Consider the following 57,671-nt stretch of genomic DNA (forward strand, 5'->3'; position numbering starts at 1 on the left):
CTGGTGTTGCGCTCCTTAATAAGGAGAGCGGATGGACACGCTGACACAAAAGTTAACTGTGCTCATTGCCGTACTGGAGTTATTAGTGGCTCTGTTACGGTTGATTGATTTGTTGAAGTAGCTGGCAAATTGAAACGCATCTAAGGGGGAATACCGTTTCCCCCTTTAATAAAGCTATACTCGCCATACTTCAAGTTGCATATGCTGCGGCTGCGGGTTATTCGGCCCATCCATGGACCTCACCCCTTACGGGGCCGCTACAAGTAGCGTTCAAATCCGCTCCATGCGGATTTGTCGTTCACTCCAGTCACTTACTTTAGTAAGCTTCTGGGGATTCACTCGCTTATCGCCTTCCTGCAACTTGAATTATTTAGAGTATATTATTCTATTTCTTGGTTGAATATGTTCTGTAGTTCACGATTAAAAATTGCTATTACAGTTTTAGGTGATTCACCTCGTAATTTTCGCTCATCAATAAATTCATCTCTTATATAAATCAACGCATCATTTATTAGCGGGTCGGCATCTTCTCTATCACGTTGATGAAATGTTGGACGTAGCCGGAATCGTTCCTGTCGATAGACGGAACCTGTAACTAATTCAGAGCATTTATGGATCTCAAGTCTGAAGGAAAACGGATCTTCAGGTACAGGGACTTCATAATCATAAATAGCGACCAGCTCTTTTTGCACGATCATCGCTTTTCCCGGTGGTAAGTCGTGTTAATAACGGGCAGTCGCATTACTCCCCGCTGTGTATTAATGGAAAATGACGTCAGGTGCGCTTAACGCTTCACTCAAATCAAACGTATCGAGTTCGGCAAAAGTGACAGATTTATTGTCACGGTACACTCGAAGAGAACGGAAGCTCATTAGCGCTTTGTTATCAGCACTGTAGTGGTTAAAACCGGGTGAAAACTTAAGGACCAGCCGGTACTCGCCCAGGTCATAGACAAATGCGTCCTCAAAACCTGACTCCCAGCCTTTGTATCGCATTCCCATAAGTTGCCCAACGGTTGCGGATTTACCTTCCCAGCGAGTCAGGCTGTTACTGGCTGACTCGTCAGGTGTGAGCAGCACTGTGCGCCGCATCAACTGGCGAAAAGGCGGCATAATTTCGTAATCGGCAAAAACCTGTGCAAATTCACTGCGCATTTCTGCTGTCATTTCTAACGGGTGGGCAATGCCAATCAGAGCATCCGCAGGCAGGTCAATTGGCTCATCTTGTGCGTTGCAGAACTCCCCCTCAGCGGCCACACGAAAGGCGTTGAGTAAACGACGCGGTTCATTTGCCGGATAAACCGCCCATATTAATCGCTGAGTAACCAGGCGAGTAAAGGGATGATTAACAAACAGAGAATGAAAATCTGCCAGCGACCAGCGTCGGGTGGTGCGTAGGGCAGTTTCAAGACGCGGGAGCAGGTTTTTGCTCACCTGAGTGGCATCTTTTTTTAGCCCTTTTAGTCGGGCCAGTGCCTCGGGCGCTTTCAGTTGATCGTCATCGGCGCGCAACCGGGGAACACTTTTCTGGCGAACGTTTTGCTGATCAAAGATAACCGGGTTGAGGTTTTCATCGAAGCGAACGGTAAACTGCCGGGGTCCAAAATCAAATATCAACGCCTGCGGATCATCCAGGCCCAGTGTTGGGACTAATCTGTCCGCTAACTCTTCCTGGCTTAGTCCACGATTTTCTGCGACCACCTGAAGAAATTCCGCCGCGTTATCACGTAAGGGACGGGATTTCGCCCGTTGCGATATATGATGCAGCTGTATCAGCGCCATATCATTATTCATCAGGGTAAGTATGTTCAGGCCACTGACGGCACGGGCAGATTTGCCTTCCTGTGGCCAGGCGAGGATCTTTGTCGTCAGATCCCGAGCCGTGCTTTCGTCACCAAAGAGACTTAACGCCAAAAAAGCCCAGTTGTCTTTTGCGGGGGCGCCAGCCTGTTGCCAGGCGGTGAAGAGATCCCAGGCAAAAGCGGCCAGCGTTTGTGGCTGGCAGAACGTTTTCAGTTGTTCCAGCCCGCAATAAAAACGTCCGCCCTGGGTAAAGCGCAGCATTTCGCCAATAATTTCCAGAGCGTCATCAGTAACAGGTTGATTATTCGTGATAAGTCTCGGTCTGGACCACATTGTCGGATGCCAGAAATCAGGAGCTTTTGGAATGCGTGTTGGGTAAATCTCTATTGGACTCTGTTTAAGTAATTGATCCAGGGCAGGCCATACATCTGTACGCTGCCAGCGGTTTGCCACGGTTTGCAGTAATTCGCCATGCCCTTGTTCATACAGTAAACGCAGAGCGCTGAGTGCCGCTTCGCTGTTATCGCCAGACCTGGCAAAGATTAATGGGATCAGCGCCGTAGCCGTATGCTCCGGCCATTGTAAAATCCACTGGCGAGCCAGATTACGCTGGCCCGCAAAACGATGCCAGACGCGGGCAACGGGCAGCGCCAGTTCTGTTGCGCCAAAATGAATCAGCAGCGGAAATATCTCTTTGGGATGTCGGGCAAAGGCGGTGATTAATCCGGGCAAAGCATCGGTACCCAGGACACTTAACAGATATTCTACCCCGGTGTAATGAAAATCAGCCGCAACAATTTGTTGCCAGCACGATACCGCCATTTCGCGCGGCATCTGCGCGATAAGGTACAGATTCCACACTCCCCAACGCTTTTCATCAGTGTAATTAAATTTGCGTTGGAAAGTTCGCCACCCCTCCATCAACGCAACGCTATCTTGTGCCAGTAATGCGCTGGCGGCCTCTTCCCGGTAGTGTTTATTTTCAGTCTGTTTTGCCTGATAATTGAGCAATCTTCCTAATGAAGTATGTGTCTCTAGTTGATCGGTATCCAGAGCATCCAACTGTCCTGTGAGAATAAACTCATTAAACTTCCACCTGTGATCTTCAAAACCTAATTCCCGCAAGAAGGTATCTGCCCCTCTGCTTACGAGACGTTCGTCAAAAGACATGGCGCTAAAATGGTCAATTGCAGTTTGCTGTTCCGGCGTCCAGTGTTTATTCGGCGACCTATACGCTTGCGGTACAAGCGTAAGTTCAGGTAGCGAAAAGTGAGTTATGGAAGTCTTTTTCCTGCCACGCCATGGTGGTGAAACGAGGATTTCAGGCAGACTGCTGTTATCGGTGCTATCAATAACCGGTTTTGGCGATGCCGATAAATAACTATTCACCACTGCCCGGGCTTGAGTACTTAACCACGGGATCACCTCTTCTGCCAGTTGTGGCTGCGATGCCATCAGCGTTTGTAACAGCGTACGCCAGTATTCATCACGTGCTTTTTGCTGTGCAGGCAGCTTTTTGTCTTCGATGATAGGATAACCAGGGCGCGTAGGGGGGGCTTTTAACGCCAGTAGTTCTGCCAGTGCGGCGAGCGTCGCATGGGGAAAGTTTTTACTGTATTTAGCCACACGCTGCAGGCTGGGTTTGTTTTTATCGGCAACTAACAGCAAGATGCGAATAATTTGCGGATGGTTAATTTGTACCAGCAGGCTACCGCAATCTTCTTTATGGGCATACATTGCCAGGCGTGGAATGGCTGCCAGTCCTTGTTCGCGCAAAAGGGCAGCGCAGGCCGCGTAGCCGAAGTGGTTTTCATGCGACATGTAGCTGGCTTCCCGATCGCTAAATATATCCTGGCTCCAGTAGCGTTCGAGTTTTTTCACCGCTCTGGGGTCATTAGCAACAACTTTTAACCACTCCTTAGAATGAAAATGAGTCCGCGGGCATTCAAGGCCTACCAACTCATTGGCGATTTCTGGTTTCTCCGGGAGGATGAGTGCAATAAAAGGACGGCGAACTTTGGGTATTCCTGGCAGTGCGGCAATGAGTTTGTCGGCGCAACGCTGCCAGCAGCTTTCCTCTGCCAGAGAGAGATGCTTACGCAGTCGGAGATCGAATTCGTTATAGGTTTCTGAGCGATAACCATAACCATCGTCCTCGTTCTGATACTGCAATGTTACTACCAGAGGATCACTCTCATAACACCGTACAATAAACTGGCGTGCAATCACCACTTCAGTCGCATATTCCAGTCCCTCTTGTTGGACGATTTCGTCGAGCAACTGTTGGCTATCATTTTGCGCGATACAGGCTAGCGCCGCCATTGTCCGGGCCGGAATTGAGGGTTTGTGCTCGCCGATCAAGTTGATGGCTTGCGTAATGGCCGACTGCCACTCCAGTGAAAAATTTTCATAACGCCAGACGATGTTTTTTTTCTTCTCAGCAATGTGTAGCAATTTATCACCCAGTGTCTGGATGAGGCTTTCAGTGATAACAGGCACCGGTTCGCCCGGCCAATTGCGATGGCTGAGTGGTGTTTTGCCTTTTTTATATTTCAGTTCCAGTTGGGCGTTATCCGCCAGCCACGGTAATTCCTTGTCCATGCTCATTCCTTATTCAAACAGGGCTTCGATGTCGTTAATTAACTCGCTAGCGGTGATGTCATCGAGTGCGGAGAACAGCGCTTCCTGTGTTGAATTAATCCCCCAGCCATAGCTTTCTGCTTTGCCTTCCCATAGCCACAGCTTGCTTAAGAGTTGCTCGGCACTGAGTTCGGCTGGCGACATACCAACTGCAAATCCTTCATCGATTTCCATGATTAATGACCAGCGGCCCAGAGGTTTGATCATCCAGCCGATCCAGCCACCGTCCTGCGGTTCACCACGCACCCAGCCTTTATTCGACAGCCCCATAACCCGACCGCTCGGGCATTTTCTGCCTGCCCAGCGGGTTAGTTCGCTGGTGTTTCGTTCGACTTCAGTCAGGGCATAACTGTTGCGGTCGAGCTGGCGGAACGGCGGTAACAGCTCGTAGTCGGCAAAAAGCTGACCAAAGGCGGCGGCATCCGTCGGTGATATTTCCAGAACGTGAGGAATACCTATAGAGATATCGCCTTCCGGCAGGGTGAAAAGATCATCGTCAGCGGTGCTGTAGCTGTTATCTTCCGCCACACGGAAGCACGCCAGTAACTGGTTGTCTGCGCTATAAATGCCCCAAATCAGACGGCGGGTTAAGTGGCAGACCAGCGGATTCTCAACCAGAAAGAGCTGAAAGTTTTCTGGCGACCAGCGGCGGCGCAGGCACATGGCGGATTCCAGCCTTGCCACCTGCTGGGCGGCAACGGTACGCGCATCTTTTTTCAGCAGTTTGTAGCGGTTAACTGCATCGTTCGCTTGGGTTTCATCATCGCTTTTGTTCGGTTTAGGCAAGTCTTTCAGGCGGCTGCCGGAAGCATCACGCACAAACGGTTTTAAGGTTTCATCAAAGCTGACGGTGAACTGCCGTGGCCCGAAATCCAGCAGCAGCGAACCGTTATCATCCAGACCGAGATCGGGCGCTAAGCGATCTTCAAGTTCTGCCACTGTGAGTTCGCGGCTTTCGGCAATGTCGGCAATTTTTTCTTTTGCCCGCTCCTGTAATGCTTTGAATTTCAGTTTCTGGGCGATGCCGTTAAGCTGCATCAGGGCGATATCACTACCGATAGCAGCGAGAATATCCAGCCCGACGGTGGCGCGTTTATGCTGGGATTCACCAGGCCAGGCGCGGATTAATGGCGTCAGTTTGCGGGCGGTGTCATCGTTGCCAAGAACACCTAATGCAGTGAACGCCCAGCTCTCTTTCGACGGCGCGCCAGCGGTCTCCCAGGCGGTAAACAGATCCCAGGCAAACTCAGCCAGTGAGTCGGCAGTACAGGCGTCTTTCACCTGTAATAACCCCGCATACAGCGTATCTTCCTGAGGGAAGCGGAGCATTTCACCGAGGTGGAAGAGGGCGCTATCTGGCAGTGATTGGGCGTTTGCTTTTAATACCGGGCGTGTCCAGAGCGATGGCTGATAAAAGGCCGGAAGTGTCGGGATTTTAGTCGGGTGATTATCTAAGGGATCGAGCGCAAGTAGAGCGTTCACCGCATCGGTTACTTCCGGCTGGTTATAACGCTGGGCGATTTCTTGCAGTAATGACGGATAACCACTTTCAATCAACATACGTAAGGCGGCGCGGGCGTTATCCTGGGCTTCACCAGCTTTGCCGAGTGCCGCAGGCAACAGGCCGATAATGGCATGTTCCGGATATTTCAGCAGCCAGGTGCGGGCGTCTTGTCGTAGAGTTTTGAGTTTGTTAAAGGCGCGGGCGACGGCAGGAGCCAGCTCACTCGCTGCGAAGTAATTCGTTATGGGCAAGGCTTCCTGTGGATAGCGTGCAAGTGAGTTTACTAACCCAGGTAATCCTTTGAGTCCAAAATGTAACATGGCGTATTCGGTATCGGTATGCGGAGATACAGTAAGGGCATTCCATGCTCTTATTGCTTTCTCCAGCGGCAATGTTGTCAAAATCCCCAAATGCCAATAATGCCCGGTAGGTGAATGAAACACCTTAAATTCACTTATTAAGGTTGAATAATCTTCATTTAGCCATGCCTCAACTACCGCTTCGGGAGCTTTAATATATGTACCAGCGATCCGTCGTTGAAAACCCATCCTTGCCAACAGATTGGCAGTACTTTCTTCATGACTAACCGTGATGTGTTTTGAATACCAGATATATTTCGCCAAAAGTTGATTACTGATTTCTTCTGTCAGATAACTGATTGGCTCAATGCCTAATGGTGCTAAATCAAGCACCGGAATCGACGATTTTTTCTTTTTCGAAAGCCATGGTGGGGAGACTACTATGGCCGGCAGTAGATCGGTGCTGGCATGGTTTGAGGGCTGTGTCAGTTGTTGCTGGCATGATTTCAGCACTGCAGCTGCGGGTGTCGAAAGCCAGGGAATGACCTGTTCTGCCAGTGCTGGTTGCGAGATAAGCATCGTCATTAGCATAATGCGCCAACTATTCTCTTCTTTTTGCACTAGAAGTTCCGCCAGTGCTGCCAGTGCTGCGTGTGGGAACGCAGCGCAGGCTTTCGTCATTCGATCGTGACAGCGTTTAGTATGCCCGGCTACACGTATAAGCAGTGTTAATGCGAACGGATGATTGATATGACGCAACACATCGGCGCAGTAGTCACTTGCGGCATAGGGAGCAAATCGGGGCAGGGCTGCAACACCTTGCTCCTGTAATACGGTGGCTGACCATATCGCACCACAATAGTAATCATCAAAAATGGCATATGGCTCGTGATATTTTTCTAATGAGGCAAGAATGTGCTCATCAGTCGCCACTATTTTTAGCCACTCAAGCGAGGGTAATTTTTTTTTCCCCAGTAGACGCTGGGCAATTTCATGTGCAATTTCTGGTTTTTCGGGTAATAACAAAGCAATTAATGGTTGCCGCCATTCTGGAATATGTGGAATTGCGGCAATGAGTTTTTGTGCACATTTTTGCCAGAGAGACTCTTCCGCCAGTGATAAATGTTTCCGTAGGCGTAATTCAAAACTGGAATATTGCTGCAAGTTATCAGGTGCAATGCCAGACGGCAGAATAATAATGATATTATTCGCATAATTCCATTCAATATCAATCTGTTGAAGGTGTATTATTACATCAGTAGCATATTCCAGACCGCCTTCCTGAATGATCTGATCCATAACATCCTCACGCACTTTATATCTTGTGCATTTCATTTCAAGTGCCGTGAGTACAGCCATTACTGGTGATGGTAACTGTGTTGTTTTCAGGCAGTCGATCTGACTGATCGCCTGGGCGACGGTGTTTTGCCATACTAAAGAACAGGCGCTGAAGTCAAATGTGGCTGTTTTATTATCCCGTTGCGACACGCTACAGGCTAAGCGACGTAACTGGGTCAAGTTGTCTGCTTGCTGAACAGGAACTCCGGGAAAGCGGCGATGGCTTAACGTGGTGTGTACAACTTCGGGCGGAAAAACGACAGCAATATCTTTCGCCAGCCACGGTAAAACATCATCTGTATTTTTGTCAGCCACACGGGCTTCTGCTACGCAAAAGGGTTGTTCCTGAATAATGGTGGATAAGGCCGCTACCTTGAGAGAATCCGTTACCGTTTGGGAAGGTTGCAAAGAATTATCCTTCGCTTGCTCCACATACCCCTTCTTCATCTTCTCCGCAATCAGCCTCAGTTCCGCTTTTTCCGCCGCCGCAGCATCAGCAAAGCTTTTTACCTGGCTTTGCCCGTTGGTACCAACTTTGCCCCAACTAATATGCAGCTCGTTTCCCTGTTGCTCCACTGCCCAGAATTTATGTGATTTTTCGTCCTGATAAATATAGGTTTTCATTGCAAAGTCCTTTTAATCAAAAAGTGATTCAACATCGTTAATCAACTCGCTGGCGGTGATGTCGTCGAGCATGGAAAAAGTAAGTAAAGGTTGTTTACCGTAGCGATCATCTGGCGAGGTGATTTTTACGCTTTCAACAGGTAACAGGTCGCCATAACCTGTTTCACCATAAATTAATGAAAAATGTTCTGTTTCAAGTTCGAGATCGCCATAAGGGGTAGATTTGCGCATCGCATAGACGCTGCCGCTTTCTTCCAGACGTTGCCAGCCTCGGCGCTCTAGCCCGACAATACGTCCGGCCTGACAGAGCTGTCCTTGCCAGCGTGTCAGGTCGTGGGTATTCCGTTCATTATCAGCAAGACGATAACTACCACGATCGAGCTGTTGGAAGGGGGGAAGCAGTTCGTAATCAGCGTAAATTTGCCTGAATGCAGCGGCAGATTCAGGGGGGATTTCCAGCACATGCGGTATACCGATGTTTCCTGCTGGCAGCGTGAATAACTCATCCTGCGCATCGCTGTAAGTGCTGTCTTCTGCGACCCGGAAGCAGGCAATCAGCGTGTTTTCTTCAGTATATACTCCCCATAACAGCCGTCGGGTTAAGTGACGTACCAGCGGATGCTCCACCAGAAACAGGCGGAACTGTTCTGCCGTCCAGCGTCTGCGCTGGCACATAGCCTGCTCCAGACGATCAATCTGCTGACTGGCAATGGCGCGCACATCTTTCTTCAATTGTTTGAAGAGGTTAACGGCGTCAGTTGCCAGTGTTTTATCATCGCTCTGATTTGGTTTGGGTAAATCTTTCAGGACTTTGCCGTTTGCATCGCGCACTACAGGTTTTAAGGTTTCGTCAAAACCAACGGTGAATTGACGTGGGCCGAAATTAAGTATCAGCGAGCCGTTGATATCAAGCCCTAAATCTGGAGCCAGGCGGTCTTCCAGTTCGGCCATAGTCAGCCCACGGTTTTCAGCAACTATGTTGATTTTCTCGCGGGCATGTTCCTGTAATACAACGAATTTAATCTTTTTCGCAATGCCATTAAGCAGCATTAGCGCAACATCGCTGCCAATATCAGCTAATACATCCAACCCGGACACCGCCCGTTTATGCTGTGATTCCCCAGGCCAGGCACTGATAAGCGGGGTTAATTTACGCGCGGTGTCGTCATTGCCTAAAATCCCCAGCGAAGTAAATGCCCAGTTTTCTTTTGCGGGTGCGCCAGCTTCTGTCCAGGCGGTATACAGATCCCAGCCAAAGTCAGCCAGTGATTCGCGAGTGAAGGTTTCTTTGATGATCTCCAGCCCAGCGTAGGCGGTAATGTCGCGAGGAAAGCTCAGCATAGTGCCCAGGTGGCGCATAGCGTCATCTGGTAGAGGCAGGTTGTTACTTTTAAGCCGTGGTCTGCGCCATAAGGTGAACTGATAAAAGCCGGGCAGTGGGGCGATTTTTGCGGGATATTCTTCCAGAGGATCGCTATCAAATAATGTTGCCAGCGCAGCTAAAACATCAGGTTGATTATATCCTTGCGCGATTTTCTCAATCGTTTCTCGCTGGTTTAATTTCACTAGCAGGCGGAGCGCCTGGCGGGCATATTCCCGATTTTGGCACGGTTTGCCCAGTGCCAAAGGCAGTAGCCCGGCGGCGGCATGGCGCGGGTTATTTGCCAGCCAATTAACGGCATCCTTGTAAGCCATTTTTTTCTGTAACCGCTGCGCCATTGGTAAGGCTAGTTCACTGGCCCCAATAAAGAGGGTGAATATCCACAGTCGTTGATGATCTCGTTGCAAGCAGGTCATAAACGCAGGAATGGCCGTACTACCAAAAACTGCCAGAATCTCTTTCTCACCTGAATATCGCTCCTCAATGATTATTTGGTTGAGAAATGAAATCGCCTGTTGTCCCGGTAAGTAACAAAGCGCAGATAAATTCCAGCTTTTGTTGGCATTGTTGTGATATTTCGCAAACTCAGCTTTTAGTGCTGGAAAATCAAAGCGCAACAAGGCATCAACAGCGCTTTGCGGTATGTATTTTTTTTCATGTAAGTCATCTTCGCAATGCAGCCATTCATTAAAACCTAATTGCCAAAGGATTTGTTGTTCTGGTGTAAAAGGAATGAAAGATGTCTCCCAGCTTTCTTTTTCAATTAGTGGTAGGTCGGTAAATAAGGTTTGCTGTGATGCCTGATATTTCGCGATTTCACTGAATCTGGATATGTCAGTGTGACTGATTAACTCTGTAATTCCTGGTGTGATATCCGTGACGGCAGGAATGGGAAGCACAGGTAAATCAAATACGGGTATTACATTTTTCTTCTTATTTATTATCCACGGTGGAGCGACAAATAGCTGCGGCAACATATCCGCAGTGGCATACTCACATTCTTTAGCTACTGACTGAGGACGACATTCAGATAAGATGCCTGCCGCTTTAGCATTAACCCAGGGAATGACGTCAGTGACTAACTCTGGCGTGACGGTAATCAGTTTGACAAGCGCGTTGCGCCACTGTGCATCTTCATGTATTGCCAGCAAAGTAGCATAAGCGGCAATAGCCGCAGCGGGATGTTTTTGGCAGGCTTTGCTTAAGTATTCCAGGTGCTTTTTCTTGCCATTTACACCGAGGATCAGAATTTGAATCGCATCCGGGTGATTCGTTTTCCATAGCCATTTGACAAGATCTTCAGTCTCGCTGATGCGCTCGAAGAGATAAGTGGGATTGTCAGAATGCTCTTCCACAAACTCAGTAAGTATCCGGCTTACACCGCGCCCCCCATTATTTGCCAGCAACATTGCCAGATAAGCGCGAAAATCACGATACAACGGTGGGAAGTCGTATTTTTCTGCTGTAGTCAGAGCTATATCATCGGTTACTACCAGTCTTAACCAGGTTATCGCCGGAACGTTTTGGTCTGCATAATGTAGCGCCATAGCATTGGCAATATCCGGGCGTTCAGGGAGCAGTAACGCGGCAAAAGGTTGCCGTGCTGGGGATAGCGTCGGAATAGCAGTAAGCACTTTATCCACACAGCGTTGCCACTCATCTTCTGAAGCGAGTGAAAGATGATGACATAGACGTTGATGCCAACTCGGTAGCGATTCTGCTTCGTGATTAGGTGGAATGATGGTGGTTACTGCGCCTTTTACTGGTTTATATTTGAGTTGAAGAGCGAGAAGGGCGATTTCAACGGCACTTTCCAGACCACAGCGAATGACTAAATCATCGACCAGTTCATCTTGAGAGTAAGAGTTCCAAAAGCCCCAGAGCAATGCTGCATCAGATTGCGCACTCCCTGTCGGTTGATTACCCTGAACTCGCATTTGTAACTCAGCAAAAGCCTGCTGCCAGTTTTCTGGATAAGAGCGGTAATTATTGTCGGGGTCATATGCCCTGGTGTTATTCGCGATGCGCTTCCATATTTGACCATCTTTGTGCAGATAATTGATATCTCTGGGGCGAGAGCGATGTGGAAAAGCAAATCGGTTAATATCGTCGGTTAGCGGAATGACTGCATCATCAGCCAGCCATGGGCGTTTGTTTTTACTCTCGGGTGAAGTTTCAACGTCAGGAGTGACTTTGGTGACGGGGGGGATATGCACGTTTGCCGAAGCGTCTTCCACATAGCCTTTTTTCGTTTTCTCAGCGATAAGCTTCAGTTCCGCTTTTTCCGCCGCCGCAGCATCCGCAAAGCTTTTTATCTGGCTTTGCCCTTGGGTGCCAACTTTTCCCCAACTGATATGCAACTCGTTACCTTGCTGCCCCACCGCCCAGAATTTATGCGATTTTTCGTCCTGGTAGATATAACTCTTCATCCGCGTTCCCTGTATTTATATCCAGTTATAAGCGGATGCTAGCAGTTAATGAAAAAAATTAAGAGCGTTGAACAAACAAGAAAACAACTTTAGGAATTCATAAAGAAAAGGCGCTGTCGATGCAGCGCCTTGAAGGGGGATTATTTCACCTGATGGCCCGGTTTAGCACCGGCATCCGGGCTTAGCAGGAAAATATCTTTCCCGCCAGGACCAGCAGCCATCACCATGCCTTCAGAGATACCGAAGCGCATTTTACGTGGTGCCAGGTTAGCCACCATAATGGTGTGACGACCAATCAGTGCCTGCGGATCCGGGTAGGCAGAACGAATGCCGGAGAAGACATTGCGTTTTTCACCGCCGAGATCCAGCGTCAGGCGCAGCAGTTTGTCAGAACCTTCAACAAACTCTGCGTTTTCAATCAGCGCCACGCGCAGGTCAACTTTAGCGAAGTCGTCAAAGGTGATGGTTTCCTGAATCGGATCATCTGCCAGCGGGCCAGTGACGGGGGCGGCAGTGGCTTTCACTTCTTCTTTAGACGCTTCCACCAGTGCTTCAACCTGCTTCATGTCAATACGGTTATACAGCGCCTTGAACGGATTCACTTTGTGGCCCAGCAGCGGTTGCTGGATACCATGCCAGGTCAGTTCCGTATTGAGGAATGCTTCTGCACGCTCGGTCAGTTTCGGCAGTACCGGCTTCAGGTAAGTCATCAGCACGCGGAACAGGTTTATGCCCATCGAGCAAATTGCCTGCAGGTCGGCATCGCGGCCTTCCTGTTTCGCCACCACCCACGGAGCCTGTTCATCGACATAGCGGTTAGCCAGATCAGCCAGCGCCATAATTTCGCGCACTGCTTTACCAAATTCGCGGCTTTCCCATGCTTCACCAATCACTTCAGCGGCATCCGTGAAGGTTTTGTACAACTGCGGGTCAGCCAGTTCGCTTGCCAACACGCCGTCAAAACGCTTGTTGATAAAGCCCGCGTTACGGGATGCCAGGTTTACAACCTTATTAACGATATCGGCATTCACGCGCTGGACGAAATCCTCGAGGTTGAGATCGATATCATCAATGCGCGAAGAGAGTTTCGCAGTGTAGTAGTAACGCAGGCTGTCAGCGTCAAAATGATTCAGCCAGGTGCTGGCTTTAATAAAGGTGCCGCGAGACTTGGACATCTTCGCGCCGTTCACCGTTACATAGCCGTGAACAAACAGGTTGGTCGGCTTGCGGAAGTTGCTACCTTCCAACATGGCAGGCCAGAACAGGCTGTGGAAGTAAACGATATCTTTACCGATGAAGTGGTACAGTTCGGCGGTGGAGTCTTTCTTCCAGTATTCATCGAAGCTTACGCTGTCGCCGCGCTTGTCGCACAGATTCTTGAAGGAACCCATGTAGCCAATCGGCGCGTCCAGCCAGACGTAGAAATATTTGCCCGGCGCGTTCGGAATTTCAAAACCGAAGTACGGTGCATCGCGGGAGATATCCCACTGTTGCAGACCGGACTCAAACCACTCCTGCATTTTGTTTGCCACCTGCTCCTGCAACGCGCCGCTGCGGGTCCATGCCTGCAACATTTCGCTGAAAGAAGGCAGATCAAAGAAGAAGTGTTCAGAATCACGCATTACCGGGGTAGCGCCAGAAACCACCGATTTCGGCTCGATCAGTTCAGTCGGGCTGTAGGTCGCGCCGCAGACTTCGCAGTTATCGCCGTATTGATCCGGGGATTTACATTTCGGGCAGGTGCCTTTTACAAAACGGTCCGGCAGGAACATGCCTTTTTCCGGATCGTACAGCTGAGAGATGGTGCGGTTTTTAATAAAACCGTTTTCTTTCAGGCGAGAGTAGATAAGTTCTGACAACTGGCGGTTCTCTTCGCTGTGCGTCGAGTGATAGTTGTCATAGCTGATGTTAAAGCCTGCGAAATCAGTCTGATGCTCCTGACTCATTTCGCCAATCATCTGCTCCGGAGTGATACCAAGCTGCTGAGCTTTCAGCATGATTGGTGTACCGTGGGCATCGTCGGCGCAGATGAAGTTGACCTCGTGGCCGCGCATTCGCTGGTAACGGACCCAGACATCAGCCTGGATGTGCTCCAGCATATGGCCGAGGTGGATTGAGCCGTTAGCGTACGGCAGTGCGCACGTCACCAGAATTTTCTTCGCGACTTGAGTCATAGTAGGCATTACTTCTTTGTAGTGAAAAGGGCTTAGATAGTACCAAATGGGGCATGGTTACGTAAGTCCTGTGCAAGCATCTTATGATGCATTATTAGGTAAGTACTTAGCTGTTAACTTCAGGTAAACTAATAGCGATAAGTTATCTTTATAAATAAGGAGTCGGGATGAACGAACAATCCCAGGCCAAATCACCAGAAGCCCTGCGCGCAATGGTCGCCGGGACACTGGCCAATTTTCAGCACCCAACCCTGAAGCATAACCTCACCACGCTGAAAGCGTTGCACCATGTCGCCTGGATGGACGACACGTTGCATGTGGAACTGGTTATGCCATTCGTCTGGCATAGCGCGTTCGAAGAGTTAAAAGAGCAATGTAGCGCCGAACTGCTGCGCATCACCGGGGCGAAAGCTATCGACTGGAAACTGTCGCACAATATCGCCACCTTAAAACGCGTGAAGAATCAGCCGGGAATTAACGGCGTGAAGAACATCATTGCGGTCAGCTCCGGTAAAGGCGGCGTGGGTAAATCCTCCACGGCGGTAAATCTGGCGCTGGCACTGGCGGCGGAAGGGGCGAAAGTCGGCATTCTGGACGCCGATATCTACGGCCCATCAATACCCACCATGCTGGGCGCAGAAAATCAGCGTCCAACTTCGCCGGACGGTACCCATATGGCACCGATTATGTCTCATGGACTGGCAACCAATTCAATTGGTTATCTGGTCACTGACGACAATGCGATGGTGTGGCGTGGTCCGATGGCGAGCAAGGCGTTAATGCAGATGTTGCAGGAAACCTTGTGGCCGGATCTCGACTATCTGGTGCTTGATATGCCGCCAGGCACCGGTGATATTCAGTTGACACTGGCACAGAACATTCCGGTGACCGGGGCGGTAGTGGTCACCACGCCGCAGGATATCGCGCTGATCGATGCGAAAAAAGGCATTGTGATGTTCGAGAAGGTCGAAGTTCCGGTGCTTGGTATTGTCGAGAACATGAGTGTGCATATTTGCAGTAACTGCGGTCACCATGAGCCGATTTTCGGTACCGGTGGTGCAGAGAAACTGGCTGAGAAATATCACACACAGTTGCTGGGGCAGATGCCGTTACACATCTCCTTACGTGAAGATCTCGATAAAGGCACGCCAACAGTTATCAGCCGTCCGGAGAGCGAATTTACCGCTATCTACCGCCAGCTGGCTGACCGCGTTGCAGCCCAGCTTTATTGGCAGGGAGAAGTCATTCCTGGCGAGATTTCCTTCCGCGCGGTCTGACGCGTATTAACCTTTTTGGTTGTTTTTCATACACCGCAGAGATGTTACATTGATGCGGTGTATTTGTTTTTGCCGCATTAATGAACACTTATTTAATGCTGCGAATATTCTGCGGACCTTCGTCCGAAACTCTATAAAGTCGATTGATCGTACAGGCAATGCATCATTATCATCCTTCGTGGCTGTGTAGTGGATCTACAGCTATAGTTTGTTATGCACTCATTCTATCCAGGCATAACCTTTACTACAGGGATAACGTTCAATGAATAAGTACTGGCTGTCAGGAATTATTTTTCTTGCCTATGGAATGGCTTCTCCCGCGTTCTCTTCACAGACTGCCACATTAACGATTAATGGCAGGATCAGTCCCCCAACATGCAGTATGGCTATGGTTAATGGTCAACCTCAACAGCATTGTGGTCAGTTAACGTATGATGTTGACACCCGTCATCAGGTTTCTTCGCCAGTCAAAGGTGTGACGACAGAAGTGGTTGTTGCAGGTAGCGATAGCAAACGTCGAATCGTGTTAAATCGCTACGATTAATTTGCCACCCTAGTTTTTTAAGCGGATTTAGAAAGCTGAAATCATTCGTGTGAATGATTTCAGCTTTTTTATTGATATTAATAATACCATTTAAAAAAATCTGCATTAATTAATAGATGTGATAAATATTTAATATGCTTAAGTATTTGTTGTATTTATATTGCAACGGTTAATTTGTTTTAAATCAATAAAACAATATGTTTACATTGCGGCAACTTTTTTGGTGTGAGAAATTTGTTTCCAAGAGATACAGACTCTTAACAACCAAAAAATAAATTTTATTAAGGAACATATTATGAAACGTTCAATTATTGCTGCCGCTGTCTTTTCTTCTTTTTTTATGAGCGCTGGGGTATTTGCCGCAGACGTTGATACCGGAACATTAACCATTAAAGGGAATATTGCAGAATCTCCGTGTAAATTCGAAGCGGGTGGCGATTCAGTAAGTATTAATATGCCAACTGTACCAACCACTGTCTTTGAAGGTAAAGCTAAATACTCGACCTATGATGATGCAGTCGGTGTAACCAGCAGCATGTTAAAAATTAGCTGTCCGAAAGAAGTTGCTGGTGTAAAACTCTCGTTGATTACCAACGATAAAATAACCGGAAACGATAAGGCGATAGCCAGTAGCAACGATACCGTGGGGTACTATCTCTATTTAGGTGATAACAGCGATGTCCTGGATGTTTCTGCACCTTTTAACATTGAGAGTTATAAAACAGCGGAAGGTCAATATGCTATTCCGTTTAAAGCAAAATACCTGAAGCTGACAGATAACTCAGTGCAATCAGGTGATGTGTTATCTTCTCTGGTTATGCGTGTGGCGCAGGATTAATAAATAAAATTTCAAATTTCTCCAGGTAATAAACATGGCCGCTATCCCCATGGCGGCCTTTTAATTTAAGAGGCATTAAGATGAAAGGATTATTAGCTTTACTTATTTCTTCTATGGTCCTTCCTGCGCATGCCGGAATTGTTATCTACGGGACGCGCATTATTTACCCGGCAGAAAATAAAGAAGTGATGGTGCAGTTGATGAACCAGGGAAACCGTTCTTCGCTGCTGCAGGCGTGGATTGATGATGGCGATACGTCGTTACCACCAGAAAAAATTCAGGTTCCTTTCATGTTAACGCCACCAGTGGCAAAAATAGGGGCAAATTCCGGGCAGCAAGTAAAAATCAAAATTATGTCGAATAAACTGCCCACTAATAAAGAGAGCATTTTTTATCTGAATGTTCTGGATATTCCACCAAATAGTCCAGAGCAAGAGGGCAAGAATGCACTGAAATTTGCAATGCAAAACAGAATCAAATTGTTTTACCGGCCTGCGGGTATTGCACCGGTAAATAAAGCGACATTTAAAAAGTTACTGGTAAATCGCAGTGGCAATGGATTGGTGATAAAAAATGACTCAGCAAATTGGGTAACGATTTCGGATGTCAAAGCTAATAATGTCAAAGTCAATTATGAAACTATTATGATTGCCCCCTTGGAAAGTCAGAGTATTAATGTCAAAAGTAATAATGCGAATAACTGGTATCTGACCATTATCGATGACCATGGCAACTATATTAGTGACAAAATTTAATTGCAGGAGCTGCCTATGTTGAGAATGACCCCACTTGCATCAGCAATCGTAGCGTTATTGCTCGGCATTGAAGCTTATGCAGCTGAAGAAACCTTTGATACCCATTTTATGATAGGTGGAATGAAAGACCAGCAGGTTGCAAATATTCGTCTTGATGATAATCAACCCTTGCCGGGGCAGTATGACATCGATATTTATGTCAATAAGCAATGGCGCGGGAAATATGAGATTATTGTTAAAGACAACCCGCAAGAAACATGTTTATCCAGGGAAATTATCAAGCGGTTAGGCATTAATACCGATAACTTTGCCAGCGGTAAGCAATGTTTAACATTTGAGCAACTTGTTCACGGTGGGAGCTATACCTGGGATATCGGAGTTTTTCGTCTCGATTTCAGTGTACCGCAGGCGTGGGTGGAGGAACTGGAAAGTGGCTATGTTCCACCGGAAAACTGGGAGCGGGGTATTAATGCGTTTTATACCTCTTATTATGTGAGTCAGTATTACAGCGACTATAAAGCGTCGGGTAATAGCAAGAGTACATATGTACGTTTTAACAGCGGGTTAAATTTACTGGGGTGGCAACTGCATTCTGATGCCAGTTTCAGTAAAACAAATAGCAATCCAGGGGTGTGGAAAAGCAATACCCTGTATCTGGAACGTGGATTTGCCCAACTTCTCGGCACGCTTCGCGTGGGTGATATGTACACATCAAGCGATATTTTCGATTCTGTTCGCTTCAGCGGTGTGCGGTTGTTTCGTGATATGCAGATGTTGCCTAACTCGAAACAAAATTTTACTCCACGGGTGCAGGGGATTGCTCAGAGTAACGCGCTGGTAACGATTGAACAGAACGGTTTTGTGGTTTATCAGAAAGAGGTTCCTCCTGGCCCGTTTGCGATTACAGATTTGCAGTTGGCCGGTGGTGGAGCAGATCTTGATGTCAGCGTGAAAGAGGCGGACGGTTCGGTAACCACCTATCTGGTGCCTTATGCAGCAGTGCCGAATATGCTGCAACCCGGCGTGTCGAAATATGATTTTGCGGCAGGTCGTAGCCATATTGAAGGGGCGAGCAAACAAAGTGATTTTGTTCAGGCGGGTTATCAGTATGGTTTTAATAACTTATTGACGCTGTATGGCGGATCGATGGTCGCGAATAATTATTACGCGTTCACTTTGGGCACAGGCTGGAATACACGCATTGGTGCCATTTCCGTCGATGCCACGAAGTCGCATAGTAAACAAGACAACGGCGATGTGTTTGACGGGCAAAGTTATCAAATTGCCTACAACAAATTTGTGAGCCAAACGTCGACGCGTTTTGGTCTGGCGGCCTGGCGTTATTCGTCGCGTGATTACCGGACATTTAACGATCACGTTTGGGCAAACAATAAAGATAATTATCGCCGTGATGAAAACGATATCTATGACATTGCCGATTATTACCAGAACGATTTTGGCCGTAAAAATAGCTTTTCTGCCAATATGAGCCAGTCATTGCCAGAAGGCTGGGGTTCTGTGTCCTTAAGTACGTTATGGCGAGATTACTGGGGGCGTAGCGGCAGCAGTAAGGATTATCAGTTGAGTTATTCCAACAACCTGCGACGGATAAGCTATACCCTCGCGGCAAGCCAGGCTTATGACGAGAATCATCATGAAGAGAAACGTTTTAATATTTTTATATCGATTCCCTTTGATTGGGGTGATGACGTTACGACGCCTCGTCGGCAAATATACATTTCTAACTCAACAACGTTTGATGATCAGGGTGTTACCTCAAACAATGCGGGATTAGCGGGAACCGTTGGAAGCCGGGATCAGTTTAACTATGGGGTCAACTTAAGTCATCAGCATCAGGGAAATGAAACGACAGCTGGCGCGAATTTGACCTGGAACGCGCCGGTGGCAACGGTGAATGGCAGTTATAGTCAGTCGAGTGCTTATCGACAAGCTGGAGCCAGTATTTCAGGGGGCATTGTCGCCTGGTCGGGTGGCGTTAATCTGGCGAACCGTCTTTCCGAAACGTTTGCTGTAATGAACGCACCTGGAATTAAAGATGCTTATGTCAATGGGCAAAAATATCGTACAACAAATCGTAATGGAGTGGTGGTATACGACGGAATGACACCTTATCGGGAAAATCACCTGATGCTGGATGTGTCGCAAAGCGATAGTGAAACAGAATTACGTGGTAACCGGAAAATTGCCGCACCTTATCGCGGCGCGGTCGTACTGGTTAATTTTGATACCGATCAGCGCAAGCCCTGGTTTATAAAAGCGTTAAGAGCGGATGGGCAACCATTAACGTTTGGTTATGAAGTCAATGATATCCACGGTCACAATATTGGTGTTGTCGGTCAGGGAAGCCAGTTATTTATTCGCACTAATGATGTACCGCCATCGGTTAATGTGGCAATTGATAAACAACAAGGGCTCTCATGCACAATCACCTTCGGTAAAGAGATTGATGAAAATAGGAACTATATTTGCCAGTAATAATCGGGTGGCTCTATGAAAATTCGCATAATGTTATTTATATTAATTATGATGGTAATGCCTGTGAGTTATGCAGCATGTTATGGAGAGTTATCTGCCCAGCATAATTTTGCTGTTCAGGGGGATTTTGCACTTACTCAAACACAAACGGCAACATATGAGCATAATTTTAATGATTCGTCATGCGTGAGTACAAATACTATCACCCCTATGAGCCCGTCGGATATTATTGTTGGACTTTATAACGATACCATTAAATTAAATTTACATTTTGAATGGATCAATAAAAACAACATCACGTTGTCAAATAATCAGACCAGTTTCACCAATGGTTATTCGGTAACGGTGACACCTGCGGCCAGTAATGCAAAAGTGAATGTTTCTGCGGGGGGCGGCGGTTCAGTGATGATTAATGGTGTTGCGACATTATCCAGTGCTTCATCATCGACACGCGGGAGTGCTGCAGTACAATTCTTACTGTGTTTATTCGGTGGCAAGTCATGGGATGCATGTGTAAATAGCTACAGAAATGCATTGGCACAAAATGCAGGTGTCTATTCCTTTAATCTGACATTGTCATACAACCCGATAACCACAACCTGCAAACCGGACGATTTATTAATTACTTTAGAGAGTATTCCCGTTTCACAATTACCAGTTACAGGTAACAAAGCAACAATAAATAGTAACAAAGGGGATATTGTTCTGCGTTGTAAAAACTTATTAGGTCAACAAAATCAAACATCACGGAAAATGCAGGTGTATTTATCAAGTTCTGACTTGTTAACCAACAGCAACACAATACTGAAAGGTGCGGAAGATAATGGCGTAGGATTTATTCTTGAAAGTAATGGTTCTCCAGTCACACTTTTAAATATCACTAACAGCAGTAAAGAATACACAAATTTAAAAGAAATTGCGGCAAAGTCAAAACTTACAGATACAACGGTTTCAATTCCGATAACTGCCAGTTACTACGTCTACGATACAAATAAAATTAAATCTGGCGCACTGGAGGCAACCGCATTAATCAACGTGAAATACGACTAATAACAAGCAAGACGAGCAAGTGGCTAATAATAAAAAATAACAAGGTGTCTGCATTTCCCCCTCATGATGAGGGGGCTTTTTTTAGCGATGATAAAAAATCTCACCATCGTAGGCTTTAATGATTTTACCGTCGGTGTCGCTGATCAACACGTACGCGCCACCCATATAGGTCCAGTGCGTCCCGGCATCAGGCGCGGGCAGGTTACGTAACTGCCACTGCTTAATGTTGTACTCATCGGTGCGGTACATCTCTGGGACGGTATCGCCTGGTTTGAAATGCTTAAAGTCAGCAATGAAACTGCTTAACTCATACTTAGAAATTCCCGAGGTATTGGTCGAACCCGCGGTGGCTGGTGCGGCCCAGGCGGCACTGGTAACCAGCAAAAGCACACCCAGCAACATCTTATTTTTAATGGTCATAAACTCTCCACTTTGGGGATCTGTAATATCAGTCGCATATCTTTCCTGCCATACAATATAACTGACAAGCGATATTTTGTTAGTGATCCCATGATTTCGTAAAAAGTGTAAATGAAAGGATGCCCTAAAAGCATCCTTAGCGAGCAGAGAGCCAGCGGAAATAGCTGATTTAAGAATCATCCTGGGCTGAAGATAACATGCAAGCCTAAAGGATTGAGTTATCGCATTATGCCCATAAAGCCATGTACGCCCATATACACACCAACTAAGCCAATCAACAGACTGGAAAAATAGGGGGCGCGTTTAGCGAGAGTGTTAAATCCGCTCCAGCGTTTTGCGACCTGCTGAACGCTGATTGCTGCGCCAACGCCTACGGTGACCAGCGTTAACGCAAGGCCAATGCTGAAACTGACGACCAGTGTTGCGCCTAGTGTCAGGGCTTTCAACTGAATACAAATCAACAGCACGGTAATTGCTGCCGGGCAGGGGATCAGTCCACCTGTTAACCCAAACAATAAAATTTGCCAGTTGGTCACTTCTCTGCCATTGAAGCGTCGTTTGATGTCATTGGCATGGGCTCGTGCATGAGCATCCTGATACTCCCCATGTTCGTGATGGTGATGATGTCCATGGTCGTGGTGATCTTCGTGATCGTGATGATACTCATGATCATGCCCGTGCATATTCTCCAGCCAGTTGCGTTCGCCGCGCCAGGTACGCCAGAACATCCAGAACGCGGTGCCAATAATGATCACCGCGGAAATCAACTGGAGCCACGGTTCTGCAGATTGAGCAGTAAAACGTTTGCTGATCACCATCCCGCCAAAGGCAATCAACCAGACCACCGCGGTATGCGAAATGGTTGCTGCCAGTCCGAGCATCACTGCCTGTTTAATGGTGCCTTTGATGGCGATGATAAACGCCGCCATCATCGTTTTTGAGTGCCCTGGTTCCAGGCCATGAAGCGCACCAAGTAAGATGGCGCTGGGGATGAAGAACCAGGCATTTCCTTGCTGAAGAAGAGTGGTAAATTCGGTCATGATAATAATTCTTAGTATTAATTCGGCAATCCGATTCTACTCCCCCCCAGTACCTGATACTACCCCCCAGTAGAATAATAGTGCTATGATTTTTCATGTTCTTGTTAACCAGGTGTTGCCATGTCTCATACAATCCGTGATAAACAGAAACTGAAAGCGCGTGCCAGTAAGATTCAGGGCCAGGTCGTGGCGCTCAAGAAAATGCTCGACGAGCCGCACGAATGCGCAGCTGTTCTACAACAGATTGCTGCTATCCGTGGCGCGGTAAACGGTCTGATGCGGGAAGTGATTAAAGGTCATCTGACGGAACACATCGTTCACCAGGGGGATGAGCTAAAACGTGAAGAAGATCTGGATGTCGTTCTGAAGGTGCTGGATTCATATATCAAATAATTTCACAACGTTATTGTAATCCCGCCGTTTTTCCTCGTTTACAACGTGTGCGCGGGACATTACCATCCATCTCTGCGATTCATCATCGCAACCAAACGACTCGGGGTGCCCTTCTGCGTGAAGGCTGAGAAATACCCGTATCACCTGATCTGGATAATGCCAGCGTAGGGAAGTCACAGACCACCAGGTCATTGCTTCTTCACGTTATGGCAGGAGCAAACTATGCAAGTCGACCTGCTGAGTTCCGCGCAATCAGCGCACGCGTTAAACCTCTTTTACCAACACTCTCCTCTTGTGCATTGCATGACCAATGATGTGGTGCAAACCTTTACTGCCAATACCTTGCTGGCGCTCGGTGCATCGCCAGCGATGGTTATCGAAGCAGAAGAGGCCAGTCAGTTTGCGGCTATCGCCAGTGCGTTGCTGATTAACGTTGGCACACTGACACAGCCACGCGCACAGGCAATGCGTGCTGCCGTTGAACAGGCAACACACTCCCAAACGCCCTGGACGCTTGATCCGGTCGCGGTTGGCGCACTCGATTATCGTCGCCGTTTTTGTCATGAACTTTTATCTTTTAAACCGGCAGCGATACGTGGTAATGCTTCGGAAATCATGGCATTAGCTGGCGTTGCTAATGGTGGACGGGGAGTGGACACCACTGACGCCGCGGCTAACGCGATACCCGCTGCACAAACACTGGCACGGGAAACTGGCGCAATCGTCGTGGTCACAGGCGAGGTGGATTATATTACCGATGGTCGTCGCACCGTTGGCATTCACGGCGGCAATCCGTTAATGACCAAAGTGGTAGGAACTGGCTGTGCATTATCGGCAGTTGTCGCTGCCTGTTGTGCGCTACCAGGCGATACGCTGGAAAATATCGCATCTGCCTGTCACTGGATGAAACAAGCCGGAGAACGCGCAGTCGCCAGTAGCGAGGGGCCTGGCAGTTTTGTTCCCCATTTTCTTGATGCGCTCTGGCAATTGACGCAGGAGGTGCAGGCATGAAACGGATTAACGCTCTGACAATTGCAGGCACTGATCCCAGTGGTGGCGCAGGAATTCAGGCAGATCTCAAAACGTTCTCTGCACTTGGTGCTTATGGTTGTTCAGTAATAACCGCCCTGGTAGCGCAAAACACCCGAGGCGTGCAATCGGTGTATCGCATAGATCCTGATTTTGTCGCCGCGCAGTTGGATTCGGTGTTCACTGATGTGCGAATCGACACCACTAAAATCGGTATGTTGGCGGAAACCGATATTGTTGAAGCGGTGGCAGAACGGTTGCAACGTTATCAGATCCAAAACGTGGTACTCGACACCGTTATGCTGGCAAAAAGCGGCGACCCTCTGCTTTCACCTTCGGCGGTTGCCACGCTGCGCAGTCGATTATTGCCACAGGTTTCATTAATAACGCCAAACTTGCCCGAAGCTGCCGCCTTGCTCGACGCGCCACACGCGCGCAACGAACAGGAAATGCTGGAACAAGGGCGATCGCTGTTGGCGATGGGCTGTGGCGCAGTGCTAATGAAAGGTGGTCATCTGGATGATGAGCAAAGCCCGGACTGGCTGTTTACCCGCGAGGGTGAACAACGGTTTACCGCACCGCGCATTATGACCAAAAACACTCACGGCACTGGTTGTACGCTCTCTGCGGCGTTGGCTGCACTGCGCCCGCGCCATACAAACTGGGCTGACACCGTACAGGAGGCAAAAAGCTGGCTTTCATCGGCGTTAGCCCAGGCCGACACGCTGGAAGTTGGCGACGGTATTGGTCCGGTTCACCACTTCCACGCCTGGTGGTGAGCACCGTACTATAGCTGCTTTGGTTATTGTCAGTCTTTGGCGCTGACATTCAGGGATGAAACCAATGCAACTGAGAATCACCAGTCGAAAAAAATTCACCGCTTTATTATGCGCTCTTGGGCTAATTTCCATCGTTGCAATTTATCCGCGTCAGACGGTGAATTTTTTCTATTCGACAGCTATTCAGATTAAAGACTACATCCACTTCTACGGTTATCGCCCGGTTAAATCTTTCGCTATTCGCATTCCTGCCAGTTACACCATTCACGGAATAGATGTTTCGCGCTGGCAGGAGCGGATCGACTGGCAGCGGGTGGCTAAAATGCGCGATAACGGTATTCGTTTGCAATTTGCCTTTATCAAGGCGACGGAAGGCGAAAAGCTGGTGGACCCGTATTTTTCGCGTAACTGGCAACTAAGCCGCGAAAATGGCCTGTTGCGTGGGGCGTATCATTATTTTTCCCCGTCGGTATCCGCCTCAGTTCAGGCGCGATTATTTCTGCAAACGGTGGATTTCTCACAAGGCGATCTCCCTGCCGTGCTGGACGTAGAAGAACGGGGAAAATTATCGGCAAAAGAATTACGCAAGCGGGTAAGTCAGTGGCTAAAAATGGTCGAAAAACGCACGGGAAAAAAGCCGATTATTTACTCAGGAGCCGTTTTTTATCACACCAATCTGGCGGGCTATTTCAATGAATATCCGTGGTGGGTGGCTCACTATTATCAACGTCGTCCGGACAATGACGGCATGGCCTGGCGCTTCTGGCAACATTCCGACCGTGGCCAGGTGGATGGCATTAATGGCCTGGTGGATTTTAATGTGTTTAATGGCACGGTGGAGGAGCTGCAGGGATTCGTTGATGGGATTAAAGAAACGCCTTAAATAAGAAGCAGTGATATACTCCCTCCAGACTCATCGCCTGGAAAAAGACAAATGGAACAAGCGCATACCCAGCTGATTGCCCAACTGAACGAACGTATTTTAGCGGCGGATAACACGCCGCTTTATATTAAGTTTGCCGAAACGGTGAAAAATGCCGTGCGCAGCGGGGTGCTGGAACATGGCAATATTTTACCCGGCGAGCGCGATTTAAGTCAGTTAACCGGCGTTTCGCGTATTACGGTGCGCAAGGCGATGCAGGCGCTGGAAGAAGAGGGCGTGGTGACACGTTCGCGCGGCTACGGCACGCAGATTAATAACATCTTTGAATACTCGTTAAAAGAAGCGCGAGGATTTTCTCAGCAGGTGGTGTTGCGCGGGAAAAAACCAGATACGCTATGGGTTAACAAGCGAGTGGTTAAATGCCCTGAAGAGGTGGCGCAGCAATTGGCGGTCGAAGCGGGTAGTGATGTCTTTTTGCTTAAGCGTATTCGCTATGTTGATGAAGAAGCGGTCTCTATTGAGGAGTCGTGGGTTCCGGCGCATTTAATTCATGATGTTGATGCCATCGGAATCTCTCTTTATGACTACTTCCGCAGTCAGCATATTTTTCCAAAGCGTACCCGTTCCCGCGTTAGCGCCCGGATGCCGGATGCCGAGTTTCAGTCACATATTCAATTAGATAGTAAAATACCGGTGCTGGTGATCAAGCAAGTGGCGCTTGACCAACAGCAACGGCCTATTGAGTACAGCATCAGCCACTGTCGCAGTGATCTATACGTTTTTGTGTGTGAGGAGTAGTTCCTCGCGGGTTGGCGCGCAATCACCGCCGCGATGCCCGACAACCCACGACGCCACTGCATTGCCCAGCAATACGGCATCCGCCAGTGGCAAACCAGAGGCCAGTCCAGCTAATACGCCACCTGCATGACTGTCGCCCGCCCCAATGGTGTCTACAACTTGCGTTGGAAATGCCGGGATGCAGCCAGAAGCGTTATTGCTGAAATACCATGCGCCTTCTTTATCCAGACGAACGATCAACGGCGCGGCAAATTTCTCCTGCCATTGCTTGCCAAGTGTTGTTATCTCTGCTGATAAAGCAAAACGTTCGGCGGCAATCTCAACCTCCTGACGATTGAGTGACACTAAAGGTCGACAGGCCATGATTCGCGCCAGTAATGCATCCGGGATATCGCCAATACGTGGGCCAAAATCGATGAACGGCGTCACGTCTTGCAGACTCTCCAGCCATTCCACTAACAATTCACCGCAGGGCGAGGCCAGTTGATAACCGGAAAAATAGAGCAGGCTGCCAGGCGCAACGGTTAATCGCGCCAACCATTCGCGATTCCACTGATTTTCCACACCACTGAACGACATAAACGTGCGTTCACCATCAGGCTCAACCAGCGCCAGACACCAGCCGTTATCGCCTTCGGCGTTATCGATGAGGCTGATTAATCCTTCTTTCGCCATCCGGTTACGAATAATTTCCGCCCACACACCCTGGCCGAGCGGCAGGGCATTACCCGCTTCGATACCGAGGCGATTTAACGCCACGGCAATATTCAGTGCACAGCCGCCAACGTTAACGCTCTGCTGTTTCAGTTCGATATCGCACCCACGCCAGGGTAGGGCATAAGCGTCGGCGATCACATCAATGACCGCCGCGCCGACGACCATCACCGGCTGACGCGTGGTTAATTCAGGCAGCAGCGTGTGTAATCGAGCGCCGCTCATACCGCCTCCCGTTGTTGGCGATACTTTGCCAGCGCCGTGGCATAATGATTAAAATCAAGCTGATTTACCGCATCCAGCTCCGTCTTAAACGCAGGATCGATAGCGTTAACGCCATGCAATGCGCCGCAAATCGCCGTCGCCATAGCGCCGATGGTGTCTGTGTCGCCGCCAAGGTTAGCGCACAGGATGGCGCAACGGTTCGGGTCGGTTTGTGCCAGTTCAACCAGCGCAATGGCGCACGGAACGGACTCAATAGTACTGGTACCTGCCCCAACCACCTGATACAGCTGTTCGCTGGCGGATTCGGTGCCGTCGGCATTGCGCACAATTTTCAGCGCAATCTCCAGGCGTGCCGCCAGTGAGGCGCTGAAGGTGGTGATGCGTTTTTGCTGTGCATGTCGCGCAATCGAGGGTAGAGAATCAACAATCGCTGACCAGCTTTCTCCGTCAATGGCACGGGAAATCGCCCATGCGATGACTACCGCACCTGCAACCGCCAGATCGGATTTATGGGTCGGGCTGGACGCCAGCGCCACATCATCAATAAAGGAATCAACATCGCGCGCCGAAAGCAAACAACCTAATGGCGAGACGCGCATCGCTGCGCCGTTGGTCACGCCATTGTTTTCCAGTTCAGCAACGGGTTTACCGTCGCGAATGGCGTTGAGAGCAATCTTCGAGGTCGGGCCAAGCACGTTTTTATTGAAGGCGTCGAAACGCAGCGCCCAGTCGAGAATATTACGCCCAATCAGATCCGGATCGATCTCGCCTTCACGTTCCAGTAACGCATCCGCCAGACACAGCGCCATTGAGGTATCGTCGGTGAATTCGGCGCGGTTAAAATAACAGGCCGCGTTATTCTCCTTTGGTCCAGGCAGAAAACGGTCAATCCAGCCAAAGTGTGCTTTAACGCGGCTGCGTGGCCAAAGCTCGGACGGCATCCCCATCGCATCCCCTAACGCCTGCCCATAAAGAGCACCGAGAATACGTTCTGTTTTCATTTAACTTCCCCTTGTGTCAACGCAATATCGCGATCATCGACCTTGATAGCCGTAATTTCGTTGTCGGATTCGCGGAAAAAAATCATGAACAGCACGGCGATAATGGCAATCATCACCGCGCCGAAAGTCCACATCCCGGACCAGTTGAAAGTCAGTCCGTTTACCGGTTCCGGATAAGCGAACATCTTTTCCATCATCACACCGCCAAGACGATAGCCGAGCAAACTGCCGAATCCCTGGCAGCAGAGCGTGATCAGCCCCTGCGCAGCGGTACGCATATGCACGGGGGCTTTTTTATCGACATAGATGTAAGCGGTAACGTAGTAAAAATCGTAACTTACTCCATGCAGCAAAATGCCGAGGAACAGTAACGCGTAGGTGAAATATTCATCCGCACTACCGTAAATAAAGAAGCCATAGCGGATCGCTGCGGTGACCAGACCAAGTAATAATACCTTTTTGATACCAAAGCGTTTGGTAAAAAACGGCAATGCCAGCATAAAGAAGATTTCAGAGAACTGCCCGAGCGTCATCCAGCCGGTGGCATTTTTCATGCCGACTTCTGTCAGATAACCGTTGGCAAAGATGTAATAGAACGCCAGTGGCATCGCAAACAGGAATGAACAGAAGAAAAAGACGAGGAAGTTTTTATCGCGCAGCAGGATCAGCGCATCCAGGCCGAGCATGACTTTAATGTCCATTTTGCCGGTGCTTTTTGGCGGCGTGTCGGGCAGGAAAAACGCAAACACACCGAGCAGAGCAGAACTTCCGGCGGTAATCAGCAGCGGGATGTTAGTCGGAGAGATATCGGCATAACCCAGCATTTGCGGCAAAAATCCACATGCCAGACCGGAGGCAATCCAGCCGATAGTGCCCATCACACGAATGCGTGGGAAATCACGCTCCACATCCGGCACGTTGGCAAAAGCGATACTGTTAGTCAGCGCAATGGTCGGCATATAGGTTAGCGAGTAGGCCAGCAGTAACGGGAAGAACCCGGCAAAAGTGGTCTGTTGCGCAGCGAAATACATCAGCGCCGCACCAGCGAACATCAATACCGCCAGCACTTTCTGCGCCGAGAAAAAGCGGTCAGTGATGGAGCCAACCAGAATTGGCGACAGGATCGCCGCAATGGCGGTACAGGCATACGACCAGCCAATTTCTCCGGCACTAAAACCGCTTTTACTTAACCACAACCACAATGGCACAAACCACGCGCCCCAGATAAACCATTCAACAAACATCATGAACGACAGCTTTGCTGTTGTTTTCATCTTTTAATTCCTTCATGACAGGTAATGTAAGGTACGCGATGACAATACCATTTAATAATACCTTTTAAATACCTTTGCGGTGAAAACTTGACCTCTGTAACACTTTTTCTGATGAATCGTGCCAACAGAAAACGCTGAAAAAACATCCAGAAGATGGAAAAATTCTCCCGTAACGACCAGGATTATGATTGCCCGCAAAAGGCGGGCCAGGACAATCCATAGCCGATATCCAATCGGAATTTACGGGAGCATAGTAATGACAGATATTGCGCAGTTGCTTGGCAAAGACGCCGACAACCTTTTACAGCACCGTTGTATGACTATTCCTTCTGACCAGCTTTATCTCCCCGGACATGACTACGTAGACCGCGTGATGATTGACAATAATCGCCCGCCAGCGGTGTTACGTAATATGCAGACGTTGTACAACACTGGGCGTCTGGCTGGCACAGGATATCTTTCTATTCTGCCGGTTGACCAGGGCGTTGAGCACTCTGCCGGAGCTTCATTTGCCGCTAACCCGCTCTACTTTGACCCGAAAAACATTGTTGAACTGGCGATCGAAGCGGGCTGTAACTGTGTGGCGTCAACTTACGGCGTGCTGGCATCGGTATCGCGGCGTTACGCGCATCGCATTCCATTCCTTGTCAAACTTAATCACAACGAGACGCTAAGTTACCCGAACACTTACGATCAAACGCTGTATGCCAGCGTGGAGCAGGCGTTCAACATGGGCGCGGTGGCGGTTGGCGCGACCATCTATTTTGGCTCGGAAGAGTCACGTCGCCAGATTGAAGAAATTTCTGCGGCTTTTGAACGTGCGCACGAGCTGGGCATGGTGACCGTGCTGTGGGCCTATTTGCGTAACTCCGCCTTTAAGAAAGATGGCGTTGATTACCATGTTTCCGCCGACCTGACAGGTCAGGCGAACCATCTGGCGGCAACCATAGGCGCAGATATCGTCAAACAAAAAATGGCGGAAAATAACGGCGGCTATAAAGCGATTAATTACGGTTATACCGACGATCGCGTTTACAGCAAGTTGACCAGCGAAAACCCGATTGATCTGGTGCGTTATCAGTTAGCTAACTGCTATATGGGCCGGGCAGGGTTGATAAACTCCGGCGGTGCTGCAGGCGGTGAAACTGACCTCAGCGATGCAGTGCGTACTGCGGTCATCAACAAACGCGCTGGCGGAATGGGGCTGATTCTTGGACGTAAGGCGTTCAAGAAATCGATGGCTGACGGCGTGAAACTGATTAACGCCGTGCAGGACGTTTATCTCGATAGCAAAATTACTATCGCCTGATACGCCTCATACGAACAGCACTACCCCGTAGGGCGGATAAGGCGTTCACACCGCATCCGGCAACCTATGCCTGATGCGACGCTGAAGCGTCTTATCATGCCTACACAGCGCTGCCACGTATGCCGGATAAGGCGTTTACGTTGCATCCGGCATAAAAACACGCGCACTTCGTTACGGCTTCCCCCGGGAGGCCGTTTTTTTTTCCTGTCATTCTGATTAATTTTCATATTGTCGTTTTTGTGATCGTTATCTCGACATTTGAAAACAAATAATTTCATTATATTTTGAAATCGAAAACAAACGACAGGATGTGAAAATGTACGTGGTATCGACAAAGCAGATGCTGAACAACGCGCAGCGCGGCGGTTATGCGGTTCCGGCATTCAATATTCACAATCTCGAAACGATGCACGTGGTGGTGGAAACCGCTGCCAGCATGCATGCGCCGGTCATCATCGCCGGAACGCCCGGCACATTTACTCAGGCTGGTACAGAAAATCTGGTGGCGCTGGTCAGCGCGATGGCGAAGCAATATCACCATCCATTGGCGATTCACCTCGACCATCACACGAAATTTGACGATATCGCTCAGAAGGTTCGTTCTGGCGTGCGCTCAGTCATGATTGACGCCTCGCATTTGCCTTTTGCGCAAAATATTTCACGGGTCAAAGAGGTGGTGGATTTTTGCCATCGCTTTGATGTCAGCGTCGAAGCAGAGCTGGGGCAGCTTGGGGGCCAGGAAGATGATGTACAAGTCAATGAAGCTGATGCGTTGTATACCAACCCCATTCAGGCGCGTGAATTTGCCGAGACAACCGGGATTGATTCCCTGGCGGTCGCCATCGGCACGGCTCACGGTATGTATGCCAGCGCACCGGCGCTTGATTTTTCTCGACTGGAGAACATTCGCCAGTGGGTGAACTTACCGCTGGTGCTGCATGGCGCGTCAGGGTTATCGACTAAGGATATTCAGCAAACCATCAAACTGGGGATATGCAAAATCAACGTTGCAACGGAGCTGAAAAATGCATTCTCGCAGGCGTTAAAAAATTACCTGACCGAGCACCCCGAAGCGACCGATCCCCGGGATTATTTGCAGTCGGCTAAATCCGCAATGCGCGATGTGGTGAGCAAAGTGATTGCTGATTGTTGCTGCGAGGGCAGGGCATAACGCACCTGCCATTTAACAAGGAAAAAACATGAAAACGTTAATTGCCCGGCATAAAGCTGGTGAACATATCGGCATATGTTCAGTCTGTTCTGCCCATCCGTTGGTTATCGAAGCGGCGCTGGCATTTGATCGCAACAGCACGCGCAAAGTGCTGATTGAAGCAACGTCAAACCAGGTCAATCAATTTGGCGGTTATACCGGAATGACACCGGCGGACTTTCGCGAATTTGTGTTTGCGATTGCCGATAAAGTCGGATTTGCTCGTGAGCGTATCATTCTCGGCGGCGACCATCTGGGACCGAACTGCTGGCAGCAAGAAAATGCGGATACGGCGATGGAAAAATCCGTCGAGCTGGTAAAAGCATATGTTCGAGCGGGGTTCAGTAAAATTCACCTTGATGCGTCAATGTCATGTGCGGGGGATCCAATACCATTAGCGCCAGAAACGGTTGCTGAACGTGCTGCCGTGCTTTGCCACGCAGCGGAGAGTGTGGCGACAGATTGCCAGCGTGAGCAACTGAGCTATGTCATTGGCACCGAAGTTCCGGTTCCGGGCGGTGAGGCCAGCGCCATTCAGTCAGTACACATTACCCGGGTTGAAGATGCCGCCAATACTTTACGTACGCATCAAAAGGCCTTTATTGCTCGTGGGCTGACAGAGGCGTTAACACGCGTGATTGCCATCGTGGTACAGCCGGGTGTGGAATTTGATCACAGCAATATTATCCATTATCAGCCGCAAGAAGCGCAGGCGCTGGCGCAATGGATAGAAAACACCCGAATGGTTTATGAAGCACATTCTACCGATTACCAGACCCGGACGGCTTATTGGGAATTAGTCCGCGATCACTTTGCAATTTTGAAAGTAGGGCCAGCATTAACCTTTGCTCTACGTGAGGCGATATTTGCGTTGGCACAAATTGAGCAGGAAATTATCGCCCCCGAAAATCGCAGCGGTTGCCTGGCGGTAATTGAAGAAGTGATGATCGACGAACCGCAGTACTGGAAAAAATATTATCGCACGGGTTTTAACGATTCATTACTGGATATTCGTTACAGCCTGTCGGATCGTATTCGTTATTACTGGCCGCATAGTCGAATTAAAAATAGCGTTGAAACGATGATGGCGAATCTGGAAGACGTGGACATCCCACTGGGCATGATTAGTCAGTATCTACCCAAACAATTTGAACGCATACAGTCCGGGGAATTATCGGCAATACCGTATCAGTTGATTATGGATAAAATTTATGATGTTTTGCGTGCCTATCGCTACGGCTGTGCGGAATAAGGACGGTATATGACTAACCTGTTTGTTCGTAGCGGAATTTCTTTTGTCGATCGTAGCGAAGTTTTAACCCATATCGGTAATGAGATGATCGTGAAAGGTGTGGTTCATGAAACCTGGCCACAGGCATTAATTGCCAGAGAAGCAGAATTCCCCACCGGGATAATGCTTGAACAGCACGCCATTGCAATACCGCATTGTGAGGCGATTCATGCTAAGTCGTCAGCCATTTATCTGTTAAGGCCAACAAATAAAGTTCATTTTCAGCAAGCGGATGATGATAACGACGTGGCGGTATCGTTGGTTATTGCGTTGATTGTGGAAAATCCGCAGCAGCAATTGAAACTTTTACGCTGTTTATTTGGCAAGTTACAACAGCCCGAGATCGTCGAGACACTAATCACTCTTCCTGAAACCCAGTTAAAGGAATACTTCACAAAGTATGTTTTAGATTCAGACGAATAAATCCCTCTGTAACAATAAAAAGGACTATTTATGAAACGCAAGATTATTGTCGCTTGCGGAGGCGCGGTTGCGACCTCTACGATGGCGGCGGAAGAAATTAAAGAGTTGTGTCAGAGTCATAATATTCCTGTTGAATTAATCCAGTGTCGGGTTAATGAAATAGAGACCTATATGGATGGCGTGCATTTGATATGTACTACCGCCAGAGTTGACCGCAGTTTTGGCGATATTCCGTTAGTTCACGGCATGCCTTTTGTTTCTGGTGTCGGTATCGAAGCATTACAAAATAAAATTCTGACTATCTTACAGGGGTGACCTATGTTTTCAGAAGTCATGCGTTATATTCTCGACCTCGGCCCTACGGTCATGTTGCCGATTGTCATCATTATTTTTTCTAAGATATTAGGCATGAAGGCAGGCGATTGCTTTAAAGCGGGTCTGCATATCGGGATTGGCTTTGTTGGCATTGGCCTTGTGATTGGCTTAATGCTGGATTCCATTGGCCCGGCGGCGAAAGCAATGGCGGAAAATTTCGACCTGAATCTGCATGTGGTCGATGTCGGCTGGCCGGGCTCTTCACCAATGACCTGGGCGTCGCAAATTGCGCTGGTGGCGATTCCGATTGCGATTCTGGTTAACGTGGCGATGCTACTGACCCGTATGACGCGGGTGGTAAATGTTGATATATGGAATATCTGGCATATGACCTTCACCGGCGCATTGCTGCATCTGGCAACCGGTTCATGGATGATAGGGATGGCGGGTGTGGTTATTCACGCGGCGTTTGTTTATAAACTCGGCGACTGGTTTGCCCGCGATACCCGAAATTTCTTTGAGCTGGAAGGCATTGCTATTCCGCACGGTACATCGGCGTATCTGGGGCCGATAGCGGTGCTGGTGGATGCTATCATCGAGAAAATCCCAGGGGTTAACCGTATTAAATTTAGTGCCGACGATATCCAGCGCAAATTTGGTCCTTTTGGCGAGCCCGTCACCGTGGGCTTTGTGATGGGGCTGATTATCGGCATTCTCGCGGGGTACGATGTCAAAGGCGTATTGCAACTGGCGGTAAAAACGGCGGCAGTCATGCTGCTGATGCCACGGGTGATTAAGCCCATCATGGATGGTTTAACGCCCATCGCGAAGCAGGCCCGTAGTCGTTTACAGGCGAAGTTCGGCGGTCAGGAGTTCCTGATTGGCCTTGATCCGGCATTACTGCTGGGGCATACGGCGGTGGTATCGGCGAGCCTGATTTTTATCCCGCTCACCATTTTAATTGCTGTTTGTGTTCCGGGTAATCAGGTACTGCCGTTTGGCGACCTTGCCACCATCGGCTTCTTTGTTGCGATGGCTGTTGCCGTGCATCGTGGAAATCTGTTCCGCACCTTAATCTCGGGTGTCATCATTATGAGCATCACCCTGTGGATCGCGACGCAAACTATTGGTTTGCACACCCAACTGGCGGCTAATGCTGGGGCGTTAAAAGCCGGGGGCATGGTGGCTTCAATGGATCAGGGCGGTTCTCCCATTACCTGGTTACTGATTCAGGTTTTCTCCCCGCAAAATATTCCCGGTTTCATTATTATCGGTGCCATTTATCTTACCGGTATTTTCATGACCTGGCGTAGAGCGCGCGGCTTTATTAAACAAGAGAAAGCCGTTCTCGCAGAATAATTTTTACCTGAGGGGGAGTTTATCCCCCTTAATAATCAGGAGTTTTTATGAAATCAGTGGTGAATGATACTGATGGTATCGTACGCGTTGCCCAACGAGTCATTCCTGAAATTAAACATCAGGATGAGGTGCGGGTAAAAATTGCCAGCTCGGGATTATGTGGTTCCGATTTACCCAGAATTTTTAAAAATGGTGCACATTATTATCCAATAACGTTAGGCCATGAATTTAGCGGCTATATTGATGCTGTGGGATCCGGTGTTGATGATTTACATCCTGGCGATGCGGTTGCCTGTGTGCCGTTATTACCCTGTTTTACTTGTCCAGAGTGTCTGAAAGGGTTTTATTCCCAGTGCGCAAAATATGATTTTATTGGCTCACGGCGTGATGGTGGGTTTGCCGAATATATTGTCGTAAAGCGGAAAAATGTCTTTGCTCTACCTGCGCATATGCCTATTGAGGATGGGGCTTTTATTGAACCGATTACCGTTGGCCTGCATGCTTTCCATTTAGCGCAAGGTTGTGAGAATAAAAACGTTATTATTATTGGTGCCGGAACCATTGGCCTGCTGGCCATTCAGTGCGCTGTCGCGCTGGGAGCAAAGAGTGTGACGGCTATCGACATTAGCTCAGAAAAACTGGCACTGGCAAAATCTTTCGGTGCGATGCAAACATTTAACAGCCTTGAAATGAGCGCGCCGCAAATGCAGGGCGTTTTACGCGAGCTGCGCTTTAATCAGCTTATCCTCGAGACGGCTGGCGTCCCGCAAACCGTCGAACTGGCGGTAGAGATTGCCGGGCCTCATGCCCAGCTGGCGCTGGTGGGCACGTTGCATCAGGATCTGCATTTAACATCGACAACGTTTGGCAAAATATTACGTAAAGAGCTGACGGTTATCGGCAGTTGGATGAACTACTCCAGCCCTTGGCCGGGGCAGGAGTGGGAAACGGCGAGCCGGTTGCTGACAGAACGTAAGTTAAGCCTGGAGCCATTAATCGCTCACCGTGGAAGCTTTGAAAGCTTCGCCCAGGCGGTGCGTGACATCGCTCGTAATGCTATGCCGGGCAAAGTGTTGCTTATTCCCTGAAACCGCGGGCCAGCGTGATGCTGGCCCGATATTGTGCAAAACAGATCATTCACCAATGGTCCCCCTTCGTTTACACTAGCCACAATTGAATATGGGTAAATGACGATGAATTCATTCGAGCGAAGGAATAAGATCATCCAATTAGTGAATGAACAGGGAACCGTGCTTGTTCAGGATCTGGCGGGAGTATTTGCTGCCTCGGAAGCGACAATCCGTGCCGATTTGCGCTTTCTCGAACAAAAAGGCGTGGTTACGCGCTTTCATGGCGGTGCGGCGAAAATAATGTCCGGTAATAGTGAAACCGAGACCCAGGAAGTCGGGTTTAAAGAGCGATTTCAGCTCGCCAGCGCGCCGAAAAACAGAATAGCGCAGGCGGCAGTCAAAATGATCCACGAAGGGATGACCGTTATTCTCGACAGCGGAAGTACGACAATGCTTATCGCCGAAGGTTTAATGACCGCCAAAAATATCACGGTGATTACCAACAGTCTCCCGGCGGCGTTTGCCCTTTCCGAAAATAAAGACATTACTCTGGTCGTCTGTGGTGGCACGGTCCGCCATAAAACGCGCTCGATGCATGGCTCCATTGCCGAGCGTTCATTGCAGGATATTAATGCCGATTTAATGTTTGTCGGTGCTGATGGTATTGATGCGGTTAATGGTATTACGACCTTTAATGAAGGTTATTCGATTAGCGGTGCGATGGTCACAGCCGCTAATAAAGTGATTGCCGTTCTCGATTCATCGAAATTTAACCGTCGCGGTTTTAATCAGGTACTGCCAATCGAAAAAATTGATATTATTATTACTGATGATGCCGTGTCAGAGGTGGATAAACTGGCATTGCAGAAAACACGGGTGAAATTAATTACGGTGTAGCATTGTTCTTTATGCCGGATAAGGTGTGTACACCGAATCCGGCATCACTGATACTCCCTGAATTAAGAAAGGGAAATTTGATTAACGCAATAATGGACAATCCGGTGGTAATCGACAGCGCAATGCTGCCGGAAGTATTTCAATATGGAAGTTTTGTCCACTCAACGGTTCGCCATCAAGATTAAAGGTAATTTCGTGTGGCGCTTGTATATCGAACCACGCCGAAGCACCTTCGATAATATTCGGGTTATCTTCGTCAGATTTTAAGGTTGATACGAGAGCCGGAAGAATTTCATCGCCGGTGAAAATGCGTAGTTGCAGCAAGCCGTCGTTAATTAATGCGTTCGGGCACAATTGCTGACCGCCACCTGCCTGACGGCCGTTACCAATACCAATGACTAGTGCGTCACCTTGCCAGTGAAAGTTGTCACCGCGGATTTCACAACGATCCGGTTGCAGTGTATCCATGCGCATTAAGCCGTGAATGATGTAAGAGACGCCACCCAGCGCGGCTTTTAATTTTTCCGGCGTTTCTGTGGTAATACGTGTCCCAAACCCACCCGTTGCCATATTAATAAAACAGGTTTTTTTGTTGACCTGCGCCATATCAATCGCAATAGCATCACCAGCAATTGCTAGTTTCAGCGCCTTATCCAGTGCCTCAGGTATACCCACGCTGGTCGCGAAATCGTTCGCTGTACCTAGTGGCAAAATCCCCAGCGCGGGTATGTCATCGCCCTCACACTGAATCAGCGCCGAGGAAACTTCATTAATAGTGCCATCGCCGCCACCGGCAATTACCGTTGCGACGCCCAGCTTCCGGGCCTCTTCTACAAATCGGGCGGCATCGCCTTTCTCCCAGGTGACCCGCACATGGATCGTCATTCCTTCCTCGCGCAACAGCATAATTGCTTCGCGCAAGGGTTGATTGTCAGTACTTTTGCCGTTAAGAATCAGTAAGCTGGCGGGAAATTCTGCCATAATCGTATGCCTTTATGATTGGTCTGTAGATAGTGTAGAGCAGAAAAGAAAAGGCGGAGTCAGAACAGGATGAAAATCGGAGGATAAAAAATCAGTTCAAGGATGGGGAATTCAGTGGTTACCAGTAAGGGGGGGCAACGGTACACTCGGTTTTTATCGGCATAAATGATCACTCAAAGCACTTAAGCATTATTTTACTGTGGATTCAGCGTGGTAGCGAACATTAACGGTAGTCAGGGACAAACTTCAAAAGAGCATATGCATCATATTCAACAAAGCAATGGCATCCTCAATGTACGATTCCAATTATATTAAATAATTCCTATGAGGTTATCTGTGATAGGCCCCCATGTCTGTATTTCCTACTTATGTAGGAAATTCTGCACAAAACATTTATTATAATCCTATTCAATAATGACAATGATGTCATTATTATATTTCAACACTAGAGAGTGTCGTTGGTGTTTAATGGGGGAAGGTGAGATGAAAAAGACAGCTGCTATATCATTAATTAGTATTTTTCTTATGTCTGGTTGTGCTGTGCATAATGATGAGACAAGTATCGGTAAATTCGGTCTTGCCTATAAAAGTAATATCCAGCGTAAACTCGATAACCAATACTACACTGAAGCCGAAGCATCTTTAGCCAGGGGAAGAATATCTGGTGCGGAAAATATAGTGAAAAATGATGCAGCTAATTTCTGTGTTACTCAGGGCAAAAAAATGCAGATAGTTAACCTGAAGACTGAAGGGGCAGGATTACATGGCGTCGCGCGTCTGACATTCAAATGTGGAGAGTGAGAATAGATTCAAGACTACCATGGACACATCCATTTTTATCTCTGATAAGGTATTCTTCAACACCATTATTGAATGTGAGTAATAATGACAAGCAGATAGATGAAACTACAGCAGAATTTTTATTTTATGCGGCTATCAGAAAATGATGGCATAAATATTCCAATGCTTTAGCTTCATTTTTTGTAAGCGTCAAACATGCGCGTTCTGGCTGTGCGTATCCGGACCCTGTGCGAGCACGATGCCGTTAAGTGAAAGGCATCGTGCTATGAAGGGGAATTCTATCGATGTGGTCAATGGAAGACGGTCACCTGGGATCAATCCGTCTCTATGGTTTATGCATAAAAAATAAGCCCGTGTAAGGGAGATTACACAGGCTAAGGAGGTGGTTCCTGGTACAGCTAGCATTTTATGGGTTATGTTTTTCAGCGAAACGGATGATAACCTTAATAAATGCAGCTGTATGTGATCGGTTTCTAAGAATTTTCCATCCGGGAAAAATAATCGAAATTAATCACTTACCGTGGGGGTTACGCGTGGTTTCCCCGGAGAAATTACGCATCAGCAGCGCGTAATTTAGCTCAAGATCCTGCGGGACCGGGATCCACACAGTATAACCATCGCCCGGTGCGACCGGCATTGCTTCGCCTTTGGCGTTTTCCATATGCTCAAGGGTAAAGTTAATGTTCCCTTGCGGCGTCATCAGCTCAAGGCTGTCGCCAACGGAGAATTTATTTTTCACCGCTACCGCCGCGAGGTCGCCCTTGCGCTCACCGGTAAACTCACCAACAAACTGCTGGCGGTCAGAAACTGAATAACCGTATTCGTAGTTCTGATAATCGTCGTGAGTATGACGACGCAGGAAACCTTCGGTATAGCCACGATGCGCCAGACCTTCCAGAGTTTCCAGCAGGCTGGTATCGAATGGTTTTCCCGCAGCTGCGTCATCGATAGCTTTACGGTAAACCTGCGCGGTGCGTGCGCAATAGTAGAAAGATTTTGTACGACCTTCGATTTTCAGCGAATGCACGCCCATTTTGGTCAGGCGTTCAACGTGGGCGATAGCGCGCAGATCTTTCGAGTTCATGATGTAAGTGCCGTGCTCATCTTCAAACGCGGTCATATACTCGCCCGGACGCTGAGCTTCTTCGATCATAAACACTTTGTCGGTTGGCGCGCCGATACCCAGCGTCGGCTCAACATTTTGCACCGGAATCGGCTCGTACTTGTGCACGATGTTGCCAACGTCATCTTCTTTCCCTTCCTGGACGTTGTACTCCCAGCGGCAGGCGTTGGTGCAGGTGCCCTGGTTCGGGTCGCGCTTGTTGATATAGCCAGAGAGCAGGCAGCGACCGGAGTAGGCCATGCACAGCGCGCCGTGAACGAAGATCTCTACCTCCATATCCGGCACCTGATTGCGGATCTCTTCAATCTCTTCCAGCGACAGCTCGCGAGAGAGGATCACGCGGGTCAGGCCCATTTGCTGCCAGAATTTTACTGTCGCCCAGTTCACGGCGTTAGCCTGTACCGAGAGATGGATCGGCATTTCAGGGAAGTGCTCACGCACCAGCATAATCAGCCCTGGATCGGACATAATCAGCGCATCCGGCCCCATTTCCACCACCGGTTTCAGGTCACGGATAAAGGTTTTCAACTTAGCGTTGTGCGGTGCAATGTTGACCACGACATAAAACTTTTTCCCCAGCGCGTGGGCTTCATTAATGCCGAGCTGAAGATTTTCGTGGTTGAATTCGTTGTTGCGCACACGCAGGGAGTAACGCGGCTGGCCCGCATAAACAGCATCTGCGCCATAAGCGAAAGCGTAACGCATATTTTTCAGCGTTCCCGCCGGGGAAAGGAGTTCCGGTTTAAACATAATTCTCTCGTTCTGATGACAGGTCAGATCCGCTTCACCTGATGAAGCGGTTAGGGGAGTGCCCCCACTTTAAGGGCGGGCATTGTAGCGCAATCGGCGGGGTTGGCTCCAGTGTAATTGTGATGAGCTTTTCGATGCCTGGCGTACAATTGACATCAGAATTGAGTATATTTACGACTGTGAATGCTGAGGAGTTAAAACATGTGGATGTTAAAGAAGGGAATCACGCTGGCTCTGTTGGTTCTGTTTTCTCTGCCCGCTACTGCCGGTCTTTCGCTGGAGGAGACTGCTCGCAAGGTGATTATCGGCTTTCAGCAAGAAGATGCTCAATTAATCAACTCGTTAATTGATAAAAAAACGGGGTTGTATGTTCTCTTCCAGCGTGGCGCTTCGATGGATGTCGAAAATTTTAAGTCAATTGATTTTAAAACGCCTGTTCCCGAGTATTTACTGTGGCCTTCGGCATGGGAACATATTCCGCGAGATGAAGAGTTTGATAAGAAAACTATCCCGGAATTTGACTGTGAACGTGGCTGGAATAAGCACGGATATTTTATTAGCAGCAGCGATACACACCATAAAGTCAGCCGTAATTTGGTCTTCACGCAGATGTTTGGTTCACCGCGAAACACTATTTCTGATGCGCAGATTGCCGCAGCGCGTCGAATGGAGTACGGGGCCGTGCGTGTGGTCGCTGCGCCAGAAGGGGGGAGCGATGGACTGGTATTTTATTTAAGTCAACTTTACGGTTATGACCGTGACTGGTATCTGACGGTGGTGGATCAGATTGGTGATTGTGGGGCGTGATAAAGATTTATCCGCCCGCAAGCAGTGATGTTATTTGAAGGGAATGTAACCCCATAATCTGTTGTGAAGTTCCGGATTGCAGGTAAAAAGCGCCTGAAGTTGCTGACGCTGAGGAGCATTTGGTTGAATGTCCGAAAGATTGAATTTGCGTTGCCATATTGCGAGCTGTTTACCTGCAAATTCTTCAGTTAGCTTGTGTTGCGATTGCAGCAGAAGAATTAAACCGTCCCATTTGTTCAAACTATGATAAAGCCGACAATATGCGCAAGCATGTTAAACTGACGGTGCGTTTTCCTGCAACTGCCGTATTTCCTCGAACGTGAGCGGAACGCGACACCATACACAGATGTTAACCATTAATCGCAGCCCGGTAGCGTCCGGGTTTGCCAGTGTGCTGAGAATAGTCTTTTTGACATCGCCATCAGGATTATCTTTTGCAAGAATGTGCATTGCGGCTAAACGCAGTGGGAATACATTCTGAGATAATCCCCATTCTGCCAGTTTTAAAATATTGGCATCATGAATGGAGTCCAGACCATATAAAGCAGCCCGGCGCTGTGAGGGAGTATATTCAGTTGAGGTGACAACATGACGCCAGAATTGCGCAACATCCATGACGTCATTAAGCATGTTTTTAGCGCGTAGACGGAACAACGTATTGTTATCCAGCAGTAATGCGCTGTTCAACGCCGGAGGAATTTCTATAGCTCGATCAGTAAGACTAAACAACGTTGCTTGTCGAATTTGCGGGCGGTTATTTTCTGTCAATAAGAATCTAAGTATCTTTAATCATTTCATCCCGGTCTGCTCAATCGACACGAAGGTAAGGGCCGTCTGCACTAACGTTGGCCCCAAAGCCGCAGTCGTTCGGCGTATTGGTGCTTACTTCAAGCGTTTCGGTAGTAAGTTTGAGAGCAATATTGCAGTGAATCATATTGTCTGCATCATCACGCAATGCAATTACGCCTGTGCCATTGTTCAGCGTTACAGATTCAGAAAACTCACCGATATTTGGCCCACTGTAAATGCCCATCATACCAAAGTAATAACCCTGAAAATCTACCTGCATCTTGCCTGTTAACCGCGCGGGTTTAAAGATGAACGTATTCCATGTCGCTTTGCCCGCGTAGCTCCAGTATTCATTGGTTGTTGAAAAATCAGAGGGCAAATCTGCGAGATTATCTTTGATAAGTTGCAAATTGTAGATGGATTTGGAATCTTGCGGTAGAAGCATGAGCCAGGCACGGGCTTTGCGCCATTGATTCTCACGCATCCAGGTCAGTGCGACATTGTTATAAGCCGTGGCGATCGCTTTCTCATCATTAGCTTTACAGTCTTCACTCCATGCGGCTTGCTGTTCGAAGTATTTGCGTGCCGCAGGGTAGTTTTTCGCTTTATACAATGCCTGCCCCTGGCTTGCATACATGGTGATTTTCGCGCAATCAGTGTTAATTTGCTCGTCAGTTATCTCAGCATGTGCATTAGCCGACAATAGCAAAACTAAAGATATGACAAAGGGTAATTGCATGTTAAATCCATTTAAAGTGAATAATTCCAATCGTGATAGTATCGCCGTAAGAGGCGGAAATAAAGCCGGACGCCAACAACCCACGCCCGGCATCGTCATTACGTATTGTCTTTCACCGTCTGGCTTGTGCCATTGGCTTTAACGGAGGCAATTCCGGTTTCACGAGATTGCGCGGTGGCGTACATCTGGCTGGAGCCGATAATTTGATGATTGGCGGCTTTCAGATTGAAATAGAATTTGCCGTTGCTTGCTGTTTTTTTCTCATAGCGTTCTTCTTGTGGGCTGTTGCTACGCACTGACGCGATGCCCTTTTCCGCAGAGGCTTTTGAGGTATACAGCTCGCTGGTGAGGATAGTCTCACCATTGCCCGCTTTTAGCACAAACCGGAATTGATTATCACTGCTCCTACTGAGTTCAAACCAACCAGCCATAATGACTCCTTGATTGAAATTGCGTATCGAAAACAGCATCTAAAAGGACTGTTTGCCGATTAAAGTATGAGCGATTTTCAGGTGCTTGCCAGGGCGGAGAGATAATGTCAGATAGCCGACAATGCGCGGGATAATGCTGCCGGATGTGGCGTGAATGCCTTCTCCGGCAGGTAAAAATGTTAAACGATGCGGCAGGCGTCGGCTTCCCAGCGATAACCGACACCGTAGACGGCGCGGATAAAAGACTGCTCTTCGTCCAGAGCTTCCAGCTTGCGACGCAGGTTTTTAATGTGGCTGTCGATGGTGCGGTCAGTTACTACGCGGTAGTCGTCATAAAGGTGGTTCAACAACTGCTCACGGGAGAATACTTTTCCCGGTTCATGAGAGAGCGTTTTCAGCAGACGAAATTCCGCAGGCGTCAGGTCAAGCATTTTACCGCGCCATGAAGCCTGAAAACGACCTTCGTCGATAATCAACGGGCTTTCGGCATCCTGTTGCTGCAACTCGCGCTGCGGTTTGCAACGGCGCAAAATGGTTTTGACGCGCGCTACCACTTCCCGTGGACTGTACGGCTTACAGATATAATCATCTGCGCCAATCTCCAGCCCGAGCAGGCGGTCGATCTCTTCGATTTTTGCTGTCACCATTACGATCGGAATGTCAGAAAAACGACGAATTTCCCGACACAACGTCAGGCCATCGGTGCCAGGGAGCATCAGATCCAACAGGATCAGATCCGGTGGTGTCTGGCGCACATATGGCAGTACCTGATCGCCGTGGCTGATAAGCGTCGGCGCATAGCTCGCAGCACGCAGATAATCAATAAGCAACTGCCCCAGCTTCGGTTCATCTTCCACGATCAAAATACGTGGCGTGTTTTCGTCGATTGGTAACTCGGTCATACTTCTCTCTGTAAATCCCGTTCCAGCGGTAACTCTACTGTAATGCTTACCCCGCCAAAAGGCGAATGAGCGGCAACAATGCGACCATTATGTGCTTCAACAATGTTAAGACAAATAGCCAGCCCCAGGCCGGAACCGCCGCTGGCGCGGTTCCGGGAACCTTCGGTGCGATAAAAACGTTCAAACAATTTTTGTAGCTGATCGTCACTGACGCCCGGCGCGCTGTCGGCAAAGGTCAGTCGCACCGTTTTGTCGTGCTGCTCGGCAGAGATTTTCAGGCTGCCGCCGCTGTCAGTGTAGCGCAGGCTGTTTTCAAGTAAGTTATTGAACAATTGCATTAAACGATCGCGATCGCCAAATACAGTAATGCTGTCTGGCAGGGAAAATTGCAGTTTCAGCCCGCGGCTGGCGAAACGCTCACGAAATGCGCCACCCGCGACTTCCAGTAGCGGGATCAGATCCACCGACGATTTCTGGTAGGCGAGAGCGCCTTCATCAGACATCGACAATTGATGAAGATCGTCCACCAGTTTGGTCAGTGTACCGACCTCTGCCTGTAAAGAAGCCACCGTCTCTGGCGTGAATTTACGCACGCCATCCTGAATAGCTTCCAGTTCGCCGCGCAGTACCGCTAAAGGTGTGCGCAGCTCGTGGGAGATATCGGCCATAAAATCGCGGCGCATCTGTTGGTTTTTCTCCAGCGTGCTGGCGAGCTGGTTGAAGTCTTGCGCCAGTTTGCCCAATTCATCTTCACTGGTGGGCGTCACGCGAGTAGTGAAATCGCCCGCTGCCAGTTTGTGTGTACCGTCCACCAGTCGTTTGACCGGAGCCAGCAAACCGCGCGCCAGTGGGAATGTCGCCAGCGCCGCTAACAAGGTAGATAAAGCGACAATCAGCCAACTGGTTTGCCTCTGTTGTCTGTCAAAATTGATGTCGGTATTGCGGGTCAGTCGTTCAACAGGGGAGGCAATCACCGCGCCCACTTCCGCCCCATTGACCATAATGGGCCGCCGTGTGCCGTCTGGTGGAATCGGTGCTCGCGGGCCAACCAGCACTTTGTTGTTTTGATCAACCACCCAGAATTGCGTGCGCCAACCGTGTGGCGGCATACCGGGGCCGGGCTTATCTTCGTTGTTATCATGCTCCAGCGAACGTAGGATCTGAAATACAAAGCGATCGTTATTACGCAGGAAGCGCCAGTTCCCGTGCTGGGCGTACTGCTCACCAAGCGCATCGCCGAGCATTTGCAGCCGTTGTTCATTTCCATGCTTGATGTAATCGATAAAGCCGCGCTCAAAACTGATACGTACCGCCCAGTGCATCGTGATCAATAAGACAATGCAGGTGGCGAAAATCGCCAGAAACAGTTTGCCGGTAATACCGGGTCGCCAGAACTTCATTGCGCGCTCCTTTTTCGCCGCGAAATAGCGACATTTTGATGCGTATCGTTCGGCACTCTGGCAAAGATAAACGCCGGAAGGGCGATGATAAACGCCATGCTAAGCCAGGTGTACATAAAGACGGTTTGTGTGGTGCTGCTGTCTACGCTGACATGCTGTGAACCAAAAAGCCCCAGCAACAGCCCGGCGATGGTGACGCCGATACTCATCGATAATTGCATAATCATCGACAGCAGGCTGTTGCCGCTGCTCGCCAGATTGTCTGGTAGATCTTTCAGCGTCAGGGTGTTCATGGAGGAGAAACGTGTCGAGTTGACCATTCCTTGTAAAAACAGGACGAACGGCAAAACGTAGTACCAGCCCAGCAGCGCGGTAGTCATAAACAGCAGGGTGACCAGCGACAGGCCCAGCGTGGTCGCCACCAGTACCCGACGATAACCAAAGCGATTCACCACCTGCACTACAATTCGCTTCATTCCCATGCTGCCGAGCACCATCGGGATCATCATCAATCCGGCATGAAACGGCGAGAAACCGAGGCCAATCTGTAAGAAAACCGGTGTCATAAAGGGCAACATGCCACTGCCGATACGTCCGGCAAAGCTCCCCGCCAGGCCCAGCGAAAAGGTACGAGTGCGGAACAGTTTCAGACTGAACAGGGCGCGGTTGTTGTTTCTGGCGTGCAGCAGATAAAGCACCAGTGCCACCACGCCAATCGCTGCCAGTCCGGCAATCGCCAGCGGTGAAAGTCCCGTGCCTTTACTGCCATCCAGCGCCAGCGTTAATACCGCCATGCCGACCGCCAGCAATAAAAAACCGGAGAGATCGAAACGCCGCGTCTGCATGGTGTAGTTTGGCATTAACATCAGCGTGGCGATCGCACCGATAATCCCTACCGGAATGTTGATCAAAAAGATCCAGTGCCAGGACGCGTATTCCACCAGCAGGCCGCCGAGCGCCGGACCAAGCAGCGGACCGACTTGCCCGGGCAGCGTAACAAAGGTCATCGCCGCCATATATTGCTCGCGCGGTACAATTTTCATCACCGTCAACCTGCCGACCGGCACCATCATCGCGCCGCCAACGCCCTGTAACGCGCGAGCAAGCAACAGTTCGTTTAGCGTGGCAGAAAGCGCGCAAAACAGCGAACCGAGGGTAAACAGCACGATGGCGGTAAAGAAGATATTGCGTACGCCGACTTTGTCCGCCAGCCAGCCGCTGGCGGGCAGCATCACCGCCACGGTCAGCACATAAGATACGATGACCATGTGCATATGCAGCGGGCTTTCCCCGAGGCTTTGCGCCATTGAGGGAAGCGCGGTGTTAACGATGGTGGTGTCCAGCGACTGCATAAAGAAGCCGAAAGCCACAATCCACAATTGCCAGCGGGTGCTGTCGGGAAGATCTGTCATTTACTCGGTTACCGTTTGTTTAGGTTTACGCGAAAAACGCAGCCGCAGACGGTCAAAAAAGAGATACACCACTGGCGTGGTATACAGCGTCAGAAGCTGGCTCATTACCAGACCGCCGACAATGGTGATCCCCAGGGGTTGGCGCAGCTCTGAGCCGTCACCGCCCGACAATACCAACGGCAACGCACCAAACAGCGCCGCCAGGGTAGTCATCATAATCGGGCGAAAACGCAGCAGACAGGCCTGGAAAATAGCTTCCTGCGGCGTCAGGTTACCGTGCCGTTGGGCTTCGAGCGCAAAATCGACCATCATAATAGCGTTTTTCTTCACGATGCCGATTAATAGCATGATCCCTATCAGGGCGATTAGGCTGAACGGGGCATTGAATAGCTCCAGCGCCAGCAGCGCCCCAACGCCCGCCGAGGGCAGGGTAGAGAGAATCGTCAGTGGATGCACGTAACTCTCGTAAAGGATACCCAGCACGATATACACCGTGGCGATGGCTGCGATAATCAGGATCACCTGCGAGTTCATCGTCTCCTGGAATACCTGCGCTGTTCCGGCAAAACTGCCGCGCACCGTCGAAGGCACACCTAGCTGGGTCATTGCGCGGTCAATCGCCGCACTGGCGTCCGAGAGCGATTTTCCGGTCGGCAAGTTGAACGAGATGGTCGAGGCCGCCGATAATCCCTGATGATTCACCGACAGCGGGGCATTCGCCGGTTGCCATTTAGCGAAATATGACAGAGGGATCGCTTTTCCTTCGTTATTAATGACGAACATTTTTTCCAGTGCACTGATGTCCTGGGTATAGCGCGGATCCACTTCCATCACCACTTTATACTGGTTCATCGGCTGGTAAATGGTCGAGATTTGCCGCTGCCCGAAGGCGTTATTCAACAGGCTGTTGGCGGCCTGCACGTCGATTCCCAGTCGTGCCATAGTGTCGCGGTCGTAAACCAGATTCATCTCCGCGCCGTTATCCTGCTGGTCGGAATTCACGTCCGCCAGTTCCGGTAACGTTGCCAGTTTTTTGCGGATTTTCGGCTCCCATTCGCGCAGCGCCGCCAGGTCGTCGGATAACAACGTGTACTGATAGCTGGCGTTCGACTGACGTCCGCCAACGCGAATATCCTGTACCGCCATCAGGAACAGATTCGCCCCCGGTTCTTTCGCCAGCTTCACCCGCAGACGGTCGATAATTTGCTGCGCCGTTTCGCTGCGCTCGTCGCGTGGTTTGAGAGTGATAAACATCATCCCACTGTTCACCCGCGAGCCACCGGTAAAGCCGGTGACATTATCCACTGCCGGATCGTCACGGATAATTTTCATAAAATCCTGCAACTTACCGCGCATCGCCTGAAACGAAATACTCTGATCCGCCTGTATCCCGCCCATCAACACGCCGGTGTCCTGCTCCGGGAAGAAGGTTTTCGGGATCGAGATATACAGCCAGATATTCAAAGCAATGGTGCCAAGCAGCACCACGCCCACCAGACGGGTATGATTAAGCACCCATTTCAGTGACTTGCCGTAGCTTTGTTGCAGGGCTACCAACATGCGACCAAAACCACGCAGACGCTTTTGCTCGCGCGGCTTGCTGGCTTTTAGCATCCAGCCGCACATCATCGGCGTTAACGTCAGGGAAACCAGCAACGAAATACCAATGGCGACAGAAAGCGTCACGGAAAATTCGCGTAACAGTCGGCCCGGCAATCCGCCCATCAACAGCAGCGGCAGGAACACCGCCACCAGTGACAGACTCATCGACAGTACCGTAAAGCCGACTTCGCGAGTACCTTGCAGCGCGGCTTGCAACGGTTTCATTCCCGCTTCCAGATGACGGGCAATGTTTTCCAGCACCACGATGGCGTCATCCACCACGAAACCAGTAGCGATGGTGAGCGCCATTAACGAAAGATTATTGAGACTGAAACCACACAGATACATCGCGGCAAACGTACCAATCAGCGAAACCGGCACCGCAACGGCGGGAATAATAGTGGCGCGACCCGAGCGCAGGAATAAAAAGACCACCAGAATTACCAGCGCCACCGAGATAATCAGCGTTTGCTCGACTTCTTCCAGTGAGGCGCGAATGGTGGGAGAGCGATCCTGGGCAATTTGCAGATCAATCGCCGCCGGAATGGTCTCCTGCAACTCCGGTAATTTTGCCCGGATGCTGTCTACCGTCTGGATAATATTGGCTTCCGGCAGCTTGCGGATCATCAGCAAAATAGCCGGTTTGGCGTTGGTCATCCCGGCGTTGCGCACATCCTGCACTGAGTCGGTCACCGTCGCTACATCGCCCAGACGAACCGCGCCGCCGTTGTTGTAATGAATAATCAGCGGTTGGTATTCGGCAGCGGTTTTTAGCTCATCATTGGTCTGTATCTGCCAGCGGTGAGTGCCATCTTCCAGCGCCCCCTGCGGTTTACGCACGTTGGCATTGCTGATGGCAGTGCGTACGTCGTCCAGCGAGACGCCCTGATTAAACAGCGCCTGCGGATTCAGCCCGACGCGCACGGCGGGCAGTGAGCTGCCGCCAACATCGACATCACCGACACCGTCGATTTGCGAAATCGTCGGAGCCAACTGCGTCGAGGCGAAATCGTACAGTTCACCTTGCGAATAAGTATCGGATGTCAGCGTCAGGATCATAATTGGCGCATCCGAAGGATTCGCTTTGCGATAGGTCGGACGGCTGGGCATTCCGCTGGGCAGCAAACTTTGCGCGGCGTTGATCGCCGCCTGCACATCGCGCGCTGCGCCGTTGATATCCCGATCAAAATCAAACTGCAAAATAATGCGCGTGCTGCCGAGCGAACTACTGGAGGTCATTTCACTGACCCCGGCAATGCGCCCAAGTGAGCGCTCCAGCGGCGTGGCGACGGAAGACGCCATTGTCTCCGGCGACGCACCGGGCAGCGAGGCGCTGACCATAATCACCGGAAAATCGACCTGTGGCAGCGGGGCGACCGGCAGCATACGGAAGCCCAGTATGCCGCACAGGGTAATGGCGACCGACAGTAAAATCGTCGCCACCGGGCGGTAAATGAAGAGGGCAAAAAACTTCACTTACGCCTCCTCTTCATGGCGAGCAAAGCGGCTTTTGGTCCACAATGCCAGGCGGTCGAATAGCAGATAAATCACAGGCGTGGTAAACAGCGTCAGCACCTGGCTGACAATCAGACCGCCGACCATACCGATGCCTAACGGACGACGCAGTTCCGCACCAACTCCGGTGCTCAACATCAGCGGCAGCGCGCCAAGCAGTGCCGCCAGAGTGGTCATCAGGATCGGACGAAAACGCAGCAAACAGGCCTGGTAAATTGCATCGCGCGGCGACATGCCTTGTTCGCGCTCGGCTGCCAGCGCGAAGTCGATCATCATGATGGCGTTTTTCTTCACAATACCGATCAGCAAAATAATGCCGATGATGGCGATCACATCCAGCTCACTTCCGGCAATCATTAGCGCCAGCAGTGCGCCAACACCTGCCGTTGGCAACGTCGAGAGAATGGTGATCGGGTGAATAAAGCTCTCGTACAGAATGCCGAGCACGATGTACATCGCCACCACTGCCGCGACAATCAGCCAGACAGTGCTGCCCAATGCCGACTGGAAGGCGAGGGTGCTACCCTGGAACTGCGTGGTGATATCCACCGGCAGATTCAGCGTCTTTTCAGTGTCCATAATCGCCTGCACCGCATCACCGAGAGAATAGTTATCCGGCACGTTAAAGGAGATGGTCGTTACCGGGAACTGATCCAGATGGTTGATGGAGAGTGGCGCAAAACGCTGCTCAATTTTGGCAATTGAGCTTAGCGGTACCACGCCACCGTCGCTGCTGGTCAGGCGGATAGTATCCAGCGCCGCGAGGCCTGGGGTATTTTCGGTGTTGTGTTCCAGCACCACGCGATACTGGTTGGCCTGAGTATAAATAGTGGAAATCAGTCGCTGACCAAACGCGTTGTACAGGGCGTTATCGACGTCCGCCATGCTGATCCCCAGACGGCTGGCGCTGTCGCGATCAACGTTGACATACGCCACCAGCCCTTTGTCCTGCCAGTCGCTGGAGACATCTGAAAGCTGTGGTAGCTGCTGGAGTTTTTCCATCAACTGTGGCACCCAGGTACTGAGCGCATCCAGTGACGTGGCCTGTAAGGTAAACTGGTACTGGGTGCGGCTGACCTGAGTATCAATCGTCAGGTCCTGCGTAGGTTGCAGGAAGAGATCGACGCCCGGCACTTTATCTACTGCCGTTTGCAAACGGGCGATGACTTTTTGCACCCGATCATCACGTTCATCCAACGGTTTGAGGTTGATCTGTAAACGCGCACTGTTCAGCGACGGGTTAGTGCCATCAACGCCAACAAATGAGGTCAGGCTTTGCACCGCCGGATCCTGCAATATCACGTCCGCGACCTGGCGTTGCCGCTGGGCCATATTGGCAAAGGAGCTGGATTGCGGTGCCTGCAAGGTGCCCTGAATAATGCCGTTGTCCTGTACCGGGAAGAAACCTTTCGGAATGAACACCCACAATAGAACGCTCAGCAGCAGCGTGCTGAGCGCCACGCTTAAGGTCAGCCACGGATGATTCAGCACTTTCGCCAGTCCACGACCATAGGCGGCAATTATCCTGTCGAACATTTTTTCCGAGGCCCGGGAGAAGCGGTTCTGTTTACGCAGCGACTCCTGGCTGAGCATCCGCGCGCACATCATCGGTGTCAGGGTCAGAGACACCACGGCTGAGATCAAAATCGCGACGGCCAGAGTAATAGCAAATTCGCGGAACAGTCGCCCGACGATATCGCCCATAAACAGCAGTGGGATCAACACCGCAATCAGTGAGAAGGTCAGCGAGATAATGGTAAAGCCGATTTCACCCGCGCCCTTGAGCGCCGCCGCCAACGGTTTTTCGCCTTTTTCGATATAGCGGGAAATGTTTTCGATCACCACGATGGCGTCATCGACCACAAATCCGGTGGCGATGGTTAACGCCATCAGCGTCAGGTTATTGATCGAAAAATCGAGAAACACCATGACCGCGAAGGTGCCGATTAACGACAGCGGCACGGCGACGCCAGGAATGATGGTCGCCGGAATATTGCGCAGAAACAGGTAGATAATCATGACTACCAGCGCGATAGCCATCATCAGTTCAAACTGGGTATCGTCGACTGATGCGCGGATATTGGTAGTGCGATCGGAAAGTACCGTCACTTTTACCGATTTCGGCAGACTCTCGGTAAGCTGTGGCAGCATCTGTCGGATACTGTCGGCGGTGGAGATAATGTTGGCACCAGGCTGGCGCTGAACATTCATCACAATGGCCTGTTCTTTGTTCGCCCATGCGCCAAGCCAACTGTTTTCTGCGCCTTGTTCAACGGTTGCGACATCACCAAGACGAATCGGCGCGCCGTTCTGGTAGGCGATAATCAACTGGCGATATTCATCCGCAGATTGCATCTGGTCGTTCGCGGAAAGCGTGACCGCGCGGGAAGGGCCGTCGAGGCTACCTTTAGCCGAGTTAACGTTAGCGCCGGTAATGGCGGTGCGCACGGTTTCGCTGGTCAGGCCGAGGGCGGCAATCGCCTGGGCGTTAAGTTTGACGCGAACAGCCGGACGCTGACCGCCGGAAAGCGTCACCAGCCCGACGCCGGAAATCTGCGAGATCTTCTGCGCGACGCGGGTTTCCACCATATCTTCCACTTGGGTCATCGGCATGGCGGTTGAGGTGACGGCAAGCGTCATGATTGGCGGATCTGCCGGGTTCACTTTGCTGTAAACCGGCGGGTTAGGCAGATCGCTCGGCAACAAGTTGGTCGCAGCGTTAATCGCGGCCTGCACTTCCTGCTCGGCGACATCCAGCGGTAATGTTAGCTGGAACTGCAAAGTGATAACTGACGCGCCGCCGGAACTTTGCGACGACATCTGTTTCAGGCCGGACATCTGCCCGAACTGGCGTTCGAGCGGTGCGGTAACGGCAGAAGTCATGACATCCGGGCTGGCACCTGGGTAGAGGGTGACCACCTGAATGGTTGGATAGTCCACTTCCGGCAGCGCCGAAACGGGCAGGGCACGATAACCGATAATCCCGGCGAGTAAGATCGCCACCATCAGCAGCGTGGTGGCGACAGGACGCATAATAAACAGGCGCGACGGGCCGCCTGTGCTGCTCGGGGGTAACACCTGCATCAGGAGCGTGCTCCTTTTTTCGCGTATTCGCGGCTGGTGGCTTTCTCTTCCGGTGCAGTGGCGCTCTGAGCTTCCACCACTTCCACTTTCGCTCCTTCAGTCAGGCGATCAATGCCGTCTGTCACTACGCGATCGCCCGCGGAAATCCCCGCGCGGATCACCACTTTCTGACTGTCCTGAATGCCCGGCGTCACCAGATGTTTGCTGACTTTGTTTTCGCTATTCAGCACCCAGACAAAATGGCCTTCGTTGCCCATTTGCAGGGCGGCGGTGGGGATCACCACGGCGTTTTGTTCGGTGTCGACTAACATGCGCGCGTTAACAAACTGATTGGGAAACAGTGCATCGTCCTGATTATTAAAGCGCGCTTTCACTTTAATCGTACCGGTAGTGGCATCGATTTGGTTATCGAGACTTAACAGCGTGCCTTCACTTAACTTCTTCGAGTTGGTGCGATCCCAGACTTCAACAACCAGCGGTTTTCCGGCTTTTTGCGCCTGTACTACGGTAGCGATATCGCTTTCCGGCAGGGTAAAGAGCAAATCGATAGGATGCGTCTGGGTGATCACCACAATTCCGGTGGTATCGCCACTGGATATTTGGTTGCCAACATCAACCTGCTTCAGGCCAACACGACCATCGACTGGCGCAGTAATCCGGCTCCAGTCGAGTTGCAGCTGTGCGCTGGCGACGCTTGCTTCATCAGCCTTAATGGTGCCTTCGGTTTCACTGACCAGCGCCTGTTGGGCATCCAGCTCCTGGCGGGAGACGAGATTGGTTTTTGCCAGTTGTTGATAACGCGCCAGATCACGGCGGGCGTTGGCAAGCGTGGCTTTATCTTTTGCCAGTTGGCCCTGGGCTTGTGCTAATGCAACTTTGAACTGGCTGGGGTCAATTTCTGCCAGTAAATCGCCTGCTTTGACCTGCTGGCCTTCCTGGAAATGTAATGCCATCAGTTGACCATCTACGCGACTGCGCACCGTAACGGTGTTAGCAGCGGTAATCGTACCAAGCCCGGTGAGGTAACGCGGAACCGCCTGTTCCACGGCAGTTGCTGCCTGAACCGGGGCCAATGGGCCGGAACGCATACCACGGCGGCCACCGGCTGGCGACTGCTGTGCTTGCTTCGTCGCACCTGGCGCTGCGCTCTGGGATTCATTGCGGCCTTGCCAGAACCAGAAAGCGGCGATGGCGGCGATAACCACCACGATTACGATTACCCAACGGGATTTATAACTGCCTTTCATCGTTAAGAGTTTCTCTTCCTGAAACGTTTCGCGGAATGATACTAGTGTAGCCAGCCAATAAGGGAGAAAAATGGAGGAATTATGAAACACTGTCGGGAATCGTCTGAATGGCAGGCACTTTTGCGAGCACGCATCCAGTAATAACACAGGAAACTATTTTATCTACACGTTAGCGATAGACTGCATTCAGGGCAAAAGGAGGTAGGCCGACGATTTCAGCGGGACGCTGAAACGGGAAAGCCCCTCCCGAGGAAGGGGCCTTAAATAAGGAAAGGGTCATGATGAAGATACTCATCATCGTGGTGCTCTTAGTCGTTAGCTACCCAGCTTACTAAGACTACCAGGGCGAGGGAAACCCCGCTCTACCCTCACTCCTGAAAGTATGCCTTCACGGTCCGATTGTCAATCCGCAGGCTTTGCAGTCTGCGATCCTGCCAGCAAATATTCTTTGCGAGTCGTTACGCAATAATCACAGATGAAACTATTTTATCCGCAAGTCAGCGATAGACTGCATTCAGGGCGAAAGGAGGTAAGCCGATGATTTCAGCGGGACGCTGAAACGGGAAAGCCCCTCCCGAGGAAGGGGCCTTAAATAAGGAAAGGGTCATGATGAAGTGGATCATCATCGTGGTGCTCTTAGTCATTAGCTTACCGGCTTACTAAGACTACCAGGGCGGGGGAAACCCCGCTCAACCCTCACTCCTGAAAGTATGCCTTCACAATCAGATTGTCAATCCGCAGGCTTTGTAGTCTGCGATCCTGCCAGCAAATATTCTTTGCGAGACGTTACGCAATAATCACATGTGAAACTATTTTATCTGCAAGTTAGCGATAGACTGCTTGCATGGCGAAAGGAGGTAGGCCGCCGATTTCAGCGGGACGCTGAAACGGGAAAGCCCCTCCCGAGGAAGGGGCCTTAAATAAGGAAAGGGTCATGATGAAGCTACTCATCATCGTGGTGCTCTTAGTTATTAGCTGGCCAGCTTACTAAGACTACCAGGGCGGGGGGAAACCCCGCTCTACCCTCACTCCTGAAGTTATGTTACTCCACCCTTATTGTCAATCTGTAAGTCCACGTTCTTGCGGGGCGAATAGCAAAACCCTCTGCGCTTATGGGCCGAATTCTGAAAGTTGCTTTGCCTGCTCTTATTTCATTGTTGCAGTCGGTATGATACCGGACCTCAATAATTCTCTAAGAAAGGATTTCTTATGAGCGAACAAATCACGTTTGCCACCAGCGATTTTGCCAGTAACCCGGAACCACGTTGCCCCTGCATTTTGCTGTTGGATGTTTCTGGCTCAATGAGCGGCAGACCTATTAATGAACTTAACGCCGGATTGGTTACCTTTCGCGATGAGCTGCTTGCCGATTCGCTGGCTTTAAAAAGAGTGGAACTCGGTATTGTGACGTTCGGCCCGGTGCATGTGGAACAACCATTTACCAGCGCCGCTAATTTTTTCCCGCCCATCCTGTTTGCCCAGGGCGATACACCAATGGGGGCCGCCATTACCAAAGCCCTGAATATGGTTGAGGAGCGCAAACGTGAGTATCGCGCCAATGGTATTTCCTATTATCGTCCGTGGATTTTCCTGATTACCGATGGCGCACCAACCGATGAGTGGCAGGCTGCTGCCAACAAGGTGTTTCAGGGGGAAGAAGATAAGAAGTTTGCCTTCTTTTCCATCGGTGTTCAGGGGGCGGATATGAAGACGCTGGCCCAAATCAGCGTTCGTCAGCCTTTGCCTCTTCAAGGATTACAATTCCGCGAACTGTTTAGCTGGTTATCCAGTTCGCTGCGTTCGGTTTCCCGCTCCACGCCGGGAACGGAAGTTGTACTGGAAGCGCCAAAAGGCTGGACGTCAGTGTGAGCTGGCGTCTGGTTTATGCATCAGCCGTTGGAACGTCGCACATCAGCGCTGACTTGTCTTGCCAGGATGCCTGCCAGATGCAGGTTGCCTGGCTAGAAGACCAGCAGCCATTATTGTCGGTATTTGTCGCTGATGGCGCAGGCAGCGTTTCGCAGGGTGGCGAAGGTGCGATGCTTGCCGTCAATGAAGCGATGGCTTATATATCGCAAAAAGTGCAGGGTGGGGAATTGGGGCTTAATGATGTCCTCGCAACGGATATTGTACTGACTATTCGTCAGCGATTTTTTGACGAGGCAGAGGCCAAAGAATTAGCGGTTCGCGATTTTGCCTGCACATTTCTGGGACTGATTTCATCGCCTAACGGCACATTGATTATGCAGATTGGCGATGGTGGCGTGGTGGTAGATTTGGGGCACGGTTTGCAATTGCCGCTCACGCCGATGGTGGGTGAATATGCCAACATGACGCATTTCATTACCGATGAAGATGCCGTTTCCAGACTGGAAACTTTCACCAGCACTGAGCGTGCGCATAGAGTTGCAGCATTTACGGATGGTATTCAGAGACTGGCGTTAAATATGCTGGATAATTCTCCGCATGTGCCTTTCTTTACCCCGTTTTTCAATGGACTGGCGTCA

Annotated in this window: 47 protein-coding genes and 1 riboswitch (1 of these 48 running past the window's edge); of the genes, 26 read left to right on the forward strand and 21 right to left on the reverse strand. The window is 49.9% G+C overall.

From position 1 onward, the window contains the following. Positions 1–380 precede the first annotated feature (380 nt). The 5 genes from yehK to metG all read right to left on the reverse strand — a co-directional run bounded on the left by yehK (position 381) and on the right by metG (position 14,191). A complete protein-coding gene (gene yehK, locus AACU19_RS11725) occupies positions 381–698 on the reverse strand; it encodes a protein YehK (protein ID WP_039021906.1) in 318 nt (105 codons plus the stop codon). 60 nt (positions 699–758) lie between these two features. Beyond that, complete coding sequence (locus tag AACU19_RS11730) at positions 759–4,403, reverse strand: DUF4132 domain-containing protein (protein WP_105278899.1); 3,645 nt, start codon at positions 4,401–4,403, stop codon at positions 759–761. A 9-nt stretch (positions 4,404–4,412) separates the two neighbouring features. Then, positions 4,413–8,207, reverse strand: coding sequence for a DUF4132 domain-containing protein (locus AACU19_RS11735; RefSeq protein ID WP_000860757.1), 3,795 nt, complete (start codon positions 8,205–8,207; stop codon positions 4,413–4,415). A 12-nt stretch (positions 8,208–8,219) separates the two neighbouring features. Continuing rightward, entirely contained in the window at positions 8,220–12,017 is a 3,798-nt protein-coding gene (locus AACU19_RS11740) for a DUF4132 domain-containing protein (protein ID WP_074500745.1), read from the reverse strand. Between the two features lie 140 nt (positions 12,018–12,157). Further along, the gene (metG, locus tag AACU19_RS11745; RefSeq protein ID WP_010359719.1) at positions 12,158–14,191 is read right to left on the reverse strand and encodes a methionine--tRNA ligase; all 2,034 of its coding nucleotides are present in this window, start codon (positions 14,189–14,191) and stop codon (positions 12,158–12,160) included. Positions 14,192–14,358: 167 nt separating this feature from the next. On the opposite strand from metG, the gene apbC reads away from it, so the two are divergent. From apbC to AACU19_RS11775, 6 genes are all read left to right on the forward strand, one after another. Beyond that, positions 14,359–15,468, forward strand: coding sequence for an iron-sulfur cluster carrier protein ApbC (gene apbC / locus AACU19_RS11750; protein WP_001005448.1), 1,110 nt, complete (start codon positions 14,359–14,361; stop codon positions 15,466–15,468). A 262-nt stretch (positions 15,469–15,730) separates the two neighbouring features. Beyond that, on the forward strand, positions 15,731–16,012 hold the full coding sequence (locus AACU19_RS11755; protein ID WP_001046488.1) for a YehE family protein: 282 nt from the start codon (positions 15,731–15,733) through the stop codon (positions 16,010–16,012). Positions 16,013–16,307: 295 nt separating this feature from the next. Beyond that, the gene (locus AACU19_RS11760) at positions 16,308–16,850 is read left to right on the forward strand and encodes a fimbrial protein (RefSeq protein WP_000830468.1); all 543 of its coding nucleotides are present in this window, start codon (positions 16,308–16,310) and stop codon (positions 16,848–16,850) included. An 80-nt stretch (positions 16,851–16,930) separates the two neighbouring features. Then, entirely contained in the window at positions 16,931–17,605 is a 675-nt protein-coding gene (locus AACU19_RS11765) for a fimbria/pilus periplasmic chaperone (RefSeq protein WP_000677343.1), read from the forward strand. Positions 17,606–17,620: 15 nt separating this feature from the next. Next, entirely contained in the window at positions 17,621–20,101 is a 2,481-nt protein-coding gene (locus tag AACU19_RS11770) for a fimbrial biogenesis outer membrane usher protein (RefSeq protein ID WP_105278901.1), read from the forward strand. Between the two features lie 15 nt (positions 20,102–20,116). Further along, a complete protein-coding gene (locus tag AACU19_RS11775) occupies positions 20,117–21,151 on the forward strand; it encodes a putative fimbrial-like adhesin protein (protein ID WP_105278902.1) in 1,035 nt (344 codons plus the stop codon). Between the two features lie 81 nt (positions 21,152–21,232). Here the strand turns inward: AACU19_RS11775 and rcnB are convergent, their stop codons facing one another. Beyond that, positions 21,233–21,571 carry a Ni(II)/Co(II) efflux transporter accessory subunit RcnB gene (gene rcnB, locus AACU19_RS11780; RefSeq protein WP_000153074.1) on the reverse strand — a complete coding sequence of 113 codons (339 nt, stop codon included), beginning with the start codon at positions 21,569–21,571 and terminating at the stop codon, positions 21,233–21,235. A 218-nt stretch (positions 21,572–21,789) separates the two neighbouring features. After that, positions 21,790–22,611, reverse strand: a complete 822-nt coding sequence (gene rcnA / locus AACU19_RS11785) for a nickel/cobalt efflux protein RcnA (RefSeq protein ID WP_000134589.1) — start codon at positions 22,609–22,611, stop codon at positions 21,790–21,792. Positions 22,612–22,731: 120 nt separating this feature from the next. On the opposite strand from rcnA, the gene rcnR reads away from it, so the two are divergent. The 5 genes from rcnR to AACU19_RS11810 all read left to right on the forward strand — a co-directional run bounded on the left by rcnR (position 22,732) and on the right by AACU19_RS11810 (position 26,493). Next, positions 22,732–23,004 (forward strand): Ni(II)/Co(II)-binding transcriptional repressor RcnR, encoded by a 273-nt coding sequence (gene rcnR / locus AACU19_RS11790; RefSeq protein ID WP_000019944.1) that lies wholly within the window; start codon positions 22,732–22,734, stop codon positions 23,002–23,004. 91 nt (positions 23,005–23,095) lie between these two features. Further along, positions 23,096–23,192: riboswitch (TPP riboswitch) on the forward strand. Positions 23,193–23,226: 34 nt separating this feature from the next. Beyond that, complete coding sequence (thiM, locus tag AACU19_RS11795; protein ID WP_105276895.1) at positions 23,227–24,015, forward strand: hydroxyethylthiazole kinase; 789 nt, start codon at positions 23,227–23,229, stop codon at positions 24,013–24,015. After that, a complete protein-coding gene (thiD, locus tag AACU19_RS11800; protein ID WP_105276896.1) occupies positions 24,012–24,812 on the forward strand; it encodes a bifunctional hydroxymethylpyrimidine kinase/phosphomethylpyrimidine kinase in 801 nt (266 codons plus the stop codon). The genes thiM and thiD overlap by 4 nt, the downstream gene beginning before the upstream one ends. Before the next feature lie 64 nt (positions 24,813–24,876). Beyond that, positions 24,877–25,695: a glycoside hydrolase family 25 protein gene (locus tag AACU19_RS11805; protein WP_105278903.1), complete on the forward strand. Its 819-nt coding sequence runs from the start codon at positions 24,877–24,879 to the stop codon at positions 25,693–25,695. Between the two features lie 51 nt (positions 25,696–25,746). Then, positions 25,747–26,493, forward strand: coding sequence for a GntR family transcriptional regulator (locus AACU19_RS11810; protein ID WP_000434034.1), 747 nt, complete (start codon positions 25,747–25,749; stop codon positions 26,491–26,493). On the opposite strand, the gene AACU19_RS11815 is transcribed toward AACU19_RS11810, so the two are convergent. The 3 genes from AACU19_RS11815 to AACU19_RS11825 are packed head-to-tail and all read right to left on the reverse strand — an operon-like array spanning position 26,467 to position 29,707. Beyond that, complete coding sequence (locus AACU19_RS11815; protein WP_000011992.1) at positions 26,467–27,432, reverse strand: carbohydrate kinase family protein; 966 nt, start codon at positions 27,430–27,432, stop codon at positions 26,467–26,469. The genes AACU19_RS11810 and AACU19_RS11815 overlap by 27 nt on opposite strands. Then, positions 27,429–28,433: an ADP-ribosylglycohydrolase family protein gene (locus AACU19_RS11820; RefSeq protein WP_105278904.1), complete on the reverse strand. Its 1,005-nt coding sequence runs from the start codon at positions 28,431–28,433 to the stop codon at positions 27,429–27,431. The genes AACU19_RS11815 and AACU19_RS11820 overlap by 4 nt, the downstream gene beginning before the upstream one ends. After that, entirely contained in the window at positions 28,430–29,707 is a 1,278-nt protein-coding gene (locus AACU19_RS11825) for a nucleoside permease (RefSeq protein ID WP_000858470.1), read from the reverse strand. The genes AACU19_RS11820 and AACU19_RS11825 overlap by 4 nt, the downstream gene beginning before the upstream one ends. A 256-nt stretch (positions 29,708–29,963) precedes the next feature. Here AACU19_RS11825 and fbaB point away from each other — a divergent pair, with 256 nt between their 5' ends. The 8 genes from fbaB to AACU19_RS11865 all read left to right on the forward strand — a co-directional run bounded on the left by fbaB (position 29,964) and on the right by AACU19_RS11865 (position 37,581). After that, positions 29,964–31,016, forward strand: a complete 1,053-nt coding sequence (gene fbaB / locus AACU19_RS11830) for a class I fructose-bisphosphate aldolase (RefSeq protein ID WP_000129551.1) — start codon at positions 29,964–29,966, stop codon at positions 31,014–31,016. A 316-nt stretch (positions 31,017–31,332) separates the two neighbouring features. After that, positions 31,333–32,187, forward strand: coding sequence for a tagatose-bisphosphate aldolase subunit GatY (gene gatY, locus AACU19_RS11835; RefSeq protein WP_105278905.1), 855 nt, complete (start codon positions 31,333–31,335; stop codon positions 32,185–32,187). A gap of 28 nt (positions 32,188–32,215) precedes the next feature. Further along, positions 32,216–33,478, forward strand: coding sequence for a tagatose-bisphosphate aldolase subunit GatZ (gene gatZ, locus AACU19_RS11840; protein WP_000853842.1), 1,263 nt, complete (start codon positions 32,216–32,218; stop codon positions 33,476–33,478). 9 nt (positions 33,479–33,487) lie between these two features. Further along, positions 33,488–33,940 carry a PTS galactitol transporter subunit IIA gene (gene gatA / locus AACU19_RS11845; RefSeq protein WP_105278906.1) on the forward strand — a complete coding sequence of 151 codons (453 nt, stop codon included), beginning with the start codon at positions 33,488–33,490 and terminating at the stop codon, positions 33,938–33,940. 30 nt (positions 33,941–33,970) lie between these two features. Next, complete coding sequence (gene gatB, locus AACU19_RS11850) at positions 33,971–34,255, forward strand: PTS galactitol transporter subunit IIB (RefSeq protein ID WP_000823288.1); 285 nt, start codon at positions 33,971–33,973, stop codon at positions 34,253–34,255. Positions 34,256–34,258: 3 nt separating this feature from the next. Next, positions 34,259–35,614 (forward strand): PTS galactitol transporter subunit IIC, encoded by a 1,356-nt coding sequence (locus AACU19_RS11855; protein ID WP_000490663.1) that lies wholly within the window; start codon positions 34,259–34,261, stop codon positions 35,612–35,614. A gap of 47 nt (positions 35,615–35,661) precedes the next feature. After that, entirely contained in the window at positions 35,662–36,702 is a 1,041-nt protein-coding gene (gatD, locus tag AACU19_RS11860; RefSeq protein ID WP_032303335.1) for a galactitol-1-phosphate 5-dehydrogenase, read from the forward strand. Positions 36,703–36,807: 105 nt separating this feature from the next. Then, the gene (locus AACU19_RS11865) at positions 36,808–37,581 is read left to right on the forward strand and encodes a DeoR/GlpR family DNA-binding transcription regulator (protein ID WP_001295426.1); all 774 of its coding nucleotides are present in this window, start codon (positions 36,808–36,810) and stop codon (positions 37,579–37,581) included. An 81-nt stretch (positions 37,582–37,662) separates the two neighbouring features. Here the strand turns inward: AACU19_RS11865 and yegS are convergent, their stop codons facing one another. Next, complete coding sequence (gene yegS / locus AACU19_RS11870; protein ID WP_039021732.1) at positions 37,663–38,562, reverse strand: lipid kinase YegS; 900 nt, start codon at positions 38,560–38,562, stop codon at positions 37,663–37,665. Positions 38,563–39,045: 483 nt separating this feature from the next. On the opposite strand from yegS, the gene AACU19_RS11875 reads away from it, so the two are divergent. Further along, entirely contained in the window at positions 39,046–39,363 is a 318-nt protein-coding gene (locus AACU19_RS11875; protein ID WP_105278907.1) for a hypothetical protein, read from the forward strand. A 511-nt stretch (positions 39,364–39,874) separates the two neighbouring features. Here the strand turns inward: AACU19_RS11875 and trhP are convergent. Beyond that, positions 39,875–41,236 carry a prephenate-dependent tRNA uridine(34) hydroxylase TrhP gene (trhP, locus tag AACU19_RS11880; protein WP_000476037.1) on the reverse strand — a complete coding sequence of 454 codons (1,362 nt, stop codon included), beginning with the start codon at positions 41,234–41,236 and terminating at the stop codon, positions 39,875–39,877. A gap of 201 nt (positions 41,237–41,437) precedes the next feature. Here trhP and AACU19_RS11885 point away from each other — a divergent pair, with 201 nt between their 5' ends. Then, a complete protein-coding gene (locus AACU19_RS11885) occupies positions 41,438–42,043 on the forward strand; it encodes a hypothetical protein (protein WP_039021731.1) in 606 nt (201 codons plus the stop codon). A 273-nt stretch (positions 42,044–42,316) separates the two neighbouring features. Here AACU19_RS11885 and AACU19_RS11890 read toward each other — a convergent pair whose 3' ends face one another. The 9 genes from AACU19_RS11890 to mdtA form a co-directional block, all read right to left on the reverse strand. Further along, on the reverse strand, positions 42,317–42,730 hold the full coding sequence (locus AACU19_RS11890; RefSeq protein WP_241957775.1) for a hypothetical protein: 414 nt from the start codon (positions 42,728–42,730) through the stop codon (positions 42,317–42,319). A 121-nt stretch (positions 42,731–42,851) separates the two neighbouring features. Further along, positions 42,852–43,571: a tetratricopeptide repeat protein gene (locus AACU19_RS11895; RefSeq protein WP_105278908.1), complete on the reverse strand. Its 720-nt coding sequence runs from the start codon at positions 43,569–43,571 to the stop codon at positions 42,852–42,854. Between the two features lie 98 nt (positions 43,572–43,669). Next, positions 43,670–44,002, reverse strand: a complete 333-nt coding sequence (locus AACU19_RS11900; RefSeq protein ID WP_001364219.1) for a YegP family protein — start codon at positions 44,000–44,002, stop codon at positions 43,670–43,672. Between the two features lie 179 nt (positions 44,003–44,181). Next, positions 44,182–44,904, reverse strand: coding sequence for a two-component system response regulator BaeR (baeR, locus tag AACU19_RS11905; protein ID WP_000137876.1), 723 nt, complete (start codon positions 44,902–44,904; stop codon positions 44,182–44,184). Continuing rightward, complete coding sequence (gene baeS / locus AACU19_RS11910; RefSeq protein WP_088541363.1) at positions 44,901–46,304, reverse strand: two-component system sensor histidine kinase BaeS; 1,404 nt, start codon at positions 46,302–46,304, stop codon at positions 44,901–44,903. The genes baeR and baeS overlap by 4 nt, the downstream gene beginning before the upstream one ends. Further along, positions 46,301–47,716: an MFS transporter gene (locus AACU19_RS11915; RefSeq protein ID WP_046083189.1), complete on the reverse strand. Its 1,416-nt coding sequence runs from the start codon at positions 47,714–47,716 to the stop codon at positions 46,301–46,303. Before AACU19_RS11915 ends, baeS begins: the two co-directional genes overlap by 4 nt. Further along, positions 47,717–50,794: a multidrug efflux RND transporter permease subunit MdtC gene (gene mdtC, locus AACU19_RS11920; RefSeq protein ID WP_105278909.1), complete on the reverse strand. Its 3,078-nt coding sequence runs from the start codon at positions 50,792–50,794 to the stop codon at positions 47,717–47,719. After that, entirely contained in the window at positions 50,795–53,917 is a 3,123-nt protein-coding gene (gene mdtB / locus AACU19_RS11925) for a multidrug efflux RND transporter permease subunit MdtB (protein WP_105278910.1), read from the reverse strand. It abuts the gene before it with no gap. Next, positions 53,917–55,164, reverse strand: a complete 1,248-nt coding sequence (gene mdtA / locus AACU19_RS11930; RefSeq protein WP_105278911.1) for a multidrug efflux RND transporter subunit MdtA — start codon at positions 55,162–55,164, stop codon at positions 53,917–53,919. The genes mdtB and mdtA overlap by 1 nt, the downstream gene beginning before the upstream one ends. A 278-nt stretch (positions 55,165–55,442) precedes the next feature. Between mdtA and AACU19_RS11935 the strand changes: the two genes are divergently transcribed. The 5 genes from AACU19_RS11935 to AACU19_RS11955 form a co-directional block, all read left to right on the forward strand. After that, positions 55,443–55,499: a type I toxin-antitoxin system Ibs family toxin gene (locus tag AACU19_RS11935; RefSeq protein ID WP_100249771.1), complete on the forward strand. Its 57-nt coding sequence runs from the start codon at positions 55,443–55,445 to the stop codon at positions 55,497–55,499. A 271-nt stretch (positions 55,500–55,770) separates the two neighbouring features. Beyond that, positions 55,771–55,827 carry a type I toxin-antitoxin system Ibs family toxin gene (locus AACU19_RS11940; protein WP_106907789.1) on the forward strand — a complete coding sequence of 19 codons (57 nt, stop codon included), beginning with the start codon at positions 55,771–55,773 and terminating at the stop codon, positions 55,825–55,827. Positions 55,828–56,098: 271 nt separating this feature from the next. Continuing rightward, on the forward strand, positions 56,099–56,155 hold the full coding sequence (locus tag AACU19_RS11945; protein ID WP_100249772.1) for a type I toxin-antitoxin system Ibs family toxin: 57 nt from the start codon (positions 56,099–56,101) through the stop codon (positions 56,153–56,155). A gap of 218 nt (positions 56,156–56,373) precedes the next feature. After that, complete coding sequence (locus AACU19_RS11950; protein WP_000003194.1) at positions 56,374–57,033, forward strand: vWA domain-containing protein; 660 nt, start codon at positions 56,374–56,376, stop codon at positions 57,031–57,033. After that, positions 57,030–57,671: the 5' portion of a PP2C family serine/threonine-protein phosphatase gene (locus tag AACU19_RS11955; protein ID WP_105278912.1), read on the forward strand. 120 nt of this gene lie beyond the right edge of the window; 642 of the gene's 762 nt are visible here — the first part of the coding sequence; it begins with the start codon at positions 57,030–57,032; its stop codon lies off the right edge, out of view. The genes AACU19_RS11950 and AACU19_RS11955 overlap by 4 nt, the downstream gene beginning before the upstream one ends.

Origin of the sequence: Escherichia sp. MOD1-EC4550, from assembly GCF_963876935.1 — a bacterium.
In the GTDB taxonomy this organism is placed as follows: Bacteria; Pseudomonadota; Gammaproteobacteria; order Enterobacterales; family Enterobacteriaceae; genus Escherichia; species Escherichia coli_F.

Bases quoted from the DNA above. Each gene is read 5' to 3' on its own strand.
- rcnR (WP_000019944.1), top strand. From the start codon at position 22,732: ATGTCTCATACAATCCGTGATAAACAGAAACTGAAAGCGCGTGCCAGT.
- AACU19_RS11730 (WP_105278899.1), bottom strand. From the start codon at position 4,403: ATGGACAAGGAATTACCGTGGCTGGCGGATAACGCCCAACTGGAACTG.
- apbC (WP_001005448.1), top strand. From the start codon at position 14,359: ATGAACGAACAATCCCAGGCCAAATCACCAGAAGCCCTGCGCGCAATG.
- gatD (WP_032303335.1), top strand. From the start codon at position 35,662: ATGAAATCAGTGGTGAATGATACTGATGGTATCGTACGCGTTGCCCAA.
- mdtA (WP_105278911.1), bottom strand. From the start codon at position 55,164: ATGAAAGGCAGTTATAAATCCCGTTGGGTAATCGTAATCGTGGTGGTT.
- metG (WP_010359719.1), bottom strand. From the start codon at position 14,191: ATGACTCAAGTCGCGAAGAAAATTCTGGTGACGTGCGCACTGCCGTAC.
- AACU19_RS11755 (WP_001046488.1), top strand. From the start codon at position 15,731: ATGAATAAGTACTGGCTGTCAGGAATTATTTTTCTTGCCTATGGAATG.
- yegS (WP_039021732.1), bottom strand. From the start codon at position 38,562: ATGGCAGAATTTCCCGCCAGCTTACTGATTCTTAACGGCAAAAGTACT.
- AACU19_RS11765 (WP_000677343.1), top strand. From the start codon at position 16,931: ATGAAAGGATTATTAGCTTTACTTATTTCTTCTATGGTCCTTCCTGCG.
- AACU19_RS11770 (WP_105278901.1), top strand. From the start codon at position 17,621: ATGTTGAGAATGACCCCACTTGCATCAGCAATCGTAGCGTTATTGCTC.
- AACU19_RS11950 (WP_000003194.1), top strand. From the start codon at position 56,374: ATGAGCGAACAAATCACGTTTGCCACCAGCGATTTTGCCAGTAACCCG.
- AACU19_RS11775 (WP_105278902.1), top strand. From the start codon at position 20,117: ATGAAAATTCGCATAATGTTATTTATATTAATTATGATGGTAATGCCT.
- yehK (WP_039021906.1), bottom strand. From the start codon at position 698: ATGATCGTGCAAAAAGAGCTGGTCGCTATTTATGATTATGAAGTCCCT.
- AACU19_RS11740 (WP_074500745.1), bottom strand. From the start codon at position 12,017: ATGAAGAGTTATATCTACCAGGACGAAAAATCGCATAAATTCTGGGCG.
- AACU19_RS11865 (WP_001295426.1), top strand. From the start codon at position 36,808: ATGAATTCATTCGAGCGAAGGAATAAGATCATCCAATTAGTGAATGAA.
- AACU19_RS11825 (WP_000858470.1), bottom strand. From the start codon at position 29,707: ATGAAAACAACAGCAAAGCTGTCGTTCATGATGTTTGTTGAATGGTTT.
- baeR (WP_000137876.1), bottom strand. From the start codon at position 44,904: ATGACCGAGTTACCAATCGACGAAAACACGCCACGTATTTTGATCGTG.
- trhP (WP_000476037.1), bottom strand. From the start codon at position 41,236: ATGTTTAAACCGGAACTCCTTTCCCCGGCGGGAACGCTGAAAAATATG.
- mdtB (WP_105278910.1), bottom strand. From the start codon at position 53,917: ATGCAGGTGTTACCCCCGAGCAGCACAGGCGGCCCGTCGCGCCTGTTT.
- gatB (WP_000823288.1), top strand. From the start codon at position 33,971: ATGAAACGCAAGATTATTGTCGCTTGCGGAGGCGCGGTTGCGACCTCT.
- fbaB (WP_000129551.1), top strand. From the start codon at position 29,964: ATGACAGATATTGCGCAGTTGCTTGGCAAAGACGCCGACAACCTTTTA.
- rcnB (WP_000153074.1), bottom strand. From the start codon at position 21,571: ATGACCATTAAAAATAAGATGTTGCTGGGTGTGCTTTTGCTGGTTACC.
- AACU19_RS11855 (WP_000490663.1), top strand. From the start codon at position 34,259: ATGTTTTCAGAAGTCATGCGTTATATTCTCGACCTCGGCCCTACGGTC.
- AACU19_RS11820 (WP_105278904.1), bottom strand. From the start codon at position 28,433: ATGAAAACAGAACGTATTCTCGGTGCTCTTTATGGGCAGGCGTTAGGG.
- gatY (WP_105278905.1), top strand. From the start codon at position 31,333: ATGTACGTGGTATCGACAAAGCAGATGCTGAACAACGCGCAGCGCGGC.
- AACU19_RS11810 (WP_000434034.1), top strand. From the start codon at position 25,747: ATGGAACAAGCGCATACCCAGCTGATTGCCCAACTGAACGAACGTATT.
- baeS (WP_088541363.1), bottom strand. From the start codon at position 46,304: ATGAAGTTCTGGCGACCCGGTATTACCGGCAAACTGTTTCTGGCGATT.
- gatA (WP_105278906.1), top strand. From the start codon at position 33,488: ATGACTAACCTGTTTGTTCGTAGCGGAATTTCTTTTGTCGATCGTAGC.
- AACU19_RS11875 (WP_105278907.1), top strand. From the start codon at position 39,046: ATGAAAAAGACAGCTGCTATATCATTAATTAGTATTTTTCTTATGTCT.
- thiM (WP_105276895.1), top strand. From the start codon at position 23,227: ATGCAAGTCGACCTGCTGAGTTCCGCGCAATCAGCGCACGCGTTAAAC.
- gatZ (WP_000853842.1), top strand. From the start codon at position 32,216: ATGAAAACGTTAATTGCCCGGCATAAAGCTGGTGAACATATCGGCATA.
- AACU19_RS11760 (WP_000830468.1), top strand. From the start codon at position 16,308: ATGAAACGTTCAATTATTGCTGCCGCTGTCTTTTCTTCTTTTTTTATG.
- AACU19_RS11805 (WP_105278903.1), top strand. From the start codon at position 24,877: ATGCAACTGAGAATCACCAGTCGAAAAAAATTCACCGCTTTATTATGC.
- AACU19_RS11915 (WP_046083189.1), bottom strand. From the start codon at position 47,716: ATGACAGATCTTCCCGACAGCACCCGCTGGCAATTGTGGATTGTGGCT.
- rcnA (WP_000134589.1), bottom strand. From the start codon at position 22,611: ATGACCGAATTTACCACTCTTCTTCAGCAAGGAAATGCCTGGTTCTTC.
- thiD (WP_105276896.1), top strand. From the start codon at position 24,012: ATGAAACGGATTAACGCTCTGACAATTGCAGGCACTGATCCCAGTGGT.
- AACU19_RS11815 (WP_000011992.1), bottom strand. From the start codon at position 27,432: ATGAGCGGCGCTCGATTACACACGCTGCTGCCTGAATTAACCACGCGT.
- AACU19_RS11895 (WP_105278908.1), bottom strand. From the start codon at position 43,571: ATGCAATTACCCTTTGTCATATCTTTAGTTTTGCTATTGTCGGCTAAT.
- AACU19_RS11735 (WP_000860757.1), bottom strand. From the start codon at position 8,207: ATGAAAACCTATATTTATCAGGACGAAAAATCACATAAATTCTGGGCA.
- AACU19_RS11885 (WP_039021731.1), top strand. From the start codon at position 41,438: ATGTGGATGTTAAAGAAGGGAATCACGCTGGCTCTGTTGGTTCTGTTT.
- AACU19_RS11900 (WP_001364219.1), bottom strand. From the start codon at position 44,002: ATGGCTGGTTGGTTTGAACTCAGTAGGAGCAGTGATAATCAATTCCGG.